We start from the raw sequence: 57671 nt of genomic DNA on the forward strand, positions 1-57671 counted from the left end.
TTCAGAAAGTTTCAGAAAGAAAATTAGAGAAAGTAATACGAAAGCAAACATTCCTCGAAGATCAAATGCCAAATCTAGCAATGATGATATGGACTGGTATATGTATAAAATCAGACATTTAGTTGAAAATGCATTTTGTAGATTAAAACAATTTAGAGGAATTGCCACAAGATACGATAAGCTAAAACGTAACTATCAAAGCACTGTTGCTTTAGCTTGTATATTTATATGGTTGCCTCTTTAGCTCAATTTATCGGCTGTAAATGTCAACACACCCTATATAAGTGATAAAAAAATATTCAAAAAACCACCAAAAAGTGGTTTTTTGAATTTTGTATTAATTGGAAAATTATAAGAAATTAAGAAAAATGATATTGATAAATATAATGAATTTAGAATGAAGACATTAAATTGATCGTTTTCTTAATTTAATAAATTGCTTAATATTTAATTTAGTATCTAAAAATATGATAACATGTGCACATTCTAAACAGTGGCTTAGATTGAGTCAGCCTTTAATTTTCAATTTATGCACATGAATATTTTTAATATTTATCGTATAGAGCGAAATTACAATCGCCAGCACTCATCTTTACAAGCCTGTTTCTTCCGCAGTTAGCGGATATCTCTTTGATCAATTTTGATCTGTCTTACAAATAAAACGGAATAGGGAAGGTATGTCTTCATTGAAACCGTCATGGTATTCCAATGTGAATCCAAATGTGTTTATTAGCACAGTTGTTATTATCGGCATTTTCATTGCCATTGTATTTTTAGCTCCCAATGCTTTTGATCTAATTACTAAACAACTAAATCAATGGGTTACAAACTCATTCAGTTGGTTCTATGTGTTATCTGTAGCCATTTTTCTAATAGTGCTTATTTATATTGCCTGTTCAAATATGGGTAAAATTAAATTAGGTTTAGACCATAGCCAACCAAAATATAGTAATAGCTCCTGGTTTGCTATGTTATTTACTGCTGGTATGGGTATTGGCTTAATGTTTTTCGGTGTCGCGGAGCCAGTGATGCACTATGTATCACCTCCAACTGGTGATCCTGAAACGATCCAATCAGCGCAGCAAGCCATGCGCGTAACCTTCTTCCACTGGGGACTTCATGCATGGGCAATCTACACCATCGTTGGCTTAGCGTTAGCTTACTTTGCTTATAGACACAATCTACCTCTAAAAATTCGCTCTGCGTTATATCCTCTCATAGGAAAAAAAATCTATGGTCCAATCGGTGATGGTGTAGATACCTTTGCGACGATCGGTACTGTATTTGGTGTCGCAACGACATTAGGTTTTGGTGTAACCCAAATTAACTCCGGCCTGAATTATCTATTCAGGATTGAATATTCAACGACGACGCAACTAATTCTAATTGTCATTGTTACGGCTATGGCCTCTTTGTCCGTATTTATGGGCTTAGACAAGGGTATTAAACGATTATCAGAGATCAATTTAGGCTTAGCATTAACCCTCTTATTATTTGTATTTTTTGCTAGTTCAACAATATTTATATTGCAAGCGACTATACAAAATGCTGGTCAGTATTTTTCAAACTTATTTAACATGACCTTTAATTTATATGCCTATCAATCTGATGGTTGGATTGGTGGTTGGACAATTATGTACTGGGCATGGTGGATTTCATGGTCGCCATTTGTAGGTATGTTTATTGCGCGTGTGTCTGAAGGACGTACTATTCGTGAGTTTATTGTAGGTGTTTTACTTATACCAACAGGCTTCACGCTGATCTGGATGGGAGTGATGGGCAACGCTGCACTCTATAGCATCTTAAACGAAGCGAATACCTCACTGATTTCTGCAGTACAACGAGACTCATCCGTTGCGCTATTTGAGTATTTAGGAACTTTGCCATTCTCAGGCATTATGAGTTTTGTTGCGACCATATTGGTTATGCTATTTTTTGTGACTTCAGCGGACTCTGGTGCACTTGTTACAGATTATTTAACAGCTAAATCTGAGAACTCCCCAACATGGCAACGATTGTTTTGGACAACGTTAATGGCTGTTCTTGCGATTGTTTTGTTGTTTGCAGGAGGTTTAGGTGCTTTGCAATCTGCAACAATGTTGAGTGCATTACCATTCACTTTTGTAATGCTTTTAATTTGCTGGGGCTTAGTCAAGGCTCTACATTTAGATGCAACCAAGATGCAAGCATTACAGGATGCGCGTATTACACCTAGAGCAATTCATAATCCAAGAAGTTGGCAGCAACGTTTAGGATTGATTATGCATTATCCGCATACACGTGAAGAAGTTGAACAATATATTGATACAACGGTAAGCCAGGCATTTTCAAATCTACAGAAAGAGTTTAAGCGTCGTCATTTAGATGTGACGGTAAACACGATAGATGATGGCTTGCAGCTTCGTGTAAACCATCAAGATGAGATTAACTTTATCTACCAAGTAGTTGTCCAAGAAAAAAATACACCAAGCTTTATGATTGATTCAGGAGAAATTACGCAAGATTATCAAGCTGAAGTATTTTTGAGGGAAGGTGGTCAAAATTATGACATCATCGAATGGACGCAAGAAGATATCTTGCAAGATGTCATTGATCAATATGAGCGTCATCTGCATTTTTTAAATTTAGTTCGAACTAAGAGCCAATAGATAAAAAACCGCCCAAATGGGCGGTTTTTATTAACATATGAGAGTTTTATAAGTAAAAATAACATATTGTTTAATAAATAGAATAATGAGGAAATTTGATATTTTGATAAAATTGTACAAATTTTGAAATAATTTAATTAAAATAAATTTGTATACTCGTCATATCCTAACCAAGCCTTTTAGATGCAAAAGCATACAACTCTGAAAAGTTTATAACTTACTGTAAATACTAAGGAATACAGTTTGATGCTTAACATTCCAATCCAATCCAAACTCGGTGGATTCTACTTTTTCTATTATTCAATAGTGGGTACATTCATGCCGTATTGGAGTTTGTATTTAGAGGATCAAGGGTTTAATTATCAAGAAATAGGTGTTTTATCTTCGATTGCAATTGTGACACGTTTTTTTGCGCCATTTATTTGGGGGTGGATTGCAGATAAATCCGGAAAGCGCATGCTTTTAGTTCGAATCGCAACATGGATGGAAGCCTGTATTTGGTTTCTGATTTTTATAATTCCAAACAGTTTTCAGTCTGTTGCATTACTCATGTTGGTATTCAGTTTCTTTCAAAATGCCATTTTAGCTCAGTTTGAAGGGGTAACTTTATTTTGGTTGGCTGAGCGTCGTGCAGAACTTTATGGAAAAGTCAGAAAATGGGGATCAGTTGGTTTCATTGTTGGTGTATTTGGAATAGGGGCTTTGCTAGAAATAATACCTGTTTCAATGCTGCCTATCATGTTGTTATGCATTGCATTTCTCGCATTTATTTGGTCATTTACGATTAAAGAGCCCGCTACTGCACCATCTTCACAGAAAAAACTTGAACCACTTTGGCCTATCTTAAAACGACCAGTTGTAGCTAGTTTTTTTATCATTGAATTTTTTCTACTTTTTTCGCATGCGCCGTTTTATAGTTTTTATAGCAATTACCTTAAGCAGGCTGATTTTTCGACGAGCCAAATCGGTTTTTTATGGTCTGTAGGAGTCATTGCAGAAATCATTATGTTTGCCTATGCCAATGTCTTTTTTAATCGATATTCTTGGCGCAATTTAGTGCTCATTTGTCTGGGGCTAACAGGGATGCGATGGTTGATTGTAGGTTTATATCCGAAGGTGTTTATCACTCAATTTGCAGCGCAAACGATTCATGCCTTTAGTTTTGGATTATTCCACTTAATCGCGATGCGGATCATTTTTCAAAATTTTACTGCGAGTCAACAAGGGCGTGGTCAAGCGCTATACAGTACCATGTGGGGCTTAGGTGTTGCGAGTGGCAGTATTTTAGCAGGCCGATATTGGGACATGCTTTCGGGACCCGTTATTTTTATGATCGCAGGACTGGTGGTTATACCTGCCATGTTTTTGGTCGTGGGCTTGCCTAAAACGATCCAAAAGCAAGCTTAAAACAATTCAGTATTTTGATAAATCTCAATGAACTAAAATCACCTGATTACGGCCGAGCTCTTTGGCTTGATATAAGGCCTGATCGGCTTGATTTATCATACTTTGCAAACTTGGAGCATTGGGCAAAGACTGATGAATCAGACCTATACTCACCGTAATATAAATCGTATTTTTTTTATCAATGAAAATAGGCGTAGTTTCAACGACTTTTCGGATACGCTCAGCAATACCTTGAGCTTCAGCTGCTGCAATGTTCGTGAGTAATACACTAAACTCTTCACCACCAATACGTGCAAATAAATCAGTTTCACGTAAATTCTTACGCACAACGCTCGAAAATTCTTGTAAAACTTGGTCACCGACATAATGCCCATATTGATCATTTAATTTTTTAAAATGATCAATATCCATCATGATAATGGAAAAGTTAAGCTGAATTTGGTTTTGTAGGTAAAGCTCACCTTGCTCGAAAAAATATCGACGATTCATTGCATGAGTCAAACTATCATGATTTGCAAGGTATAAAACCTCTTTATATAGTTCGTGTCGATTTCGGCTAATAATACAAAGAATCAACGGTGAGAGGATCAGCATGGCTAGGCCTATACGAACTGAAATTGCTGTCGATAAATAGGCTAATGAAGAATCGTCTAAGTAGAACGCATTTAAATTGTAATAGGTCGCTAAAATTACCACGGCATTAATTAGTGATAAGGTAAATAATCGATAGGTTAATGCTGCCCAAATTAGAGCCGCTAAAGGGTAGAGAATTGCCCCTGGGCCTGTAGAAACGGCTGTTAAAAATACACAGAAGACAACTGCAATTGCCGGAAATATTTTATTGATCTGAAAGCTTTGATGACGTCGATCTTTGAAATAAAGTTTAAGATCGGCCAGTTTAGGAAAAGACAGAATAAGCGGTAATATAATCAGCGCATTCAATATTTCGGTAATCCACCACATACCAAAATCAATCGACAATCGATCGGTCGACATAAACGTATTGGGAATATAAGGCACGGTGAAAATAGCAAAAAGTGCACCCGCAAGGCATCCACCACAGGCGATGATGACAATCATGGTCAGAAAGGTGAAACCTTTATTATAGTTTTGATAGTTCACCTGAAAATATCGCATAAAAAATAGCGATACCATGCTGTTGGTTAAATTTGAAAAAGTAAGAAATAGGGTGAGTTGGAAATAATTGCCTGTCACTAAATCTGGGAGCATATAGCCGGTAAATGCACCTAACCATCCTCCCAGATTACTGAGTTTGGGAAACCTTAAGAATAATGCTAACAATAATGCATTCGCAGGCCAAAAAATCGCTAAATAGCTTAATGGGCGGCTGAAAATACCGACTAAGCAGCAGCAAAAAATAACTGCAGCGACTATGACAAAAGCCATGCTGTGGCGTGTATTAAGCGGAGCAAGACTATTCGAATGCAGTTTCATTAGCTTATGTAAGCCTAGGTTAAATATGGGAGAATTCGTTTTTTTCGTATATTAAACGATAAAAAAGATTTTATATTATTTTATTGTAAATAGTGTGATTTGTTTGGCATTTAGCTGATTTGTAGTTTCGTTAACGAAGATTGATTTTCTGGATAAAGATGAAAAATGATTGTTATGAAAATGTGATAAACCGCGGATTTGTAAAAAAATGTGTTACTTTAAGAGCATGATTTATATGACTGATTAAATGTATGAAAATAGCATATCTTACAGTTTTACTCATGTTGAGTTCATCGTTGGTGATGGCGGCAGATAATAAGAATACAACTCAAAATTCAGAGGCTAAAAATCAAGTTGAAGCGGTGAATAGCTTTAGGGTGACAACACGTTCTGAATTGGTTGGCTTATGGGGCATGGAAATTCCGACCAATAAAAAGTGCGTCGAATATTATAATTTTAAGAGTAATAATGATGTTGTGATCAAAAGCGGTGAAGAGTGGTCATCAGGGGTGTATGACTATCAACCTGCACAAGATCCGAATGTGCAAATTCCAGCACTGATTTTGCAAGTGAAATATGACAATAATCAGATGGATTGTTCGGGCAATATTCAAGATCAAACCGGCGAAATTTCACAGTACTTTGTAAAGTGGAAAAGTCCATCGGTTATTAATTTCTGTGCCAACGATCAGGCTCAGCAGTGTTTTGCGACATTGCGTCGAGTTTTGCCTTAAGCATGATTATAGACCTTTTATTATGAAAATAAAAAACCACTCATTTGAGTGGTTTTTTTGACGCTGAAGATTTATTTATCTTCATGTCCTTCGACTTTCTTTAATAGATGCTTTTCAAGATAGTGAATATCCATTGCTTGTTCGCAGAAATTTTTATCTTGAAGAATCAAATCTTTATGTAGCGGAATATTGGTTTTCACGCCAGTTAAGATAATCTCTTCGAGAGCTTGTTTCATACGCGCAATAGAGGTGTCACGATCTTTACCATGCGCAATGAGTTTTGCAATCATTGAATCATAGTATGGTGGGATGCTATATCCTTGATAGATATGAGAATCTAGTCGGATACCTGCGCCACCCGGTGCATAGAAATGATCGATTTTGCCCGGTGAAGGCATAAATGTAGATGGATCTTCTGCATTAATACGACATTCAATCGCATGACCTTTAAGTTGAATATCTTCTTGTTGAAGATCCAAACCTAAGCCAGCAGCAATGCGTAATTGTTGCTCGATAATATCTACACCAGTTACTTGCTCAGTAACAGGATGTTCTACTTGCACACGAGTATTCATTTCAATAAAGAAGAATTCACCTTCTTCAAATAAGAACTCAAATGTACCCGCACCACGGTATTGCATTAATTTACAAGCATTTACACATGCTTCAAGAATATGCGCACGTGCTTCTTCAGGTAAACCCGGTGCAGGCGCTTCTTCAAGCACTTTTTGATGGCGACGTTGCAATGAACAGTCACGATCATAAAGGTGAATTGCATGGCCATTACCATCTGCAAGAACTTGCACTTCGACATGGCGTGGTTTTTGAAGGAAACGTTCCATATAAACGGTGTCGTCACCAAACCACATTTCCGCATCACGTTGAGCAGCTTGTACAGATTCGAGAAGCGTGTCGACACGTTCAACGATACGCATACCACGACCACCACCACCAGAAGCAGCTTTTACGATCAATGGGAAGCCTATTTCTTTGGCTTCTGCCAATGCATTGTGAATCGTTACAGCATGGTCACAACCCGGAACAGTTGGTACACCAGCTTTTTTCATCGCAATAATGGCAGAAACTTTGTTCCCCATTAAGCGAATGTGTTCAGGACGCGGACCGATAAAGATAAAACCTGAGTTTTCTACAATTTCAGCAAACTCAGCGTTTTCAGATAAGAAACCATAACCTGGATGGATGGCATCTGCACCGGTGATTTCAGCCGCTGTAATAATGGCAGGGATATTGAGATAACTTTCGCTGCTGGCACCTGGTCCAATGCACACAGCTTCGTCACAGAAGCGTAAGTGCATTAGGTCTTTGTCGGCATCGGAATAAATCCCTACGGTTTTAATTCCTAAAGTTTTGCAAGCGCGGGTGATGCGGAGCGCAATCTCACCACGGTTTGCAATTAAAACTTTTTGCAACATTGTGATTCCCCGTGGTCTTAAGCGCGATAGCGGAATAATGGTTGACCGAATTGGATCACTTCGCCATTTTTAACCAAAATTTCTTCAATTACACCGCTTTGAGTTGCTTCAATTGGGTTCATGATTTTCATTGCTTCGATGATACCGAGTGTTTCACCAGCAGATACAGTTTGACCAACTTTCACAAATGGTGCTTCACCTGGATTTGGCGCAGCATAGAACACACCAACCATAGGAGACGGCTCAACAGCACCACGTGGTGAACGAGGTGCAGCAGGCGCAGCGGCAGGAGCAGCCATAGCAGGCGCAGCGGCAGCAACTACTGGATTGCGACGAGTTAGAGCAATCGATTGATCGCCTTCTTTAACTTCAATCGCCTGTAAGTCAGATTCAATCATCAAATCGATGAGTTTCTTGATTTTACGGATATCCATGAACAGTATTCCTAATTAAGATTGAGAAGTTGGTTGAATTTTTTCGATGGCGAAGTCTAGTGCTGCGGCATAGCCTTTTGCACCTAAACCACAAATAACGCCAACGGCTTTATCAGATAGATAGGAGTGATGTCTAAATGCTTCGCGAGCGTGGACATTTGATAGATGTACTTCGATAAACGGAATGGCTACACCAAGAAGGGCATCACGCACAGCAACCGAAGTATGTGTTAGGGCTGCTGGGTTAATAATGATGAATTGAACGCCTTCTTGTTGCGCTTGATGAATTCGGTCGACGACAGCGCCTTCCCAATTACTTTGGAAAGTGTCGAGAGAAATGGAAGCGTTTTGAGCCTGTGAAATCAGTTTTTGGTTGATATCATCGAGTGTTAGATAGCCATAAACTTCGGGTTCACGTTTTCCCAGTAAGTTGAGATTCGGTCCATGAATGACCAAAATGGTCGAGCTCATTTAGCCTGCTCCAATAAAAAGTTGCAAATTTACTTTGCAAGATACCTGCAAAGTTTGCTCATTATGGCATAAAATCCCACATTTTTTTTATAATTTCTTTGAATTGACGTGAAAAGCATGTGCCGAGAATGGGCTATATAATGCGAACTTTGCAGAGAATTGGCAATGTTAAAAGATTACATTTTTATCATTATATTGTAGGACATCATTTTAAACCCAATTGGCTAAAACTGTTGATATCTTTTGTGTAAACTTGCTTTATCGTGGTGCGTACGTTTAGCAATAACCAGTACAAATGATCTGAAAGGTGAGATGGCCTGTACATTTGTCTTATAGATCGTCAGTTGAACTGCCTACGCATGCATAGTCGTAAAGATGGTATTTATACAGCGACTTAAAAAATTCTAAGGTTTAACTTATTTCACGCGTAAAGGAATCTAAATTGTTCTCAGTTTTCAATCGAGTTATTTGAAAGAATAAATCAGGTTTGTGTGCTAAGTATATAAAAATTAAAAGATAGTTACTTTTTCTATGGTTTATAAAGCATATTTCTAGGCCAATAAAAGGTTTTCATAAATGATAGGGCTCACGCTAGATATTTTGTTTGCCTCAGTGAATTGAATATTCTGTGGGAGCATTTCCTTATAAGTAGGCAGCTTTAGATAAGCTGAGCATCTATTGCCTAGCTACGTCATACTTTATAGTCCTATATATAAGCGTATTAACCATCCTGTGTATTTTCTAGTCAGTGTTTTGAATGTATGAAGCGTGCAAGGCATTGACGATTTCTTTCATAAATCATGTAAGTTTGGAAAATCGGGCATTTGTCTAAATTTGTACAGGTATTGGCAAAAGTTAAATCTGTGGTGATAAAGAAGTTTGCTGTTTGCATGCTGATTCTATTTTTTATTCGTCTATTTCTATGTTTTAGCGGTATATGTGTTGAATAAGTTTCCTTTCTTCTTGTTTATACTTTTAGGTGGAATCTACCGCATTGAGTCTTTTTCTATAAATGAATTGATAAAACAAGGCTCGAATGCTTTCGCACGGAAAAAATTTATCTATATAAGTGTAATTCACGGTAGAATGCCCGAAACCTATATGGCCTGAGAACAAACATGGCAAAACATACGCAAAATTCATCACCTTTGGCAGAACTGATTGCAGAACAAAAACTTTTATGTGAAGAAGTGGGTTCTGCATATGTAGAAGTGCAGGGCGATGATGTAATTGCTGTGGCTGTCCATACCTTAAATAAAGATCCAATAGTTGGTATTCGTAAGCCTGCAGAAGGTGATGAAAATGTCAGTTGGTATATTTATGGCGGCGAGCTTGAAGGCGCAGATAACTTTGAAACAATGACTGTGCGTAAACTGCAAGATGTTGTGCCTGAAGTGCTACCGTATTTAGCTTTGGATGTGGGCTATCGTTTTATGATCGATGCTGATGATTATGAAGATGTCTGGAAAGAAGGTGATGAGGCTTAATTTATGCATTCTCCATTGATGTATAAACCTTATGTCTTTATTTTTTCTGTGTTTACTGCTTCTGTAGCATATGCAAATGTGAATGAAGCGGTTACTCCACAACTGACTCAAGCTGAATATAATGCTCAGATACATACATATACTGAGCAAATTAATTCAACCAAAGCCATTTTAGATGACCCTACATCTACTGCAACGGGTCAGCAGCAAACTCAAGCTTTTTGTTTAAGATTGAATGCATATCGACAGATTTTAGAAATTTCTCAGCAAAACTCAGCTCTTGAAATGGCCAATCTAATGCGAGTGGCTTCACAGCACTACTTACAACAACAGCAACAGAGTATGCAGTCATCTGGCTTAAACGAAAGTGCATTTTGTTCGAGTCCTACAAAATAATTTAGGTTTAAATTTCTCTTCTAAAACTTTTGGGCTCTAGTCTAACTTTCTTTCATTTTGTTCTATTTTTCATAATTCGAAATGGTCTAATATTTCAAAATTATTACAGCATTATTCACTATAGGTGCAGTTTCTAATAATCTTAGAAGTTGAAAATGTAGATTGTCAGAAAATGATATAAAATATGCTTAAAATGATAAGTCCATCACATTATTATGATTGGGTTAGAACGATTTATATGCAACAAACATCCCTGGTCCTGTTGCATAGGTCAGTACTAATACATCAACTTGTTGATGTCGTTCTCTTTTGGCCACTGAATAAGTGGCTATTTTTTTGTGAAAAATTAAATGCTTAATTGGGTGATAAATCCAATGTAGGTAACTTTTACTTAATTCCTGATTTACTATCCACACACATTGACTCATATACGACATTCTTTTCGAGTAAGATAATCAAATGATTTAAGCACTTTGAATTTTTATCGATTTCCTTTCAGTATGAGTGATGGATAAATAGACAAATATTGCGAGTATGATAAGATGATTGAACACATTATTTTTGATGTTTGAGGAGTTGTTTCCATGACAGCTTATACTTCAGTAATGAAAGCAAGCCAATATGAGGACGATATGATCCCGAGCCTTGCTATCCATGCATTTCGCCATGCTTTTGAACAAGCAAGTGCTTCATCCACTGTGGTTTATGTAAAAGGTCTACAACTGGTTCAACGTCTGCAAAATGGTCAAGAAGTACAAATAAAAGATGTTTCAGCCGACTTCGTACAAGTGGATGATCTACCTAAAATTTTAAAACGTAAAAAGAAAATAGAGGAAATTGTTTAATACATGCCTCCACAACCTCGCATTAGAATGTTCGCGGGTCCAAATGGTTCAGGTAAAAGCACAGTTAAAGAATATTTATTGCCCCATCATATTGGGGCATATTTAAATGCGGATGAACTCGAAGCTCAACTGAAACATTCACACCGGCTCAATTTGTTGGATTACCATCCCGCTTTAAAATCCGAAGCATTAATTGACTTTCTATATACGAAAAAGCGTCCCGCCGATGGAGAATTTATTCCTCTATTAGCACGTAAACCTCAGATATTAGATCCGTGGAAAATTGAGTTTCATCCAGACCAGATTGACTCATATCTTTGTGCAAGAATTATTGATTATATCCGTTTGCAGTTTTTAGAACTAAAAATTAGTTTTACCTTTGAAACAGTGATGTCCCATATTTCAAAGGTGGAGTTTCTACGCGAAGCAAAAAGAAAAGGCTTTCGAACCTATCTGTATTATGTTTCCACTATTGATCCTGTTATCAATATTTCACGTGTTCAGTACCGAGTGAAAACGGGTGGACATGGTGTTCCAGAACAAAAAATTCGCGAACGTTATTATCGAAGTATGGATTTGTTAATGCAGGCGGTAGAAGCAACGGATCGTAGTTATTTATTTGATAACTCTGCCGATGGACAGCATGCTTCTTTCATTGCGGAAATTGAACAAGCTGAAATTTTAAAGATGAATTCAGGTATTCAGCGTTTACCTTGGTGGTTTGTAGATAAGGTGCTTAAAGAGTTTGAACCAAATTAATATCAACTGAACGTAATAGAAAACAACATAACAGGCTGAACTTATGCAGAATAATGACTATGAATTACAACAACATTCAAACTCATCTCCATTAGATCAAACTCATCTTGATCAAGCCATTGAGCAGCAAGCTGAACAAGAACAGCAAAAAAATAGTACATCATCTGATCCTTTATCTTCTGTAGATTTGACTGACTTAGCTGAAATTGGTTCGAATATTATAGAATTGGGTTCAGATGCTTTAACATGGGTGAGCGATGCACTCAGCGATATCAGTATTGATCTATAAATTATCTATTATTTCAATTAACTTCATAATAAACAGCCTTTATTGAAAAATCTCCGAGGAAATATTCCGTGATTTTTCAAGTTTATAAATTATTTCTAAATAAATTAATCAAACACCTTTGAACCGTTAAATTATTAAATTAGGAAAAGGCAAATTAGAACGAATATTTCGGCGTGAGAGCTTGCATCTTTTTCTAAATAACATATTATAAAAACATATAATGTTTTGTGGCTGATGAATATGCATCCATTTCTAACTGCTTTTCTCGGTGGGACCTTATTGGGCCTGGCCGCAGTTGGCTACCTATACGTACATGGTCGAATCGCAGGTATCAGTGGTTTAATTGCGCAAACGCTGAATCGCCAAACGATTTTAAAAACACCCGCGATCTGGTTTTTAGCAGGACTTTTTATTGTGCCTTTTATCTACGGGCAATTGACCTCTGTGACAATCGAGCTGGATGCAAGTCCATGGATGATGATCATTGCCGGTGTTTTGGTTGGATTCGGAACTCGATTAGGCTCAGGTTGTACTAGCGGTCATGGCATTTGCGGTATTAGTCGTCTTTCTAAGCGTTCATTCGTTGCAACTGCTAGTTTTATGTTGGCAGGGATTATCACAGTTTATGTAATGAGACATGTAATCGGAGCTTAATGATGAAAAATATATTGGCTTTTATTTTTGGTGGAATTTTCTCATTAGGTTTAATGATTTCGGGCATGTCTAATCCAGAAAAGGTCTTAAGTTTCCTTGATATAACAGGGCAGTGGGATGCGAGTTTAGCTTTTGTGATGGTGGGAGCCATTGCAGTTGCATTTATTCCATTTCAAATGGCCGTTCGTCAATCAAAACCGACAACCTTTGATGGGACGGCGATTGAATTACCGAGTAATAATCAAATTGATGCAAAACTCGTCATGGGGAGTGTTATCTTTGGAATAGGTTGGGGCATTGCTGGGATTTGTCCTGCGCCAGCCTTTACTTTGATCGGGCTTGGTTATTATCAAGCGATCTATTTCGTTGTAGCGATGTTTGCGGGCGTCTATATACATCGTAAATTTTCGGGAGCAAATTAATGTCAAATCGTGCACAGGTACAACATTTTTTTGATGAAAATACCAATACATTCAGTTATGTGGTAGCCGATCCGCAAACAAACCGATGTGCGATTATAGACAGTGTATTGGATTATGATGCTGCTTCTGCAACTACTCAAACGAAGCATGCAGATTTGATTATTCATTATATTCAAGAAAATAGCCTAAGCGTAGAATGGATTTTAGAGACGCATGTGCACGCAGATCACTTAACCGCATCTCAATATTTAAAACAGGTTCTTGGTGGTAAAATTGCGATGAGCCATAACATCAAGATTGTGCAGGAAACATTCAGCGCCATTTATAATTTTGATGTGAAATATTTTAATTCACATCAGTCTTTTGATTATTTATTTGCAGATCATGAGGCATTTAAAATCGGTGAGTTAAAGGCCTATAACATTCCAACGCCTGGACATACACCTGCTTGTCTGAGCTATGTGGTTGGTGATGATGCTGTGTTTGTCGGTGATACCTTATTTATGCCTGATTATGGCACAGCACGCTGTGATTTTCCCAAGGGCAGTGCAGCAGTATTATTCGATTCAGTACAAAAGATTTATCAGTTAGCACCTGAAATGCGCTTGTTTTTATGCCATGACTATTTACCAGAAAATCGGTCAGAATACTGCTGTGAAAGCAGTGTACATGCGCAAAAACAGCAGAATATTCATATCCACGTTGGTACGAAAAAAGAAGATTTTGTCACAATGCGAACTCAGCGTGACGCAAAATTGGCTATGCCAAAACTGATTTTACCTGCAATACAAATCAATATGGATGCAGGTAAATTTCCAAAACCAGAAGGGAATGGTATTCGCTATTTAAAAATTCCTTTTAATCACTTTAAATCTGCAAATTAAAGACAAAGATCTTTTAGGTTGATTGCGGTTGGCTATTTTATTTATAAAATAGCCTAAGCAAGTTAAATCATATACCACATACAAATAGCCTAAGTAAGACTAATAATTTTTAACTGTCATTTGATTTCATTCCATCAACTAGGCATCATAATATCAACATAGCAAAGTATTCAAAAATGATCCTAAATTACGAATATCATCAAAAATTAGAGGGCGAAACGCATCCACTAGTCTTTATTCACGGTTTATTTGGCAGCCTCAGTAACTTAGGGATGCTTGCCAGAGCTTTTCAAAATTCACATTCTGTCATTCAGCTTGATTTACGAAACCATGGTAAATCACCTCAAAGTACAGAAATGGATTATCGTGAGATGGCAAACGATGTACTTGAGACATTAGATGCGATTGGCATCGATAAGTTCTCAGTGATTGGCCATTCCATGGGTGGCAAGGTCGCAATGCAATTGGCTTTAATCTCAGAGCGGGTAGTGCAACTTGTTGTACTGGATATCGCGCCCTTTGCATATCAAGAACGTCATCATGATGAAATATTTAAAGCTTTGATCGCTGTACAAAATGCACAAATTCAATCTAGACAACAAGCGGTTGAAATTATGCGTGAGTATATTCATTTCGATATGGTGATACAGTTTCTGCTCAAGTCTTTTAGCAAAGGACAATGGTTGTTTAATGTAGATGCGTTGTATAAACAATATGACCAGATTATTGGTTGGGAAAATATTGAAAATACTTGGCAACAGCCTGTATTGTTCATCAAAGGTGGACAATCACCTTATATTTCAAAAGCGGAACATACCAATACGATAGAACAACAATTTCCAAATGCGAAAATTGTAGAGATAGAAGGCGCAGGCCATTGGTTACATGCAGAAAAAACAACTGAAGTAATAGAGCAAATACAAAATTATCTAGAATAATACAATGTGCCTTCAATTATATTTTGAAGGCACAACATCGAAATATTACTCAATTGAAATATTATTGGCTTGAAGCTGACCTTCAGAGGTGAGTAGTGCCGCCATCTCTGCAGTTTTTTTCAGGCCTGGCATACGATATTCTGTATGGCCATAATCTTGAATGGATTTCCAGCGTCCGCCCCATGTTAAACCGACAGACTCAGCGGCTTGACCGTAAAGTTGATAACCACGCATAGCCCAAGGGTCTCGTTCAGTAATGACCACTTTTCCATTGCGTTTAAAGGCGACATCGGCTGCTAAACCAAACTGATGATAACTTTGGAAGCCACGGGCACGAGTGGTATTTTTATTGGTGGCTAAATTATTTTGACGTTCTGGACTACGATAACCTTCAAGCAAAATCATTTCATAGCCATGTTGTTCACGCATGATTTTGAACACCATCAATAAACGCTGCTTATAACGAGGGTTCATTTTATGCCATTTACGATCTGCTGAAGGCACATCCGTAGAGTATGAATGCGTATGGATATCTTGAACTTCTGGATTAAAGCTTGAGGCCATAACAGATGGCTGCTCAATCATTGCAGCTTCTTCTGCAATTGCTTCTTGAACAAGATATTCTTCGACTTCAGGAGGCGCATCTAAAACCTGTCCATCGAGCATGGCGTAAATTTGTGGATCGACTTTACGTAAATAATCCGCTTCAACTTTGCTTGCAGTAATCGGGCGAGTAAAAGCAAATAATAAAATACTGGCAAACAGTAAGAAGCCTGCAAATAAAATCCACCATTGTTGTAAATGCCAGTGTGATTGAATCTGTTGTGGTGCTGCTGCATAGTTCAGTTCATAAGCAAAATTTTTGGCGTGCTGAATTCTTTTTTTACTTTGTGGAATGATTTGAAAGAAAAAATCCTGAACTTTAATTCTGAGTTCATAAGAAAAACAAAGCACTGTCACCAGTGCTAAGACAAAGAAACAACTAACCAAAAAAATGATCATGGAGAAACTGTAGCGCTCACAGTCGCATTGGCAGTGCTTGTTGCAGCAACCACTTTTGGACGTTTGGTTTCAGAAATTTGCGTTCCGCCCATCGGTTCTTCGAAGTGCTCATCTTCTTTCACTACTTTCGTAGATGGCTCTGTAGGCTTGGTCACCTTGGCCGTTGTTGGCGAAGCTTTAGGTTTTGCTATAGTATTTGGAATATGTGATTTAACGGTTGTTGTAGCAGCTACAACAGGGCGCTGCGGTTGGGTAATTTCAAAAGGTGAACGGTTATTCGCCACAGCTTGAACAGGCTGAGTTGCCTTAGCCGTGTTACCATGATTGAAAGCAGTAGCTAAATCATTCGAATATAAGTCATTATCCGGATCTTTTTCTTCAGTTGCATGAACGGTTTGCTGCGCTTTTTCAGCTGAAGCTTGCTCATTTTCGTTTTGACGAGGTACAGCGGATGCCTCAGTTTCAGCTTTATCTTCAGTTGGGGCAGAAGTAGTCATTTCTGCATTTGTAGGCTGATCGTCAGAATTTAGATAAAAATATCCCAGGCCAACAACAATAATCACCGCTGCACCAACAAGAAAGCCGATAGCAGCATGAGCTAAAGGCGGTAAATTATTTTTTTGAGTCGACTGTAAAATTCTAACGTTATTCGATTTTTCGTTTGCCATGGTGTCTAAGTCTTATGGTAAATGAATGGTGATATAAGCCTGTTCCGATGGGGCAGTTATGACGTTTTGATATTGTGATAACGCCTGATTATTTTGGCTAGATAACATATATCTCAGTCCACCAAATGCTAATACAGCAAACAAAGCCCAAAAGATAATGATCCAAAAAAATGGTAATTCACGGTGAATAATGTTTTTAATTTGATCCGGTAATGCCGCGAAAGGCGAAAACGCCTTTTTACCTTTCATATAATCAATTTCATCGCCGACACGTGCAACGAGTGAATTGAGCATTTCAATCGATTCAAGGCGGTATTTACCATGAAAACCAAGGAGCATGCAGTAATGATAAACTTCAAGTGCAGCTAATCGATCTTTATTTTTAGAACGAATTTGCTCTAAATTTTCAAAAAAACGATAACCAGCTAGCTGAGAACCAAAAAGACTTAATTGCAGTGGATTCATCATCCAATTGTTTTGTAAATCAAAAAAGCGAGCATCTTGTTGGGTGACAATGGTTTCATCCAGTAAAGCGCAATAAGCATATTTTGCGTCCGTGATATCTTCATTGCTGAATTGAAGCTTACGAGCTTGGCTTTCAAATCGGTTTAATAGATCCATAATTTTTGTCCTGAAGCTTTCAGGGCTTGATGGAACATATTGATTTTTGAGTAAGAAAACAATGTAAAAACCATCATGCAGTAGATCAACTAAATTAGTTGAACTGTTGATTTTCGGTTCAGCACTTGGTTTTGAAGAGCCTAATCCAATTTGACCGTCGTCAAAAAGTGAAGGGGCATTATTTGAAATATTCATGATTGCTCCTTAACCATTCATCACAGCAATAAGTTCAATCGAGATATCTTGGAAGCCAGCTGGTATGTAAACGCAGATGGATTCAGAATCAAGCATACGTTGATACAAATCATTATTTGGCTCAACTTCAAAATAACTCACACCTGAACGTACCGGAATTGCTGTTGGCACTTGCATCATATGTTGCAATGGCACAGCCGGTAATGCCGCCATGACACGCTGTTCAACATCAACGGTATTACCGACTTTAAAGCGCAGCGGTACATAAGAAATAATGTCATGTGTAGGCATCACACTACTTGAAACAGCTAAATACAGGCGAGAATCGCGAGTAATTTTGTCACTTTCAAGGCTGCCCACCCAGTAGGATTGACGCATTTCTTTCAAGTTAATACTGATATATCGATTTGAAATAATCGTATCGAGCAACTCACGTAAAATCACATCTAATTGAGCAAAACTTTCTTGCAAATTATGATGTTGATACTGTGGGAGTTGATCTACTTCATAAGCTGTAGAGAAGGTGAGTAAAGAACCTGTCAGACGTAATAATTCAAAATATAAACGTTCAGGATGAATCAGTGGATATTGCAATAAATGGTTCAGGGTTGCATGCGCAGTATTTAGCGCATTAACCAACCAAAATGACACGATATCACCTGAACGGAATTCAATTAACTTTTGTTCGTTTTCACGATTATTCGATTGAATGGTTTTTATTTTAGCTTTAATGATATTTAGCGTTCGTTTAAGCCCCGTAATCAGCGAATCACACGAACTAATATGTAATATTGGTGGGATAAATTGATAATCTAAAACAAAATTACCAGAACTTTGGCGCTTGATTCGGCCAATAGGCATGTAAAGGAAACCATCAAGATTATGCTGTGGTTCTTGACCTAATTCAAAGATTTTAAACTCTGCACGGCGGCGTAATAAAGTGATTTCAGCAGCCGTCGCATCTGTAAACAAATCATAAGTTTCAGTCAAATGTGAATGATAGCGACTCGATTGGGTATTTTCTTCAAAATTGACGTTTCGTTTATTCGGTTGAACGATCGGTAATGCTAAATAAATTTGCATTTCACCACGTAAATTTAATGAATCAAGTAGTACAGGCTCAGGTAATAAATCTTGTGCAGGTGCTTGATAAATCTCGCCATCTTGCCAAATCATTTCGACTTTATTCAAAGCCAAAATATTGGTACTGAGTTGTGATTCATCAAAAATTAAACTTTGAATACCATAAGCGAACGGTATCGTTGCGCGAACCGTATGGTTTAAACGCTGTTCATGATAAGCATCTTGTAATTGAAAGTGTTGTGGGCGTAAAAATAATCCTTCACCCCATAAAATTTTTTCTGCTTTAAACATTGTTTTTACCAGTCGCTATTCGATTCATTGCTTTGTTGCTGAACACCTAACATTTCTTGTACAGCTTCAAGAGGGTTTTCATCCTTAATCACATGAGTTAACCATTCATGCAGTGGCATTTGTGACCATTTAATGGTCTTTTGCAGCATATAACTGACAGGGCTATGCGGCTCATTCACTTGAAAATAGTCAGCAATATCTTGCAAGACTTTCATGGCTTGTTCACGATTTTCAAGATGATTTTGCACTTGAGGTTTAAATTGCTGTGTATGCTGTTGTTGTATTATTTGCATATCATTCTGCACGGAAGTTACAGTGGAAAGTGTCTGGCTTTCAATTGGAGAATTTGATTGAACCTGTTCAGCGCTCGATGAATTGATAAAAGCATCTGCTTTATAGATTTTTTTTAAGCTCAAGTGAATCATTTCGATTTGAGAGTCAATGCCAGCAAAGCTTGGCGCATCTAAACCCATCAAATCATCAAGAGTCGTTTTTAAGTTTTCCCAATGGTTTAAAATATCTAAAAACTGTTGGTAATACTGGTATTGAATTGATTTTGACGTATTGAACAAGGCATGTTCAAACTGTTCCATACCATTAAAAGACTCTTCTTGATCATCATCTTCATGGTTGGATTTACGTCTTTGGTTTTGAACATGAAGTAGTCGATCATAGTCGGATAGGGAATAAGCTGCCGCGCCATGAACGATTGAAACTGATTTAATTAATGTTGGGATTTGATTAATTATCCCTTGTAATAAACCTAGACGTTGATCAAGGTCATCATCTTCAATTTCAGGATGAAGCTGCAGCCAAAAGTCTTGCAAACTTTTTTGTGTAAGTTCAATCCCTTTGGCAATCCCTTCAAAACCATGAATGTGAGTCCACGCTTCAAGCAACCAACCATATAAGCGAATATCTTTAGTTTGTTCGCGAAGTAGATCTGACGATTTTTGGTGCACAAAGCCCCAATCTGCTTGTTTCGGTTCTGCGATCCAGTCGCCTTGATCCAAGAGTGGGTCATCTTGTGTTTTAGCTTTTTTAATTGCATGAAAATCATTGGAAAATGAAAAATCACTACCGCAAGGTAAATCATCCGTAATCGGTTGCAATAAAGCGTCGAGCTCTAAACTCATATTCTACATCGTTCCTAGCTTATGCTTCTAAGGTTTTGGTGTTTTTGCTGCTGCGTTTTTTCGCAGGTTTACTTTTAGGATCTAAAACATAAATAATTTCATCGTCTTTGACATCGATTTCAATGACCGATGGAATCTTTTGCTCACTCATTGCCATGAGTAATTCAGTGGCTAAAGCAGGCAAGACCGTCGCATTTAAAATGTTATCGACATTACGCGCACCACTATCGACCTCAGTACAGCGACTTAATAATAATTCGACTAAATCATCGGTATAACGTGTTTGCGTACCATATTGTTTTTCAATACGCGCGGTGATTTTGCCTAATTTATGCTGAATAATGCGTACAAGCAGATCATCGTGCAATGGGAAATACGGCACGATACGCATACGGCCTAAAAATGCCGGCTTAAATTGTTTATATAAAGCTGATTTTAATACATCTAAAAGTTCTTCTGCTGACGGCCATTCTTCTACTGGCTGATTTAAACAAGCCTGCATAATGGCACTAGAGCCAGCATTTGAAGTCAATAAGATCGTGGTATTTTTAAAATCAATGACACGACCTTCGCCATCTTCCAGAGTCCCTTTATCGAATACTTGGTAGAATAGCTCTTGAACATCGCTGTGTGCTTTTTCAATCTCATCGAGTAAAACCACACTATATGGGTTACGGCGAACTGCTTCGGTTAATACGCCGCCTTGGCCATAACCGACATAGCCCGGAGGAGCGCCTTTTAAAGACGAGACGGTATGTGCTTCTTGATACTCAGACATGTTAATGGTGATTAAATGTGACTCACCACCATATAACTCGTTTGCTAACGCGAGTGCAGTTTCGGTTTTACCCACACCACTTGGGCCAACCAGCATGAAAACGCCTTGAGGTTTATTTGGATCTTCCAATTTTGCCTTAGAGGTTTTAATGCCTTGTACCAGTTGATGCAGTGCATAATCTTGACCCATCACACGTTGTTCTAACTGTGCTTCAAGCTTCAAAATTTGCTGAATTTCATCATTCACCATTTTCCCAACAGGGATACCGGTCCAGTCTGAAATGATTTCATTAATAATTTGAGCATTTACACGTTCAAAAACAAGCGGCGTTTGACCTTGTAAAGTTGCCAATTGGTTACGTATATTGCTTAAAGTTTCAATATTTTCTGGTTTTTGCTCGGACTCTTGTTCAAGCGTTTTAATCTGTTGAACGAATTCGAGTTCTTTTTTCCACTGCGTTTCTGTCGACTGAATCTCTTGTTCAAGCGCGGATATTTGTGTTTTTACACTTTCAATGCGTTCGTGGTGAATAGGAATATTCTTATGTTCATTTTCAAGAATCGCCAATTCAAGCTTCAAATTATGTAATTGAGCATGAAGTTGATCCAATTTTACAGGTTGTGCATTTTGCGTTAATGCAACACGTGCAGAAGCCGTATCTAAGACACTAATCGCTTTATCAGGCAATTGACGGCCAGTGATATAACGGTGTGATGCATGGACTGCTGTAACAATAGCTTCATCGTCAATTTGTAAATTGAAATGTTTTGCCATTACGGGAATCATGGCACGCAACATGTCAATTGCAACTTCCTCAGTCGGTTCATCGACCTGAATTACTTGGAAGCGTCGGCTCAATGCGGCATCTTTTTCAAAATACTGCTTATATTCAGCCCAAGTCGTTGCGGCAATGGTTCTTAACTCACCACGTGCAAGCGCCGGTTTTAATAGGTTTGCTGCATCATTTTGACCTGCTTGACCACCCGCACCAATCAACGTGTGTGCTTCATCAATAAATAAAATGATTGGATGTGCAGAGGCTTGAACTTCATGAATGACTTGTTTTAAGCGATTTTCGAATTCACCTTTAACACTGGCACCCGCTTGTAGTAAGCCCATATCTAAAGTATGAATGCTGACATTTTTTAAAGCATCTGGAACTTGGTTGGTTGCAATTTTTAATGCCAGACCTTCAACAACGGCCGTTTTACCAACACCAGGCTCACCCGTTAAAATCGGATTGTTTTGACGACGACGCATCAAAATATCTAGCATTAAGCGGATTTCAAACTCACGACCAATCACAGGATCAATGCCACCATTTTTAGCTTTTTCAGTAAGATTAATGGTGTATTGGTCTAGAGCTGGTGTTTTAACTGGCGTAGTTGCATTCGTTTGTACTGCTGATTTTTCATCAAGTGATGCTGTTGCTAAATCTTCATTTTCAATGCTTTTTAGGCAAAGATCTAAAAATTTATGTTTAATCGTATCGATAGGTAATAAATCGAATAGAGAAGAAGCTCTTGCTGCGATTTGGTATAAATCTGGCGCGGTAAGCAGTGCAACAAGTAAATGACCACTACGAATTTGTGGATTTTGTTCAGCAGATGCTAATAACCAAGCTTGTTCAAGTAAGCGCACAATGGATTGGGCAAAAATCGGGGTGCGTGTATTTCCTTTTGGAAGTTGAGCGATACTTTCTTTGAGGTCATCTGCCAAACCGTCTGCAGAAACTTTGTATTTTTCTAAGAGTATTTGAAGGTCATTTTTATTGTTATAGGTTAATAATTCGAGTAAAAAATGTTCAATTTCGATTTCATAATTTTGCTGTGAAATACATGTATTGGCTGACTTTTCGAGTGAAATGCGGGCGTGAGGTGAAAGTTTAGTAATTAAAACTTTTAAATTATTCATAAATAACTCATCAAATTTAGAATCCACAGTACGAAATTTTACAAGTTTGACTGTGATCTCTTTTTTCTTGCTATAAAAATAAAAACTTTAAAATCAACACCTTATATATTATTAGTGTCTTGCTTTAGGCGATATAATACAGACTAAATAAAAAAAGGAAAAAGATTTTTTTATAAAATGAAACAAAAAAAAACAAATAGTCGACAAACTTTGGAGCATTTGGCACATTTTTGTATTGACTCTATGTGCTTATTTTTTGTTAAATCTGCAGCATATTTTTAATTTTGATAAATGAAGAGAAAACCCACGGGAAAATAAGTGGTGATTTCTCCACATAAATTAAGTTTTAGCACGTAGAAATACAGAGGAAATTTTGAATAAATTTAGTGTTTTATTACCTATAATTTTAGCAGCCAGTTTAACACAAACCGTTTTTGCAAAAGATAAAGCGGCATCTGTGAAAAAATCCTGTTTAAAGGATTATCCACTGGCAGTAGGTGATACAGATCCAGAGATTATTGGTTTTTATAATCAGTTATGCGACAAAAAAAATAAGAAAAATGAGAACTTAAAAAATGAAATTTTTGTAGATATTGCCAAAAAATATCAAGCTAATGGTTACAATTTAAAAGCATTGCAAGCGGTCAATCTGCTGCGAGAAAAGAACTATCAGTCGCCTGAACTTACTGATGTCACTTTTTTAGCAGGTATCGCTATTTCTTATAATGCGCTGAATCATATGCGGAGTAATGAAAATCGTACTCTAGATGAACAGACCTATTCTCCTGCCAAAGTGTTGTCGGATAATATTCGTTATATTCAGCCGACGATTGATAAATCTACGTCTGCTGCAGCAGATGTTCGTGAGAAAAGTACAGAATCTTCGAGCAATGGGAAATCTAAACAGACAACACCAGCTAAAAAACGAACCAATACAGCGTCTACCAAGTCTAAACAAACGACTACAGCTGCAAGCAAAAAGAAAACCACCACGACAGCAAAACCGCAGACTACAGCGAAAAAACCTGCTACTGGTGGTTCACCTTTCGATACATTGAAGAATAAATAACAAGGAAAAGCACTCATGGCAAAACGTGAAAGTGTACAGAAAAAACTTCAACGAATTCGTCCTCCTCGTGTTCAATTGACTTACGATGTTGAAGTTGGCGACGGTAAAGAAATTAAAGAGTTACCATTCGTTGTTGGGGTGTTAGGTGATTTCTCTGCGGCATCTGAAGTAGAGAAAACTAAATTAAAAGACAAGAAATTCATTAATGTTGATTTAGATAATATTGATGAGGTAATGGAGTCTTTAGCGCCACGTGCTAATTTTCAAGTTGAGAATACCTTGACTGAAGACGGTGGAAAAATGTCGGTAGATCTTACATTTAAGAGCATGGCCGATTTCACTCCAGAGCAAGTTGTACAACAGGTTGATCCATTACAAAAGTTAGTTGCCGCGCGTGAGCGTCTGTCTGACTTGCGTAATAAAATTTCAAATAATGAACGCTTAGAAGATTTACTGGATGAAGTGTTACATAACACTGATCAAATTCGTAAGTTGAGTGTGGAGGCAGAAAATGAGTAATTTTAATACTGCAACTGCTGCAAACCTTGAAGCAACCGAACAATATTCACTTTTAGATTCAATTGTTGAACAAAGTCGTATCGCGCGTACAGATCAAGAACATGATCGTGCAAAAAGTCTGATCGGTGAACTTGCCAAAGAAGTCATGGCAGGTACCATCACCGTTTCGGACAATATGACTTTATCAATTGATAAGCGTATTGCTGAAATTGATGCGTTGATTTCATCTCAGTTAAGTAAAATCATGCACCATGCTGAATTTCAAAAAATTGAATCGACATGGCGTGGTTTGTATTATTTCTGCCAAGAAACACCTTCAAACTCTTTAACAAAAATTCGTATGTTAAATACGACGAAAAAAGAATTGATTAAAGATTTCCAAGGTGCGACCGATTTTGACCAAAGCACATTGTTCAAAAAAATCTATGAAGAAGAATATGGATCATTCGGTGGTGCACCTTATGCAACACTGATTGGTGATTTTGAGTTTGACCGTACACCTTCTGATATGTATTTGCTTGAGCAAATTTCACATGTCGCGGCGGCTGCACACGCACCGTTTATTTCGGCTGCAAGCCCAAATATGTTGGGACTAGAGTCTTTTACTGATATTGATCGTCCGCGTGATGTATCTAAAATCTTTGAAACAGCAGAATATGTACAATGGCGTTCATTCCGTGAAAGTGACGATGCACGTTATGTTGCGTTGACAATGCCACGTGTATTGGGTCGTTTGCCATATGATCCAAAAGAAGGCATTGCCACTGAAGGATTTAACTTCGTTGAAGAAGTTTCAGGTGAAAATCATAATGAATATTTATGGATGAACGCGGCTTATGCCTTTGGTACGCGTTTAACCAATGCTTTTGATATGCATGGTTGGTGTGCTGCGATTCGTGGTGTAGAAGGTGGTGGTTTAGTTGAAGGCTTGCCTGTCCATACGTTCAAAACCAATGATGGCGAAGTGGTCTTTAAATGTCCAACTGAAATTGCCATTACTGACCGTCGTGAAAAAGAACTGAGTGACCTTGGTTTTATTCCGTTGGTACACTGCAAAAATACGGATTATGCAGCATTTTTCGGTGCGCAATCGACGCAAAAACCTAAAAAATATGATAGCGATACAGCAAATGCCAACTCTGCATTGTCTAGCCAGATCCAATACATCATGGCAGTTTCACGTATTGCACATTATTTAAAAGCAATGATGCGTGACAAAGTGGGTAGTTTTGCATCAGCGGGTAATGTTGAGACCTTCTTAAATGAATGGTTATCGCAATATGTATTGCTCGATGATGGTGCATCTCAAGAAGCTAAAGCTCAGTATCCATTGCGTGAAGCTTCTGTAAAAGTTGTAGAAAATCCAGCTTTGCCTGGTCACTACAAATCTGTGGTTTTCTTAAGACCACATTTCCAGTTGGATGAGTTGTCTGTTTCATTACGACTTGTGACCGAGTTACCTCAGTCCTCAAATTAATTTTGGGTCAACACTATAATAACTTTAAATAAATAGGTATTCAGAACAATGAAAGATATATACATTCAATTTCGTGGTAAGTACAAAGTAGACGGCGAATCTCGTGATGCAGAGCACAAGAGTTGGTTAGAAGTAAACTCTTGGACGCATAACATCCGTCAACCTAAATCTGCGACTTCTTCAAGTGTGGGTGGTCACACTGCAGAACGTGTAGAACATTCTGATATGGTTTTTGTTAAAGATTTAGACGCGACAAGCCCTAAACTTTGGGAAGCATGTTCAGCAGGTTATACATTTGATGAAGTTCAAATTGATTTCTACCGTGCGAATGGCGATAAACGTATTAAATATCTTCAAATCAAACTGAAACATGTGTTGGTTTCTAGTGTGACTCCAACTGTAAATGATGAAGGTGTTCCGCACGAATCATTTGGTTTGAAATATGCTGCAGTAGAGTGGACATATAACCAACAAGATATTAACGGTACTGCGAAAGGTGCTGTTACTAAGAAGTGGTCATTATCTAACAACACTGCTTCATACGCAGCGTAATAGATGGATTCAGATAGAGGCTAACTTGGGTAGCCTCTATTTTCATTTTTTTAAATATTTATAAGAAGATATGAATCTCGATCAGCTTTATCCTTACGGTTTTAGAACGACATTATTTGACCGCTTATTACCAGCAGATGCTCAGCAGACTCAAGGTCTGTCTTTGCAAGAACTTCGTGAATCTGTTGCTTCCGATTTAGAGGATCTTCTCAATAGTCGGGTGGCAAAGTTAGATGAACTGATTGATGACTTTCCATTAGCAAAAAAGTCTATTTTGCAATTTGGCATTATCGATTTTGTGGGCTTATCGACAGCAAATCCATCGGATCGCGACAAAATTTGCCAGTCAATTGAGCAATCGATTGCTGCACATGAACCGCGTTTAAAACAGATTCGAGTCGAAATGCTCATGGATGGCCATAATATGGGGGCACTATGTTTAAGTATTCAGGCATATTTAAATATTCATCCTTTATACGAACCAGTTATTTTTGATGCCTTATTAAAACCAACAACACAACAATATGTTATTTCTCCAAGAGCTTAATGAAGTGGGTTATCTGTGATTGAAGAGCTGTTACCGTATTACGAAAAACAACTACAGGAATTTGGACAACAATCCCGTGAGTTTGCCAGTAAATACCCCAAAATCGCCCAGCGTTTGTCTTTAAACCAAGAACAAATAGATGACCCGCATATTGAGCGTTTAATTCAAGCCTTTTCTTTAATTTCTGCACGGATTGATAAAAAACTTGCAGATAGTTATGACGTTTTTACTCGATCAATTTTTGAGGTGATGTTTCCTCAATATTTAAAACCATTTCCTGCATGTTCTGTGGTGAGCTTCGAAGATATAAATAAAATTAAGCAATTAACAGATCGACACGTTATTCCAAAGGCGACCAGTCTAAAAGCCAAAAGTACGCGTGGTGTTCAATGTGAATATCAGACGGTACAAGAAGTCACTTTATTACCGATTCAATTAAAACAGCTCAATTTCAAAACTCATCCATCGGCACATATGCATTTAAATCAAAATGCCACATTGAGCTTAGGATTTGAAATTTTTTCGAATAAGCACGCTTTACTCAAAAATGAAACTTTGCCGATATTTTTAGACGCTATTTCTAATTTTCCTTTACAGGTTTTAGATAGTATTTTTAAATCGACTACGAGTTTTTCGATTCGTGTGGGGCAGCACATTTTTGATATTGCCAATCCATTTGAAATTATGGGCTTTGATGAAATTCAAAGTGTTCTACCTATCGATCAACATACGCATCATGCATATCGTTTATTGATGGAATATTTTTGTGTTCCTGAAAAATTCAATTTTTTAAATCTAAATTTAGATTTCATTAAGTTTTTAAGTTTAGAACATAGTGAATTTGATGTTCAAATGCACTTTAAACTCAATTTAAATGATCAAGCAGCGATTCGAAATTATTCAGAATTAAATGCGGCAAATTTTAAATTGTTTGCTACACCAATTGTTAATCTTTTCAATAAACAAGCAGAGCCGCAAAAGATTAATCATAAGCGAATGGAATATCCATTGGTGACAGACGCACATCATCCTGAATATTTTCAAGCCTATAGCATTTTAAAAATGAACATGGTGCGTGAAAAAAGTAACCAAGATGAAGTGTATTATCCTGTACTGCCTTTTTTTGCAATGAGTCATTATCATCAAGATAAAATTCAGTTTTTTTATAGTTTAAATCCGCAGCAGATGAAGAATAAACATCAGGAATTAAACTATTCAATCATATCTCGTGCTTTAGATCCGCATAGCACTCAGTCTGATTTTATTAGTACGGAACTACTATGTAGTAATCGTGAGTTACCTTACGAAAGTTATAATAAAGATCAGAATGCATTAACACTGAATGATAGTAATTTGGCACGTCGTGCTCTGATGCTCAAACGTCCGTCGATTCCATATTATTTTGAACAAAATAAACAAGAACAGTGGCGAGTGATTTCACATTTATCTTTGAATAATATGTCTTTAATGAAAGGCGATGCGGTCTCTCATATTAAAGAACTTTTGGAATTGTATAATTTACCTAAATCAAAAGAAAACCAAATTATTATCGACTCCATAAAAAATATTCAGTTTTCTACCACGCAGAAACTTGTGGATAGTAAACCATTTCCATTATTTGTCAGAGGCTTAAAAGTACAGCTCGATATCGATGCGGATATATTTAGAGGGCATAGCCTGTATATATTTAGTCAATTGCTAGCCCATATCTTTAATTTAAAAGTCAATATGAACAGCTTTGTCGATGTCTCGGTTTTTGATGCAAATAGTCAACAGGAGTTATACCAATGCGTGCAGAACGTTGGTGGCAAGAAAGCTCTGTAATTGACGGACTTTTCCAAGAACCGAAAGCCTACGAGTTTGTTCAAGCCACTCGTTTGTTAAGACATGCACCTTATGGAGCAGCTCAAGTTCACTGGGCAAATGACTTTGAGTTTAATAGTTCACTTAATCTGAACTTCCCGAACACTGAAATTGAAAGTTTAGAGTTCAACGATGAGAAAGTTGAACTGACAAATTTAATGGTAGGTTTAACGGGTATTCAAGGTGCATTACCTTATAGTTATACCAATAAGATTAAGCTCAGCGGGCGACATCAGCGACACGAAACTCAAAAGTTTTTAGGGCTGTTTAATCATAAATTAACAGCACATTATGTTGATGCCAGTTTAAATTATCATTTACCTATTCGTTATGAAATCGAGCAGGATAATCACTATCTTGATATTTTACATGCATTAAATGGTTATATCCGTAGCCAGCATGATCAGCCAGATTTAGATGATTATTTTGCTGAGTTTTCAGGTTTAATGCAGGGACAAAACAATACAGCGTATGCATTAAAAACCATGCTGAACTGTATCTTTAAGCAGAATTTTGATATTCGAGAATTTATCCCTGAAACTTTTGTATTTGAAGAAGATCAGAGAACATGTTTAGGTGGATCTCAGCCGAGTTTATTGGGACTAAATACATTTTGTGGTGAAAAGATTCAACAGATTGACGAAAAAATTGAGATCGTGATTGGACCTTTAAACCATGAAGATTATTTAACATTTTTACCGAATCAGTCACACAGCCAAAAATTAAAACAAATGATTCAAACTTGGTGCAGTCCAACATTAATGGTGGATGTGCGTTTAATTTTACAAAAAGAAGAAATAAAACCGGTGTGTTTAAATTCTTTGAGCGGAATTGGTTTAGCTCAGGGAGCATTTTTACAGCCGAATAAACAGGTCGATAATACAGAAACCTGTTATGCCTTAATGGGGAATTCATAATAATGCTGAAATTAATAATTGGAACCTTTAGTACGCTTTTTGTTTTGTGTACTGCTTTCGTGATTTTTTACTGGCGAGATACAGGCTATGACCCGACGGCTTTGGATCTAGTCACCTATTTTCTACTTCTTCCTGTCGCATTATGTGCGATTATTTTGTCGCCTTATTTGATTTATAAGGGCATTCAACATCAAAAAGAAAAAAAGCTTGAAGCTGAAAAACGTGCAGAAGAACAAGCTGAGCAACAACAACTTGAGGCCATTGAACAAGCAAAACCGAAGCCTGTCGATGTACAGCAATTTCGTTTAAATGTTTATTCTTCAGCGGCTTGGCATAGTTTTGGTGAAAACGAACAAATTATCCAAGATATTCAACAATTCAAAAGTCCTGAACTCGATGATAAATTATTCAATGCATACGGTTTGCCTGTTCTTTCATTTCGAATTAAAGATTTAGATGAACTTACTAGTGAAGAAGCAGATGATGAATATAGTGCCATCACCATGCGTGAAAAACGAATCCAGTCACTTATTCAGCAACAACTAGAGCAACACGTAGAAAGTCTATTTTTAATCGCTGAGCATCTGAAGCAATCTGCACTCTTTTATGATAGTGAATTGGCATATCAGTACCGTATGCATCCGGGTTGGGTGGACCCAGATTATACGCAAGATGAACATCCAGAACATTTGGCGAACACTGCACAGCAAGTTTCACGTCTAAACCGTTTAAATGTCCATATTTTGCTTGCTGATAATTTGATTCATCAATGGAGTGATGATTATGCTCAGATTATTCAGCAGTATCTTTCCGACGGGTTTTCGATCATTCCTGAACAAATTCATATCGAGCCACATTTTATCGGCACTCAAGTCGCTTATTCAGAATGGTTAAGCATTTTAGAAATGATTTCAAAACAAAAGTCTGAAGTCAGTTTGATTCTCAATGCTGACTCTGAAATCGATCAAGAATGGATTGATGAAAAGATGTGGCTACAAGAAAAATACATTGCTGCAGAGTTTACATCGAGTTGGTGTTTGGCTGCTTCAGACGTTCAAGTTCGAGGCTTAATTCCAAATAAAGTGCTACAAGTGGTGGCACATGAGCCTGAGTTGAAACGTCATTTAGAGCTTCAAGCACTGAATAATTTAGATCAGTATGATCAAGAACAACCCTTTTTATTGATGTTAGATGATGCAACAGATATAAAAGTGGTGAAAAAATTACAGCATAAATTTAATGAAACCGCGATTGAAACCTATCATTTTTTATATACAAAACAGAATCTTGGAAATACCCAGCAATTGGCAAAAATTTTTGGATTCATGTTGGGTATGCACTTGCCAGAAGAGTTAACTGCCATGATTTATAGCACAGACCAAGAATCGACATTTGCTTTTATTCAAGCATTTTCAGTAGAAGATGAACTTGAACAAGAAACTGTTTAATTAGAATTAAGACGAAATTGAGAACATTGTGAACACACTATTTTATACGATCCTCGGTTATGTTTGGCAGTACGTCACCAATCCTAAAGCGATGGTGGCTTTGTCATTTTTTGTGGCTATTGTTGCCATGCATAATTCGATTCCGCAAAAGACTTTTTACATTGTGGTTGCTGTTTATATTCTCGGATTAATTCTGTGGGGTATTTATGAATTAGTGCAGCATTATCGTCATAAACAGCAAGGCGAAGAGCTTGCTGAGGCGATTGCCAAAGATAATGAAGCTGAATACGGTAAACAAAAGAATAAAGAAGAACTTGCGCTGATCAATCAGCAAATGAAAGACTCGATTCAACTTATCCGTAAATCAAAACTTGGCGATAAAAAGGGTAATGCAGCGCTATATGAATTACCTTGGTACATGGTGATTGGTAACCCAGCAGCGGGTAAAAGTTCGGCGATTTATAATTCTGGCCTTAGATTTCCATTTGAAGAAACCCATCAGAAAATGGTGTCAGCAGGTTTAAGTGGTACTCGTAACTGTGATTGGTTTTTCTCTACAGATGGTGTGTTACTCGATACCGCAGGTCGATATTCAGTTTATGCCGAAGACCATTCTGAATGGTTAGGCTTTTTAAATATTCTAAAGAAAAACCGTTCTAAAGCACCAATTAACGGTTTAATCGTGATTGTTTCTGTGGCGGAGCTTGTTAGTCAAAGTCCTGAAAAATCAATCAAATTAGCCAAAAACTTACGCGCACGTATACAGGATTTGACGGAACGTTTAGAAATTTTTGCGCCAGTGTATATCGTTTTTTCAAAAATGGATTTGATTGCTGGCTTTACAGAATTTTTTGATTGTTATGATAAGGATGAATTTGATCAAGTTTGGGGTGCAACGCTACCTTATGATCCAGACTCATCTGAGCATGCCGTTGAGATGTTCGAAAAGCATTATTCAATTTTATACGATGGTTTGAAGAGCGTCAGTACTACGCACTTAAGTCGTCGTCATTCGCAAAATATTTCTCCAAGTGTAATGACATTTCCACTTGAGTTTAAAAGTTTAAAGCCAGTGTTAAAAACTTTTATTGGTACGTTGTTTCAAGACAACCCTTATCAGTTTAAACCGGTATTCCGTGGGTTCTATTTCACCAGTGCGTTGCAAGAAGGTGTGATTGAAAGTCCAATGACGGAGCAAATCGCTGAAGATTTTCATTTGGTGAAAAGTACGGATAGTGAGTTTGGCATTCCTACGAATTCTGTTTCGCAAGACCATGGTTATTTCTTAAAAGGACTCTTTTCAACCGTCATTTTAAAAGATAAAAATCTAGTTAAACAACATATCAATCCTGCACGTAAACGTCAGCGCTTTATGGCATTTATTGTTGCATTGTTATTGGTTGCTGTGGTGCTTGGGTTGTGGGTTTGGTCGTATCGTAATAACCAACAACTCGTGGCGGAAGTTCAGGCAGACCTTGACAAAGTTGTGCAAATGGAAAGCCGTAGCGGAAGTGAGCTTTCGACTCAATTGGATGCTTTGCTGATATTACAAGGGCATTTACAGCAGCTCGATCATTTTGATGAAGATCGTCCATTGAAATACAGCTTTGGTTTATACCAAGGGAATAAAATCCGTGAAAAACTTAAAGTTGAGTATTTACGTGGTATTCAACAAATTGTATTGGCACCATCTCAGCAAAATATGGCGCAGTACTTACAACGCGTTAAAGCCAATGAAGCGACGTTGAAAGAAAATCACGTCAATGTGCAAATCACTCAAGCTGTGAAATCAAATCAGCCCTATTTAGAACCATCGGATACTAATCCTCAGGATGCATATAATGCACTGAAGGCGTATTTGATGATGAGCAATCATAAATATATGGAATCGAGCCATTTGAGTGACCAAGTTACTCGTTTCTGGCGTTCATGGTTAGATTCAAATCGTGGTCAAATGCCACGTGGGGAAATGATTCAAAAAGCCGAACAAGTTTTATCTTATGCGATGACTTTAGCTGCTGATCCTGCGTTCCCGCAAATGGAATCTGATCCTTTATTGGTTGATCAAACACGTCAATTATTAACAGCTGTTACTATGGGTATTCCCGCACGTGACCGCGTTTATAATGAAATTAAAATGCGTGGTTCGGTACGTTTCCCTGCAGTAACTGTGAAGCAAATTTTAGGTGAAACAGGCCAAAACAGCATGTTAGGTAGTTATGCCTTGCCGGGTATTTTTACTTACCAAGCATGGAATGATTATGTAAAAGATGCGATTAACCAAGCAGCGAATAATCCGACGGATACTCAAGATTGGGTACTCAATACCAATCGTTCTGATGACCTGACATTTAGTGGCAGTCCAGATCAGATCAGTAAACAGTTAACCGAACTTTATAAGCAGGAATATATCGCTGAATGGCGTAAATTCTTAAATGCTGTGCATTATGGCAAAGGCGCAGATGTCGCTCAGCAGTCACGTTTTATCGATATTTTAGGTGAACCTGAAAATTCGCCAATTCGTAAAGTGGTTGACCGTATTGCGAAAGAAACCAGTTGGGATAATCCAATTGTTCAAGCAGAACTGGCTGCACCTCAGAAAGGCTTTATTGCGTGGTTTAAACGTAAAGTCCTTAGCCGTGATGATGCGCAGCAGGCACAGCAAGTGGCTTCTAAAGCCGGTCAAGGTGTTATTGCAAAAGAATTTGATGTGTTCTATCAATTGGTTCGTAAGCGTGATGATCAGCAAAACAAATCTATTTTAGATGAATACATGCTGTCTTTGAGTCAAGTACGTAGTAAGTTCAATGACTTAAAGAGTGGTGGTGATATGGGCCCTGCAAGCATGACATTGGTGAAACAAACCATCAATGATCAAAGCTCTGTCTTTAATAGCACGCAAAAATTTGTGGATGAAAAAATGTCTGTGGGTCTAAATGAATTAGATCAACAGTTGATTCAAAAACTCTTTATGCAGCCGGTGACTCAGTCATTTGAAGTTCTTTTGATCCCAGCTCAAAACGAAATTAATAAGTTGTGGGCAATGCAGGCGTATCAACCATTTACAACTAATCTTGCGCCTAAATATCCATTTAATAGCAATGCTACTTTACAAGCGACCAGTAATGAAATTAGCCAAATTTTTGGTGAAAACGGAAGTATCGCTCGCTTTGTAAAAGAATATTTAGATCCATTGGTGATTCGTCGTGGCTATACCTTAACCACGAAAACATGGAAAGATTTGGGCATTGGTTTAAATCCACAATTTGTAGCGAACTTCCAACGCTATGTTGCGCCAAGTAATGGCGTTGCTACAGGGGAATTGAGTCAAGCAGCACCTGCGGCAACCAATCAATCGAACTTCCAGTTCTTCCCATTAGAAAATACACAGTTGCTTTCATATACCATTGATATTGATGGTCAGCGTATGGTGTATGAAAACGGTGTTCAGCAATGGGTGAACTTCGTATGGCCAAATAAAGGGGCAATTCCGGGCGCACGTATTACCGCGATTGACTTAGATGGTCAAACGCATACCATTTTTGATGAGCCGGGTGAATATGGTATTAACCGATTGGTTGAAGGCGCTCAGCGTACACAAAATGGTAATTCATTTGAAATGGTGTGGCGTAGCAAACAAAATCCAAAAGTGTTTGTAAAAGTGAACTTCCGTTTAATCAGTGGTAACGCATCTGGCCCAACTACAGGTTCAGGCTATTCAGGTATGACTCTTGTTGATCAAGTGGTAACGAATAAAGGTGTTCGTGTCGTCGCAGCGCAAACGATGCCAGCAGGACAAGCGCCTGTAGCGCCAGCGACTTCACCGATGAGTGTTGTACAAGGAACAGCAACACCATGATGATGAATTTAAAAAACGAGAGCGGTGGCATTCGTGCAAAAGAACAAGGAGTGTGACGATGTATGAAGTGAGAACGACACCGCTGTATTATGGAAAATGTCCAGCTCGTGGTGACTTCTTAAAGAGCCGTGAACAATATTCACTGATTCAGTTAATTGATCAGTGGATCACGGAGGCGCTTGAGTTCGCTATGCGTTCAGACAATTTTAATGCAGCGTATAACTCACTGCCTTCATTAGATTTCTTTATTGCCAGTCCAAAAGATAAGCGTTTTTTGGTTGCCAATTTGATAAGCAGTGAAGACAGTTCAAAGCGTCAATTTCCAATGGTGCTGGCTCATTTGCTAGAAATTGATGATCCTTTCGATAATATTTTGTATGCACCATATCGTTATAAACAGACCTTAATTGACTTATATCAGCGTAACCGAGTGATGCGTTCTATTCGCGATCCCGATATTTTGCTCGATAAATTAGGCAAACTGAATAACGAAATCCAAGTGTTCGGAACAGAGGAAACCTCTTCTTTTTATGAGCACCATACGTTGCATTCATTTGCACGTTTATTGAATTTTACGCCTTATCAGTTGGCGCAAAGCATGATTGGTCTCGGTTTGCTGCTACAACCGATTATTCATCAGGGTACGTCTCGGTTGAATAAAGTGTTGATCTTACCGATCAATAATATTAGTTACTGTTATGAAATTGCGGCTTTTTGGGTCAATTTAATTAGTCGCTTTGTCGAAAACCAAGATGCTGAGTTACTCATTGGCATCCTACACAGTGATTCGCCAGTTTTACTGTTTGGTTTTCAAGGCGCTGATATTACAGCGCTGAGTGATGTATTTACCCAAAACATGCAAAGTGATCATTGGGTTTCCCTGATCGATGCCAGTTGGATTGATCCTTATCTTGAACAAAATGCAGGCTTAGCCGTTTTGGAACAGTCTTTGAGTGAGCGTCAGATCAGCCTTATTCATGGCATTAAACTTTTTAGACAGACTTTTATAGAAGAATAATGATGCAAAGAATCTTACCAATGTTGCCCAAATTTCTTGCGAGTGTGTGCATTTTAGGCTGTTCGGCTTTGCTCTGGGCAGAGCCTATTGTGATTGAAGGCGCTGTACCGAATGAAGCAACCAAGCAAGAAATATTAAATAAAGCCTATTTGACTTATGGTCAGGCAAATGTGGTTGATAAAATTCAGGTTCGAGCGGTTACTGCACCCAATGGTTGGGGCAATAGCGTAAGCCAAATGATTAATGATGACTTAAAAAAAGTAAAACAGGGGAAACTCTCTGTACGCGGAACGCAAGTCGATTTAAGTGGCAAGATGTCAAATCAAAATGATATCCAACCAACGACCACCAAGTTTCAGTCTTTGGTCACAGCACCTTTTCGTTTCAATGCACAGCTTTCTGTCAATCAGGCTGAACAGACTATTATTGATGCGGCTTTACGTAATCGTATTATCGAATTTGAATCTGGAAGCGCGATTTTAGCGCCATCTGGGGTACAAATCTTAGATGAAATGGTTGTCGCACTGAATCGCGTCGGTGGGAAAAAAGTACGAATTATTGGTCACACAGACAGCTCGGGGAATCCTGAGAAAAACTTAAGTTTAAGCCAAGATCGTGCTAATGCAGTTAAAAACTACCTGATTTCAAAAAATATTGCAGCGGCGAACTTAAGTACTGAAGGGATGGGCTCAAATAAGCCTGTAGCAGACAATGCTACGCCTGAAGGTCGTAAGAAAAACCGTCGTATTGAGTTTGAAGTACTGTAACTATTGTAACTGCAACGGCTAATGCAATGAATGAACCCAGTGTATCTAGACTGGGTTTTTTTATGCCAATTGACTCAGTCGATTATTTGATAACTGAAAACGACATTTTTAAAGCAGCAATGTTATAACTAAATAAGACTATATTTTGAATAGGTCTAAAGCTTTAATTTTTGCATTTTATACCACTAAAGCATTCATATTTTGAGCAATAAAACAGTGGATTCTAAAATCAATTAAGGTTAAAACATAAGAATCAGTTTTGGATATGCGTTTCATATCTACTGCTTTAACCTTGTCGATGAAGAATAATCACTTTTGACATGGTGCAAAGTTTTAAAAAATCTGCAGGACAGTGCGGAAAAACAACAACTCAATATGGATGAATGTGGGAGCAAAGAATGCTTGGTAATATGATGTTTAAACCGCTTTTGATTAGTAGCATGATTGAACATGCGGGTCGCTATCATGCGGATAGTTTAGTCATTTCAAAAAATACAGACTCGACGATTACGAAAACCACTTGGGGTGAAGTCCATAAAAATTCAAAACGATTTGCCAATGTTCTTGCATCACTCGGTTTAAATTTAGGGGATCGTGTTGCGACCATCGCTTGGAATAACCACCGTCACCTAGAGTCTTGGTACGCTATTTCAGGTAGCGGCTATGTTTGTCACACCATCAATCCTCGACTATTTCCTGAACAATTAGTTTTTATCATCAATGATGCATCTGATCGTGTCATGTTATTTGATAAAACTTTTTTGCCTTTAATCAAAGCAGTAAAACCTTTATTAAAATCTGTTGAGCACTTTATTTGCTTAGATGCACCAGATGCAGCGATTGTCGAAGCTGTGCCAGATGTTAAATTTTATGACGAACTTATCGCGGGGCAATCTGCAGACTATACATGGCCAGAATTAGATGAATTATCGGCTAGTTCTTTATGTTATACCTCGGGTACCACAGGCAATCCTAAAGGTGTGTTGTATAGTCATCGTTCAACAGTCTTACACAGTTATGCGATTTGTATGCCAGATTCATTAAATATCTCAGCGCGAGATATTATGATGCCTGTTGTGCCGATGTTCCATGTCAATGCATGGGGTACGCCATATGCTGCGGCTATGGTGGGTTGCACCTTAGTGCTGCCAGGCCCAGGTTTAGATGGAGCAAGCCTGACGCAAATGATTGATGACTATAAAGTATCCGTTGCATTGGGTGTTCCAACGATTTGGCAGGGTTTAATCAATGCTGCGCAACAAGCAGGTAGTCAGCTCGAAAGTTTAGTGCGTAATGTGGTTGGTGGATCTGCTTGCCCACCTGCGATGTTGAAAGTGTTTAAAGAGCAATTTAACTGTGAAACGATTCATGCTTGGGGCATGACCGAAACCAGTCCATTAGGTTCTTCAAACCAGTTTAAAGCCAAACATTTGTTATTATCTGAAGAAGAACAATTACAAGTGCGTTTGTCACAAGGTCGTCCACCATTTGGGGTCGATTTACGTATTACCGATGAAGAAAGCGGTACATATGAAGTTGCACGTGATGGTGAAACGACAGGTAATTTACAAATCCAAGGGCATTGGATTATTGGCAATTACTTTGGCAAAACAGAGTCCGCATTAACCTCAGATGGTTGGTTTGATACCGGGGATATTGCTACGCTGAATGAAGATGGTTTCTTAAAAATTAGTGACCGTTCAAAAGATTTGATCAAATCGGGCGGCGAATGGATTTCTTCTGTTGAGTTAGAAAATTTAGCTATGGGACATCCTAAAATTGCAATGGCGGCAGTGATTGCAGCGACCCATCCGAAATGGGATGAGCGTCCTGTATTGATTGCGATTAAAAAGCCAGATGTCGATTTATCTGATACAGAAATTTTGGATTACTATGCAGATAAAGTCGCTAAATGGCAGGTGCCAGATAAAGTGATTTTCGTGGATGCTATTCCTTTGAGTGGAACAGGTAAAATGCTGAAAAAAGATCTACGTGAGCAATTTGGTGCTGTACTACTTGAAAGCTAACTTAACGTAAGTCGCTAACTAAATGTTGGTAAAGTGCAAAATGCAAAGGTGATATGCCTTTGCATTTTTTTATAAAAACTTACCTTTCGATACATACCAAGTTCTTAATATCAGGTTTTTAAATAAATTTTTTTCAACGAATCTATAACCAAGTTCAATGAATAATCTAGCCGTGTTGGGTCGCATTCAATTCAATAAAAGCGTAAATTGATGAGGCATCCACCGTTAAACCACCTTTCTTATGTTTCCAGTTTGGATCTTATTCACTTTAATGGCTGCTTTTATGCAGTCATGGCGCAATGCATTTCAAAAGCAACTCAGTACCACTGTTGATGTGTATGGTGTCACCCTTGCACGGTTTATTTTTGGGCTCCCATTTGCCTGTATTTATTTGTTCGTGTTGTACCAGCAACAGCCTGTGACTCAGGTGACCACATTTACACCTATGTTTTGGGTTTATGTGGTGATTGCAGGGCTAAGTCAAATTTTAGCGACGATTTTAATGGTGTTGCTTTTTAAACAAAAGAATTATGCCATCGGCGTCGGTTTAGCGAAAAGTGAAGCGATCTTTGCGGCCATTGTTGGAGTGATTTTCTTAAGTGAACATTTAAGTTTATTTGGTTGGATTGGTGTTTTGGTTGGTAGTGTTGCCGTTTTTCTTTTAAGCAAAGGTTCTCAACGACAAAAATTATCTCTGCCAACTTTATGCATCGGTGTAGGAAGTGGATTAAGTTTTGCAATTACCTCTTTATTGGTTCGTGAAGCCAGTTTAGAGCTAAGTGATTTACCGACTTTGCATCGTGCGGCGTGGGTGTTGTTGAGTGTAATTGGCTTTCAATGTGTGATTATGCTGTTGTACCTCAGTCTATTTAGCCGTAAAACGCTCATTGCCATGTGGGAGAGAGTAGGTCTGACCTTTCGCGTTAGTGTCTGTAGCTTTCTAGCATCCTTGGGCTGGTTTACTGCTATGAGTATGCAAACGGTTGCGATTGTCAAAACCCTAGGTCAAATCGAAATATTATTTAGCCTCTTAATCTCTGCCTATTTCTTTAAGGAAAAACTCGCAAGAACTGATCATTGGGGTTTAGCCCTAGTGGTGATTGCGGCGATTATGGTGATTTGGGCTTAATGTGTGCTTTAAACAGACATGAAGGTAAAAAAGTCCGAATTTAAGTCAGATTTTCGAATATTTTTTTTAATTAAAAGATGAGAAATATTTGATGTCCACTAGGATATTTATCATGGAATTGTTTATGATTTAAAGTATGACTAAACTTTGAACATGATTGAAAATTCTCAAGTTGTTCAATTTATATGTTTTTTTCAAATTTTAGCGTTAAATTTTTATATTATTTTTTATTTATATTGCCAAAATAAACAATGTATTGATGGGAGGGCTTAAATTTGGAAATACTCATACAAACATTATCCTTCCCAGCGTTGTTAACTATTTTAGCTTCGGCTTTAGGCTGTGGATTGCTCATCGGTTTGGAGCGTCAACGTAACAACAATTTGGACAGTGAACAGAGCTTTGCCGGTTTACGCTCATTTACCATTTGTGCGCTGTTTGGAGCATTGTGTTTTTTAATCCATTTAGCTGTTGGTGTAATCGGTGCAATTGTCGTCAGTGTGTTTAGCTATTATGGATTAAGCCAGCAAAAACAAGATATTGGCACAACCACAGAACTAGCTTTTGTTATGACCTATTTAATCGGCGCTGCTTGTGTATTTAATATTCCATTGGCTGCGTGTTTGGCTGTGGTGTTGACCCTCATATTAGTTGGAAAAAAAGGCTTACATCATTTTGCAGCACATTGGATCAAAGACTATGAGTTAAGAGATGGTGTATTTTTACTGGCATTGATCCTAATTGCCTTACCTTTAACGCCGAATCAGGCCTATTGGGGTTCTGTATTAAATCCCTATGTGATTTTAAAATTACTGATATTGATCTTGGTGGTGCAGTCATTAGCGCACATCGCCAAGCGGCTTCTATCTTCTGATAAAGCGATTATCTTATCGGCCTTGGCATCAGGTTTTGTGTCGAGCACAGCAACAATCGCAAGCTTAGGCATGGAAGTGCGAGCAGGAAAAGCCAGTGCCAAAAGTAATGCAGGGGCAGGACTTTTTTCATGTGTTGCGACATTGGTTCAACTTTTGATCATTGTCCTTGGGGTGAGTTTTGCTTGGTTTAAAATATTAGTTATACCAAGTATCGTCGGCATCTTGATATTGGTCCTTACTGCGTTATATCTGATTTATGGCTCATCTCAAGTTCAGCATAATAAAGAGTCAGAACCTGAAATGCTTCGTGTAGAGGCGAATGAAACAGTGCCGTTAGAAAATACTGATAGTCGAATGTTTAGCTTAAAACAGGCGGCAATCATTGCCATCACGCTTACTTTGATCCAAGCACTTGTTTATGGATTAAATCTCGCTTTAGGTGATAAAGGCTTAATTTTAGGGACATTATTAGCATCACTCTTTGAAGTCCATGCAGCTATGGCAACCGTGGTGATGCAAGGTAATATCGACAATTTAACATTGGTTTATGCTGTGGTGATTGGATTATCAGCCCATGCGATTTCAAAATGTGTGAATGCATTTCTCACAGGTGGCTGGAAATATTTTCTATATTTTGCACCAACACAGTTACTTCATATGCTGTGCCTAATCGCGGTTTTGCTATTCAGTTTAAGATAAATGAGCCAAGTGACTGCTTCTTATTATTCATGGCGCAATTGCATTAATCTGGCTTTAATTTGTGGCCAACTGGTTGAAATCCAACATACCAGCGAACCTAATGTCACCAAAATGGCACCATGCCAAAAACTTAAACTCAGTGGTGTCTGTAATATAAACATTGAAATAACCGAAGAAAAAATCGGACTAAAATACGATAAAGTTACCAATATCGTAATATTGCCTTTTATAATACCTACATTCCACGCTGCATAACCCAATGCGGTCACGATGGACACGATTAACATATACTTACCGGTATGTAAGTCTACGGCAGGCATTCGCGGGATACCGTGAAATATCAACATTTTTAGCCATAGCACAATGGTGATCACGACGAAAAAGAATGAAATAGGGTTATGCCCATGACTGTATTTACGTGTAATCACACAATAGAGTGACCATAAACTCGCGCCCATAAAAGCAAGAAAATAGCTAAAGGGATTGGACTGAATGTTGGTAAAGACTGTAGACCAGTTAAAACTTCCGTTACCAGTTTGGATTAAAATAATGCCGCCCAAACTAATGGCTAAACCAATGATTACGAAAAAGTTAAATTTTAATTCTTTAAATAATATTAACGCGGCAATTGTCAGACTCGGCCATAAATAATTGACCAAACTGATTTCAATCGCTTGTTGAGCTGTTTGAGCCAAAGCAATGGCATACGAAAAACACAACTCATAAATCACAAATAAAAGGGTGGCGTATATCAAAAATTGGCGCGGAACCAGTTTAAGGTTTGGAATTTTAAATAAGAGCAATAGAATAATTGCGCTCAAGGTATACATAAAGAGCACAGCAAGATCAGGGCCAATACTGAAACTAATTTTCTTAAGTAAACCAACAATAGAAGACCATTGTAAGATTGCACTGAATCCAATCAGCGTTGCAAGATTTTTGGACATGATTGCTCGAAGATTTCGCAAATGGCGAATGAATTTTTAATTTTTATTATAGTCTTTATTCAGTCGTTTAGTATAAGCGTGAAATTATCAAACTCTATTTAATTAAAAAGATTTAGAGCTCGTCGTACGTCAAGAGCAGCATGGCGATGAACTAGGTTTAGATTCTGGCTTATTAACGCACGATTTAAAACTTGGACAATGTATTCATGCCTATATTCGTGCGAATCCAAATTTTCACTTAGCAGAGGGCGTTAAGTCGGCAATTATGATTGGCAATGGCTCAGGAATGGCGGGTTTGCTTTCACATCTTAAGCAACGTGTCGCAAAAGAGCACTGTCAAAACTGGTTAATTTATGGTGAGCGTCAACAAGCTTTCGATGCAATTTTTGCTGATGAACTGCATGAATTACAAAACCAAGGTAAAATTGCAGAAATCGATCGGGTATTTTCTCGTGATGGATTTGCTGAAAAGTATGTGCAAGATGTCCTAGTTGTAAAAAAAGCTGAATTGATTGATTGGCTAGAGCAAGGGGCTTGTCTCTATATCTGCGGCAGTTTGAATATGGCCAAAGCGGTAGATGCCACTTTGCAAGAGATACTGGGCATTGAACAACTGCATACACTGCGTAAAGCAGGTCATTACCGCCGCAATGTGTATTAAATAATTGATGTCTACTGAAGAAGTAAATAATGATGCAGTTCGTAATGAGATGGATCGATAGTTTAAAAAGGAACAATAATGGATAAATTTGTAATTAGAGTTTATCACGATTGTAAAAGGCTAATTATAGCTATTTTTTTTATTATTGAATTTTTGATTTTTTTAATAAAGTATTACTTTTTTGGGATAGGTTTCTGGAGTTTTATTGGTGCAGTAGTTTTTTTTATTATCTTTGTTGATCTAATTTATAATGGGAGTTATTTGTTGATCGGAAAGATAAAAAAAGAAACTGAAGTTTATGAATATTATATTAGGTTTATCTATATTTTTGTAATTTATTTATTTTCAATATATTGCATTGTTGAGTGAAGAGTAAAATTTAAAAATTATAAGTAAATATTTTTTTTAATATTTTGTAGAGTTTTGCTCGTTTATGGCTCTATTGCATAAAGATTCTTAAGGCAGACCACCATAAGTCACTAAAAATTAAGTAACTTACTTGGATATGAGGTGGGCCTAATCAAAATCTTTTGTTTTCTCCAAAGCATGGATTAATCAATTGCTAGCCAATCTTATTGTTTGAATCTTTTATTTGGAACTGAGTAAAAGTGACTTATGAATATAAATTAATTTTCAGAGTTAGGTGTGTTGATTTTACAAAGAATATTTGATCATGACGCTTTAAATTTATCAATAATTAAGTATAGTTATACCATTAAAAAATTACTAGATTAAACAAACAATGAGAATGCATATTTTTTTAAATTCCTTACTTACGATGTATTGTTCAATTTCAATATTTATGGTCATTTTTATATATTTTTTATCTAATTGGCAAATATGGGAAAAACATTTTACATTCATTAGTTTAATGTCATTCTTAATACTGGCAATTTGTTTTTACTTTAAATATAACGAAAAATTGAATGATGGTAATATTTTATTCAAGCAGTTGCCAATGAAAGTACAACTACCAATAAGAACTTCAACTATATTATTTTTAAACCTAAATTTGGGTTTTATCTTATTTATATTGGCAGTGCTTACGATAGTAATTACAGCTAATATATGGTTTTTTACACTTTGTATTTTTATTATTTGGAATGCAATAATTTGTCATCCTCATATTTGGTTTGTAGATTCAATTGATTTAAAACAAGATATAAAAAATAAAACAAACGAATTTGAAATTCTAAGACAGGATAAAGGTGATTTTGAATATTTTAATGATGGTTTCACATACACTATAACTGGGCCTGAAATAAGCACTAAAACTATATTATGGAAAGATATTCAAAGTATAGATGTCGTACGCCAAGATCTTGGAACCATTGATGAGATTCAGCTCTATATATTGTGTTCAAATACAATCATTTATATTGCCGAAAATACACCGGGTTATTACTATTTCATTGATCAACTGCATCAGAATTTTCCAGAAATAGATGAAATTTGGCAAATTTCAATCATTGCAGATGATTCAGGGCAACCATTCAATATTTTAAAAAAAGGTAATGGTCTCTGATATGAAAAGCTATTTAGCCATCTATGACATTGGCGCATAATTTGCTTGCTTCTACCTAATTTTTTTACTGTTTGATATAACAAATTAGGAAGTTGAAGTGACTACAGGCTACTTACGTGGACAAGACTTAATTGACCAGATCCAACAACAGGATTATTCCAGAGACCTAATTGGATATCATGGCGATGTACCTCAAGTCGTATGGCCTAATCAGGCACGTATCGCAGTGCAGTTCGTGTTGAACTATGAAGAAGGTGGAGAAAACCACATCGAACATGGGGATGCAGGATCAGAACAATTCTTATCCGATATTATTGGAGCGGCCAGTTTTCCTGCCAAACATATGTCGATGGACTCGATGTATGAATATGGCTCCAGAGCCGGTTTTTGGCGGATTCATGAAGAATTTAAAAAACGTGATTTACCCATGACGGTCTTTGGCGTTGGTATGGCTTTAGCACGCAATCCTTATATTGTCGATGCGATCAAACAAACCAATTATGATGTCGTTTCACATGGTCAACGCTGGTTACATTATCAGGATATGCCGATAGAGTTGGAACGTCAGCACATGGATCAGGCAATTAGTGTGCTTGAAGCATTATTTGGAAAGACGCCTATTGGTTGGTACACAGGGCGTGACAGTCCCAACACACGTCAGCTATTGGCTGAATTTCCGCAAATTAAATATGACTGTGATCACTATGGTGATGATTTACCTTTTTGGAGTCGTTTGACAAATGAAAATGGTCAAACCCGTCCACATTTAATTATTCCTTATACACTCGAAAGCAATGATATGAAGTTTTGTTCGCCTGGTGGTTTCAACAGTGGTGAACAATTTTATCAATATCTTAAAGATGCTTTTGATGTGCTATATGCAGAAGGTGAAAGCGCGCCAAAAATGTTATCGATTGGGATGCATTGTCGTATTTTAGGGCGACCAGGCCGTTTTAAAGCACTACAACGATTCTTAGATTATGTGCAATCACATGAAAAAGTCTGGATCTGTCGTCGTGGTGATATCGCGGAACATTGGTATACACATCATGCAGTCTAATAAAAAAATATTCGGATAAAGAGGAGCTTAGCTCCTCTTTTTTTAGGCCTGTACTTAGGTAACTGACATCATAGACCTAGGTTGGCACTGATATTGCAAAACTAAATTTGAACAATCATTCAATAATTTTAGGCGATTTTATAGTGCAACTTGTTGAATTTAATAAAGCATCCGAAGCAGATGTAAAAACTTTTTTAAAGCACTGTGTGCAAATTGAAGGCTGGGCGGAACACATTGTGGCGCAGCGCCCTTATACCTCTGTCACGCAAATCACAGAGCAAGCAGTAAAAGCTGCAAAAGCTTGGACTTGGGATGAAATCAAAAATGCTCTAGATAACCATCCACGAATTGGTGAAAAAAAGGCGCAGGCTGAATTAAGTAGTTTGGAACAACAATTTTCAAATCAAGAACAGTCTGAAATTTCAGCAGATGAAGAAACTCAATTTGCATTGCTGAAAGGCAATATCGCGTATGAGAAAAAGTACGGTTATCTCTTTTTAATCAAAGCTTCAGGCCTCAGTAGTGAAGATGTACTACAGGCGCTGAAATATCGATTATTGAATGATCCTGAAACAGAAAAAAGAATTGTCCATCATCAACTGGCTGAAATTGCCTTATTAAGATTAAAACAGGAGCTTAGCGCATGATTAGCTCACATATTTTAGACACCAATCTAGGCAAACCTGCAGCGAACGTCAGCATTCAATTATTTAATGCTGAAGGTAAGTTGTTGGGTTCAGCCCAAACCAATGCTGATGGCCGCGTTAATGATTTTGCACTCAAGGAATTTACAGCAGGTGCGTATAGCCTTGAATTTGCGACTGCTGAATATTTTCAGACGTTAAATACCGAAACCTTTTTTCCAAAAGCTGTGATTCATTTTTATGTAAAAGATGCCTCGCAGCATTTTCATATTCCTTTACTCATTAGCCCATTTGCATATTCTACGTATCGCGGAAGCTAAGAGCAAAGTTAAAAAATAGGGGATATAAAAATGACAGAACAAGATAAAACAGTTTCACCAGAACATGAATATTTAGGCGCAGGGAAAAGCCTTGCCTATGGACTACAGCATGTATTAACCATGTATGGCGGTATTATCGCTCCGCCATTGATTATTGGTACAGCCGCGGGACTTGAACCTGCGCAAATCGGTTTATTGATTGCCGCGGCGCTTTTTGTCGGTGGCTTGGCGACCATCCTACAAACCGTAGGTGTGAAATATATCGGTGCAAAATTACCCTTAGTTCAAGGGGTTTCATTTGCAGGTGTGGCGACGATGATTGCCATAGTAACCGCAGGCGGTGGGCTTTCTGCTGTTTATGGTGCGGTGATTGTTGCATCTCTAATTGGCTTTTTTCTAGCACCTTATTTTTCAAAAATTATTCGTTTTTTCCCACCGATTGTGACTGGCTGTGTGATCACCGTGATTGGTCTTTCATTGCTGCCTGTCGCGGTACGCTGGATGATGGGTGGGAACAATAAAGCACCAGACTGGGGAAGTGCTGAGAACATCAGTTTGGCATTTTTAACTTTGGGTATCGTGATTGCGCTGAATTTAACACGTAATGCAACCATTCGACGTCTATCTATTTTGTTAGCCATCGTCTTCGGTACGGTGCTGGCTTATGCCTTTGGCTTTTGCGATTTTTCTAAAGTTGCACATGGTAACTGGATTCAATTTCCAAGCTTCTTTGCTTTCGGTATGCCAACTTTTGAGTTAAGTGCCATTATTGCCATGCTGATCGTAACTTTAGTGATTATGACTGAAACGACGGCAGACATTATTGCTGTCGGGGAAATTGTAGGTACCAAAGTGGATGCTGAGCGTATTACCAATGGCTTACGTGCAGATATGTTATCTAGTGCAGCAGCGCCAATCTTCGGCTCATTCATGCAAAGTGCTTTTGCACAAAATGTTGGTTTAGTAGCGATTACTGGCGTGAAAAGTCGCTTTGTTGTCGCAGCGGGTGGAATGATTTTAGTCGTATTAGGCGTTCTGCCAATTATGGGGCGACTGATTGCAGCGATTCCTGTCCCTGTATTAGGTGGTGCTGGTTTAGTTTTGTTTGGAACGGTTGCGGCAAGTGGTATTCGTACCTTGGCGAAAATTGACTATAACGAGCAAAAGAACCTCATCATTGTTGCGACTGCGATTGCAGCAGGGATGATTCCAATTATCGATTATTCTTTCTATGCAAACTTCCCAAAATGGGTGCAAACACTCTTTCATTCAGGCATTAGTTCAACTTGTTTGATGGCGATTATTTTAAATATTGTATTCAATCATCTAAATTTATTTAAAAATAAAGAAGTGACTATGAGCAAAGATCAGGTGAAAAAACCAAGCATGGCAATAGATGTGCAACATTAATCATTGCCAATCTTGAGTCTTGAACCATACGATGATTCATAGAATATAGTTTGTATAGAATAAATAAAGCCCTCTAAATTGAGGGCTTTTTTAATGCGTTATGTTTAAATTAAATAATATCAAGAGATGAAATAAATTATGTATTAACAGATGGTTAGATGGTTTTTAGTCTATTTAACTCTAAGTATTTAAGCTAAAAAAATTAATTTGAAATGTGAATAGGCGTAGGGAACTGGAACACATCACAATTATGTCCAGTGCCAATCCGATCGATGACGGCAAAGCTACTTGGTGCTTCGAGTGTCAGGAGAGGATGATGCCATGTTCCTGCACGATAGTTGACTCCTTGGCTACCATCAGTGATGAAAGCACATAGCTGTGTAAGATCAGGGCTGTGATCATCCAACGCAGGTGCAACTACCACTAAAAAAGCCTGCGCTTGCATTGGAATAAACGCTTGTGAGCCGTTGGGATGACGCTCCAACATCGAAATCGTAAAAGGCAATTCAGTGGTTTTGATATTTCTAAAGATGCTAATTCCAGCAACCGCATCACCTGAAATTTCTGTTTCCACGAGGGCATGATATCGCTCTGTATGTGTGTCATTGATGTGGAAAAAATCATGTCCAGTTGTGCAAATGACCTCTCCAAAAGGCGCAAAGCCTTCAATACTGAGAGCTTGTATTTTTATGCTGTGTGTCATGTTTAGATATCTTATAGGGCATTTAATTAAAAAAATTGAAACCATACAAATAGGAAGCACGAAGGCTTCCTATGTAATTAACACTGTAATTAAGGATGTATTTTTCCCCATAACCGTATGCGGCTAATCCCCCCGTCAGGAATCATATTGATGCGGATATGCGATATTTTTTCATGCTTTAAAATCTCACTGACAAAGCAATGAATATGATCCATCTGCATGTCTTGTGCATCGAGTAAAAACGGCCAGAACATACTTTGCGGAATCAGTTGAGGGTCAGTGGCATCTTCTACATAGATCGCTTGTATGGAAACCTGCGCAGGGAAGTTGCCTTTAAAATGGGCAGTATCAATATCAATTTTCTCTATTGCACCAGATTGACCCAAAGCCAAAATACACCAGTCAAAACCTGGTGCACGGCGACGTTTAGTTTCCCAACCATCTCCCATATTGATGCCGCGGCCAGGGTTAATTAAGTTTCGTGGATGCCCAAAATGAGCATCACTATAAGCAATAACACGTCCACCATTTTCTAGCGCAACGAGGTCTAATGTGCTCGTACTGTCTTGAATTTGAACCTGAACTTCACCATAGACTTTAAATCGCGCAATACCGCCGTCTGGGTATATATTTAAACGCACATGGGTAAACACCTGATCATTTGAGACCTTCAATATATGGTGCTGGCTCGGGCCCAATACGGTATTGTCTAAGATATTGACCCATACTGCCTGTGCTAGCTCGCCATTCGGAGCAAAGCAGGCTTCAACTGATGCGGAAGCTGGATAATTCCCTGTAAAGAATGTTGTATCTATATCTAAGGCTTGAATTCGACCAGCAACACCGAGTTGCATAATTGCCCAATCATAACCAGCATGGCGTTTACGCCGTGTTTCCCAACCATCCATCCATTTGCCATGATCATCAAATTTATCTTCGACAAAGATAGGTGCATTAAATTGAAGCATACGTTTTGCTTCTGCAAAAAAATCATCTGAACATTCAAGTATTTTTGCACCAATACGGTCATCTGCTAAATTTGTAAGTGTCTGTAATTGTGCAGGAATATCAAAACTTGGTGCGAGTAAAGTCGCCATATATAAAATCCATTCACTATTTTCATTTAAAACATATGCATTTAGTTTTCAGTGTTAAAAATTTAACAATTGATAAAAACAAGCATTTACACGTGTTTAGAAGCACAGCGTGTGCCAACTTTAGAATTTTTTATTGCTTGTTTGAAAAAATGGCATGCTTTTCGCTTTTTAGGAGGAAGATATTTAAAAAAACACAGGGGAGTTATAGATGGACATTACAATTATTGGTGCAGGTATGGCGGGCCTAACGACTGGGATCGCTTTGAAAAAATTCGGACACCAAGTAACCATCTATGAACAGGCAGAACAAATTTTACCTGTTGGAGCCGCTATTTCTTTATGGTCTAACGGTGTCAAATGTTTGAACTATTTGGGGCTAACCGAACAAGTCGAAAAGCTCGGTGGCAAGATGGATCATTTAGCCTATATCGATGGTTTAACGGGCGATGTTATGACGCAGTTTAGTCTGTTTCCTTTAATCGAAGAAGTTGGTCAGCGACCTTATCCAGTTTCACGTGCAGATTTACAAAATATGCTTATGGATGAATTTGGTCGTGAGAATATTCATCTAGGCAAAAAAATGGTGAGCTTCTCAGAACAAGATGATCAAGTGATCACACATTTTGCCGACGGAAGTGAGGTTCAGGCTGATTTATTGGTTGGAGCCGATGGTACACATTCACTGACACGGGCATATGTATTGGGTGAACAAGTTGACCGCCGCTATGCAGGTTATGTCAATTGGAACGGTTTAGTCAACATTTCAGAAGAATTTGCTGCGGCAGATCAATGGACGACATTTGTAGGAGAAGGTAAACGTGTTTCGCTGATGCCCGTTGCCGACAACCGATTCTATTTCTTCTTTGATGTCCCTTTAGCAGCAGGCTTAGAAAATGACCGCACACAATATAAGGCCTTATTTAAAGAATACTTTAAAGGTTGGTGTGAACCGGTGCAAAAGCTGATTGATGCTGTAGATGCCCAAAAAACCAATCGGGTAGAAATTCATGATATTGAACCTTTTGCAGATTTCTACAAAGGTTGTGTGGTGATTGTGGGTGATGCAGCACACAGTACAACGCCGGATATTGGACAAGGCGGCTGCCAAGCAATGGAAGACGCAATTTATTTAGCCCGTTCTTTGCAAATCAATACTTTAGGGTTGCAAGATTCATTGCGTCGTTATCAAAATAAACGTAATGAACGTGCCAATGAATTGGTTCTGCGAGCGCGTAAGCGTTGTGATGTGACCCATATGAAAGATGAAAGTGTGACGCGTGAATGGTATGCAGAACTGCGTAAGGAACAAGGCAATCATATTATGAAAGGCATTATCAGTAATATTGTAGGTAATCCATTGGATTAAAAAAATAAACTAATAAAACTTTAGCTTTCAGCAGCCAGTACGGGTTATTCGCACTGGCTTTTTTTTACAAAAAAATATGTGACAAAAAAAGCTTAAATAATGGTTTTAGGGGTTCAAAGATTTTAAATTGATCTTAATTTCTTCCATTTTTTCCACCAAAAGATTAATCATGATCTGAGAAATTCGAGAGGTTTGGCGTTTCGATGCGACACATAAAGCAATGGTCAAACTGTGTAAGCCTTTTTCACGGATCGGTTTAAAAATAATCTTATTATTCTCAAGCAGTGGCAAAGCATCCATGTATGACATCAAACTGATGCCTAATTGTTGCTGAACCAATGACAATATCATTCTAATGTCATTACATTCGATCTTTTGAATCGGACTAAACTTATGATGTTTATATAAAGTCTGTACATATTCACTAATAATGAGTGGATCACTCGGTAAAATATGCCGTTCATTTAACGTATCTGAAAGATAGATTTTATCCATCCCACCCAAGGTATGATGCGGCGACATTACAAAGCCCAACGGAATTTCTATAAAGGATAAAATCTCTAATTGGCTATGGCTTTTGGGATTTAAAATAATGCCAAAATCTAATTCTGCATCGACTATTTTTCTAGAAATGTCTTCACTGCTATTCATGCTGATGTTGAGGTTGATCCACGGATAGGTTTCAGCCATCTTTTGAATGCAGTCGACGACAAAACTGTCATTCAAAGCCGCAATAAAGCCCATTTCAATGTTTCCACGGTTCAAACCTTGGATTTCATCAAATCGAGTACGCGTCAGCTGATACTCTTTTTGCCATTTTAATAAATCGGCATACAGTAATTCACCTGCAAGCGTCAGTTTTAAGCCCTGAGGTAGTCGTTCAAATAGGGCAACCCCGAGTTCTTCCTCTGCCAAAACGATTTGTCGATGTACTGCCGAGACTGAAATAAAGAGTTGTTCAGCAGCTTTGCGCAGACTTCCAGTCCGTGCAACCGCCATAAAATATTCAGAAAATCTAGAAAAAGTAATCGACATACAGGCTTCAATCTCTATCGCGTCATCAGCGAATCATAATGTTATGCATTTTAAGCGATATTCATGCCAGCTTTATCAAATCGTGCAGAGATCAATGCTTAATGTTCTAAAAAACAGAACAATCTATGCAAATCATTCTAATAGACAGAAATGTGTTTAGAATTTAATTTCGACTTAGAAAATAAGGATTTAGCAAAATTTAAATAGCGCTAAATGCTAAAGAAATATTGCAATTGTCGAGATGAACTATGAATGCCATTCCAGTACTCAATTTATTTACCCAACCTCAGTGCAGTACATTTGATGCCAACGACTGGAATATTTTGGCGCAGCATTGGTATCCCGTTGCACGTGTAGAAGATGTTTCGACTGAACCGCAACAAGTGCAATTACTCGATGTAAAAATGGCGTTATATCAAACTGAAAGTGAAAAAATTCATTTAGTTCGTGATATCTGTCCACATCGAGGGGTGCCATTAACCAAAGGCTGGGTCAAGGGTGAAGACATCATTTGTCCATACCATGGTTTACATTATAACGGCGCAGGAAAGTGTGTAAAAATTCCTGCACAGCCTGAGTTGACACAAATTTCAGAGCGTTTTTCATTAACTAAATTTCCAGTCGTATTGAAATATGGATTGGTGTGGACCAGTTTATTTAACCGAGATGAATCTACGGCCAATTTTCCAGATTTAGACACGTGGGATACAGAGCCGCACCAATCTATATTGCCACCTTATGTAGATATTGGTGGTTCAAGTGGGCGTCAGCTCGAAGGCTTTATTGATGTTGCACATTTCGCATGGGTGCATCATGAGAGCTTTGCAGACCGTGAAAATCCTAAAGTACAAAAATATTCGACAGTACGTACGGACTATGGACTACATACAGAATATCTTAGTGATGTGAGTAATTATCCGCATGGCTTACAACATTTAGCGCCAGAAGATTTTTTATGGAAAAGAACGTTTGATGTCTATCCGCCATTTTCTGCAATTTTAACCATCGATTTTCCTGAAAATGGAGTGTTAAAAATATTAAATGCCTGTTGTCCTGTATCGCATAATAAAACCCGTTTATTTGTGCCTTTAACTCGTAATTTTGATACCACAGGCGATTTACAAGCGGTCTATGATTTTAATGCACAAATTTTTGCTGAAGATCAGGACATGGTGGAAAGTCAAAAACCTGAGGAATTGCCACTGGATATCAGTATGGAGGCGCATTTCGAAGCAGATCGCTCATCGACAACCTATCGTCGAATATTAGCCGAATGGGGGCTAAGCAAACGTTATACCGTTTAATTTTTATTTTCGAATAATTTCATTCTTGGTTTTCATACAAAAAAAGCGACTCAATCGAGCCGCTTTTGACTTTGTACATAAAGGATTAGTTTACACGTATCCATGTTTGGCTGCGTCCAAGCGCAGATACACCAATATAGCCACGACCATTCAAGGTCTTGCCGTCATTCGACATTTTGGCATTGAAACTATAGGTTTTACCATTTTTCGGGTCAGTAATTTTACCGCCGTCATAGGTATTTTTACCGGTATTTTTCAAACCATTCACGATTTGCACACCGAGTAGTGGTTTATTGTGGAATTTACCTACACATTTTTGGCAGTTTTCTGCTTCACCCGGGGTGAGTACATCAACGATTTTTGCAGATAAAACGCCCTTTGATGTTTCATTAAATTGAACTACAGATAAAGGTTTTTTGGTTTGGTCATCGATGGTTTTCCATTTAGTACCATGCAATGGATCAGCAGCCAAAGCTAAGCTAGACACCAGTGACAAACCGATTAGGCTAAGAGTTGTTTTTATCATTTTAGAACCTCTATTGAACATAGTAAGAGATGTGCATCCCTGATCTTCCAAAGGGTGGATACACAAGACTTGGAAAATTACAAAGCATCAGCCTTGTTGTCTTCAAGGGCTATATTCACAAAAAAATAAGTATATATTGTGGATTTTATATACTGATTTTGAATATGTAGAATCTGGATCGTGTAGAAAAATAGAATAAATGTTGAGCTTTGTTTATAACATTTGGGATTTGTATCACTTTTATAAATATCAAACGCTGTTTGAGCTGAAAAATTTAGAGCTACAATCCCAAAAAAAGCCGGAGCTAAAAGGCTCATTTAAGTTTTCAATTTTTGCTCTAATCATGTTGAATTACATTAATTTGATTTGAAGCAATAACGCTAAAGAGCTATGTATAGCATTCATATTTTACAATTAAATAAAATCATTTCATTCATAGATCAGTTCTCGTTAAGCTTGTGTTATGAATAATATGAAAATGCAGCTTGTTCACTGAACGAGATTAAGTGTGTATAGGAATAACGATGAAAAATTTTAACAACAAAGTCGCAGCCATTACTGGAGCAGGTTCAGGTATTGGGCAGCAGTTAGCCATTCAACTGGCTCAATCAGGTGCGCATCTAGCATTAAGTGATCGCAACCTTGACGGTCTTGCACAAACGGCTGAAATGATTAAGTACACCGGTGTGAAAATAATTCAGACCCAATTAGATGTGTCTGATCGTGCCGCTGTAGAGCAATGGGCGGCTGCAACCCAAGCTGAATTTGGCCAGGTCAATTTGATCTTTAATAATGCAGGTGTCGCGTTAGCCAGTACTGTAGAAGGTATGCATTATGATGAAATTGAGTGGATTATGAATATTAATTTCTGGGGCGTGGTATATGGGACAAAAGCATTTTTACCGTATTTAAAACAAAGTGGCGATGGACATATAGTTAATATTTCCAGCTTATTTGGTTTGACGGCTCAACCGACTCAAAGTGCCTATAATGCAACGAAGTTTGCGGTACGAGGTTTTACTGAATCTTTACGCCAAGAATTAGACTTGGAAAATGCTGGAGTCAGCGCAACTTGCGTGCATCCGGGTGGGATTCGAACCAATATTGCAAATAGCGCGCGTATGAGTGACAGTATTCGTGCGTTAGGGATGAACCCAGATAGGGCAACCAAAGCATTTAATAAAGTGCTAAAAACACCGCCTGAAGTCGCAGCAAAAGTCATTTTAGATGCGGTAAAGCAGAATAAACGTCGAGTTTTAATTGGTAATGATGCCAAAATTATTGATTTAATTCAGCGAATTGCACCTACATGTTATGCCCAAGCCATAGATCTACTTAGTGGTAAGAAAAAACGTAAATAATTCAAAGATAAGTAAAAAAGGGATGATGCAACATGATCCCTTTTTTATCCTATAGAGCTCTTAATTTCGAATATTGAATTTTTAAGTTTATAAATGACAAGAAAATCAAAAAATTGAGTTTTCGATTAAACAAAGAAGATGTAGTGTTCCATCTTCTTTGTATTGGCAATGCGTTTGGACATTATGAACTTTTAGAATCTTGAGTCGTTGTCATCGGTGCTTGTGTGGCTACTCGTTTGGTCAAAATGACATGTGCAGCGACACCGATACAAATCCCCCAAAATACTGAGCTTAGCCCTAAAAAATGCATACCTGAGGCTGTCGCTAAAAAAGTGATTAGCGCCGCATCACGGTTGGCCTCATTTTTCATCGCAACGGACATGTTTGTTCCAATCGCACCTAATAACGCTAAACCTGCAAGTGCAGCGACCAACTCTTTAGGTAATAGGCTAAATAACATGACAATACTGCCTGCAAATAAGCCGCCTAAAATATAAAAAATACCATTGGCAATACCGGCTATATAACGTTTTTCTTTTAGTTCATGTGCATCTTTGCCCATACACATGGCTGCGGTAATAGACGCCAAAACAATGGTAATACCTCCGACACATGCGACAGCGAGCGAGGCAATACTGGTCGCAGTGATAATGGGCTTAGCTGGCGTGTCATATCCACTTAGTTTCATGATCGCCATCCCCGGAAGGAACTGACCACTCAGACTGACTAAAATTAAGGGAATCGCCAAATTTAAAGTCGAGTTCCAAGTCCAAACTGGAGCAATAAACTGCGGTATAGCGAGTTGAAAATTCACATCAACAGGATTAATTTTTCCTAATGTAAAACTCAGGATGACACCAGTCAGTAAGACCCAAATCATCGCGTAGCGTGGCGAAAGTCTTTTCGATATGAGAAAGACCAATAACATGCCAAAGACAATGATCGGCATACTATCTGTCGCAGTGAACAGTCCAAGTCCAAACTGAAATAAAATACCTGCCATCATTCCCGCAGCGACATCTTGAGGAATCCATTTTAAGAGTTTGTCAAAATAGCCAGTGATGCCAATCAAGAAAATAACAATAGCGGACGTGATATAAGCTGCTATGGCTTCATTCAGTGAAATATTCGGAAATAGGGTGACTAAAAGGGCTGTACCGGGCGCTGACCACGCGGTAATCACCGGGGTTTTATATTTAATAGAGAGATAAATACCCGCCAGCGCAGCACCAATAGAAATCCCCCAAATCCATGAAATCATCATGGCTGGGGAAACTTGAGCTTTTTGTGCGGCTTGGAAAAAAATAATCAGTGGGCCTGAATATGAAATCAGCACGGCTAAAAATCCTGCAACCGTCGCTGAGATCGACCAATCTTCTTTTAATGTTTTTAACAGGGGTGCCATCGCTTTTGCCTCCATGCGACTATGTCAATGAGCCTGTTGAATTAAACCAATGACGGTATAGCGTTTAACCTTGATCTCCACCACCAACAGGGACGACTGTTCCTGTCATATAAGATGAATCATCGGATGCCAAAAATAAGATGGCATTCACTTGTTCCTGAATTGTGCCATAGCGTCCCAAGAATGTACGGTCAATGGTTTGATCGACCACGTCTTGCATCCATTGTTTTTCATGATCTGACAATGGATTGGTATTTCTTGGTACTTTTCGTGGTGGGGCTTCTGTGCCACCTGTGGCTACGGCATTGACTCGAATACCATCTTTGGCATGTTCAAAAGCGAGAGCAGCGGTTAAGCCATTAACCCCACCTTTTGACGCTGAATATGGCACACGGTTAATACCACGGGTTGCAATAGAAGATACATTTACAATTGTCCCTTGCTGATTTTGAATCATTTCAGGTAACACGGCTCGGCAGCACCAGAGGGTTGGAAATAATGAACGATTAACTTCCTTAATGATTTCTTCTTCTGAAAATTCTTGGAAGGGCTTCATCCAAATCGCACCGCCAACGTTATTGATTAAAATATCAATTC

General features: G+C 38.0%; 52 protein-coding genes and 1 pseudogene (1 of these 53 running past the window's edge). 36 read left to right on the top strand and 17 right to left on the bottom strand.

The window, feature by feature from the left end:
- From FTT77_RS11415 to FTT77_RS11425, 3 genes and pseudogenes are all read left to right on the top strand, one after another.
- Positions 1–244 (top strand): annotated as a pseudogene (locus tag FTT77_RS11415) (IS5/IS1182 family transposase); the annotation flags it as partial.
- A gap of 433 nt (positions 245–677) precedes the next feature.
- Positions 678–2648, top strand: a complete 1971-nt coding sequence (locus FTT77_RS11420) for a choline BCCT transporter BetT (RefSeq protein ID WP_180008104.1) — start codon at positions 678–680, stop codon at positions 2646–2648.
- A 246-nt stretch (positions 2649–2894) separates the two neighbouring features.
- On the top strand, positions 2895–4055 hold the full coding sequence (locus FTT77_RS11425; protein ID WP_180109318.1) for an MFS transporter: 1161 nt from the start codon (positions 2895–2897) through the stop codon (positions 4053–4055).
- 24 nt (positions 4056–4079) lie between these two features.
- Here FTT77_RS11425 and FTT77_RS11430 read toward each other — a convergent pair whose 3' ends face one another.
- The gene (locus tag FTT77_RS11430; RefSeq protein ID WP_180109319.1) at positions 4080–5510 is read right to left on the bottom strand and encodes a GGDEF domain-containing protein; all 1431 of its coding nucleotides are present in this window, start codon (positions 5508–5510) and stop codon (positions 4080–4082) included.
- A gap of 251 nt (positions 5511–5761) precedes the next feature.
- Here FTT77_RS11430 and FTT77_RS11435 point away from each other — a divergent pair, with 251 nt between their 5' ends.
- Positions 5762–6244: a hypothetical protein gene (locus FTT77_RS11435; protein ID WP_078190792.1), complete on the top strand. Its 483-nt coding sequence runs from the start codon at positions 5762–5764 to the stop codon at positions 6242–6244.
- 71 nt (positions 6245–6315) lie between these two features.
- On the opposite strand, the gene accC is transcribed toward FTT77_RS11435, so the two are convergent.
- From accC to aroQ, 3 genes are read right to left on the bottom strand one after another with little or no spacing between them, the layout of a single operon-like run.
- A complete protein-coding gene (gene accC / locus FTT77_RS11440; RefSeq protein WP_078190791.1) occupies positions 6316–7677 on the bottom strand; it encodes an acetyl-CoA carboxylase biotin carboxylase subunit in 1362 nt (453 codons plus the stop codon).
- A 17-nt stretch (positions 7678–7694) separates the two neighbouring features.
- Positions 7695–8111 (bottom strand): acetyl-CoA carboxylase biotin carboxyl carrier protein, encoded by a 417-nt coding sequence (gene accB, locus FTT77_RS11445; RefSeq protein ID WP_078190790.1) that lies wholly within the window; start codon positions 8109–8111, stop codon positions 7695–7697.
- A gap of 15 nt (positions 8112–8126) precedes the next feature.
- Positions 8127–8582 (bottom strand): type II 3-dehydroquinate dehydratase, encoded by a 456-nt coding sequence (gene aroQ / locus FTT77_RS11450; protein WP_180022653.1) that lies wholly within the window; start codon positions 8580–8582, stop codon positions 8127–8129.
- Between the two features lie 1118 nt (positions 8583–9700).
- Between aroQ and FTT77_RS11455 the strand changes: the two genes are divergently transcribed.
- The 9 genes from FTT77_RS11455 to FTT77_RS11495 all read left to right on the top strand — a co-directional run bounded on the left by FTT77_RS11455 (position 9701) and on the right by FTT77_RS11495 (position 15256).
- Entirely contained in the window at positions 9701–10069 is a 369-nt protein-coding gene (locus tag FTT77_RS11455; RefSeq protein ID WP_078190788.1) for a hypothetical protein, read from the top strand.
- Positions 10070–10072: 3 nt separating this feature from the next.
- Positions 10073–10465 (top strand): hypothetical protein, encoded by a 393-nt coding sequence (locus FTT77_RS11460; RefSeq protein WP_180109320.1) that lies wholly within the window; start codon positions 10073–10075, stop codon positions 10463–10465.
- A gap of 584 nt (positions 10466–11049) precedes the next feature.
- Positions 11050–11310, top strand: a complete 261-nt coding sequence (locus FTT77_RS11465; protein ID WP_168379492.1) for a hypothetical protein — start codon at positions 11050–11052, stop codon at positions 11308–11310.
- A 3-nt stretch (positions 11311–11313) separates the two neighbouring features.
- The gene (locus FTT77_RS11470) at positions 11314–12069 is read left to right on the top strand and encodes a zeta toxin (protein WP_252725865.1); all 756 of its coding nucleotides are present in this window, start codon (positions 11314–11316) and stop codon (positions 12067–12069) included.
- 43 nt (positions 12070–12112) lie between these two features.
- The gene (locus tag FTT77_RS11475; RefSeq protein WP_180041448.1) at positions 12113–12358 is read left to right on the top strand and encodes a hypothetical protein; all 246 of its coding nucleotides are present in this window, start codon (positions 12113–12115) and stop codon (positions 12356–12358) included.
- 240 nt (positions 12359–12598) lie between these two features.
- Positions 12599–13012: a YeeE/YedE family protein gene (locus FTT77_RS11480; RefSeq protein WP_180041447.1), complete on the top strand. Its 414-nt coding sequence runs from the start codon at positions 12599–12601 to the stop codon at positions 13010–13012.
- Between the two features lie 2 nt (positions 13013–13014).
- Positions 13015–13434: a DUF6691 family protein gene (locus FTT77_RS11485; protein WP_180041451.1), complete on the top strand. Its 420-nt coding sequence runs from the start codon at positions 13015–13017 to the stop codon at positions 13432–13434.
- Complete coding sequence (locus FTT77_RS11490) at positions 13434–14318, top strand: MBL fold metallo-hydrolase (protein WP_180041446.1); 885 nt, start codon at positions 13434–13436, stop codon at positions 14316–14318. Before FTT77_RS11485 ends, FTT77_RS11490 begins: the two co-directional genes overlap by 1 nt.
- 176 nt (positions 14319–14494) lie before the next feature.
- Complete coding sequence (locus FTT77_RS11495; protein WP_180109321.1) at positions 14495–15256, top strand: alpha/beta fold hydrolase; 762 nt, start codon at positions 14495–14497, stop codon at positions 15254–15256.
- 45 nt (positions 15257–15301) lie between these two features.
- On the opposite strand, the gene FTT77_RS11500 is transcribed toward FTT77_RS11495, so the two are convergent.
- The 6 genes from FTT77_RS11500 to tssH are packed head-to-tail and all read right to left on the bottom strand — an operon-like array spanning position 15302 to position 22944.
- The gene (locus FTT77_RS11500; protein ID WP_180109322.1) at positions 15302–16258 is read right to left on the bottom strand and encodes a M15 family metallopeptidase; all 957 of its coding nucleotides are present in this window, start codon (positions 16256–16258) and stop codon (positions 15302–15304) included.
- Positions 16255–16926 carry a hypothetical protein gene (locus tag FTT77_RS11505; RefSeq protein WP_168379486.1) on the bottom strand — a complete coding sequence of 224 codons (672 nt, stop codon included), beginning with the start codon at positions 16924–16926 and terminating at the stop codon, positions 16255–16257. Before FTT77_RS11505 ends, FTT77_RS11500 begins: the two co-directional genes overlap by 4 nt.
- A gap of 12 nt (positions 16927–16938) precedes the next feature.
- Positions 16939–17742: a type IVB secretion system protein IcmH/DotU gene (icmH, locus tag FTT77_RS11510; protein ID WP_111885479.1), complete on the bottom strand. Its 804-nt coding sequence runs from the start codon at positions 17740–17742 to the stop codon at positions 16939–16941.
- A 9-nt stretch (positions 17743–17751) separates the two neighbouring features.
- Positions 17752–19116 (bottom strand): type VI secretion system baseplate subunit TssK, encoded by a 1365-nt coding sequence (gene tssK, locus FTT77_RS11515; RefSeq protein WP_180109323.1) that lies wholly within the window; start codon positions 19114–19116, stop codon positions 17752–17754.
- 5 nt (positions 19117–19121) lie between these two features.
- Complete coding sequence (gene tssA / locus FTT77_RS11520) at positions 19122–20252, bottom strand: type VI secretion system protein TssA (RefSeq protein WP_180027198.1); 1131 nt, start codon at positions 20250–20252, stop codon at positions 19122–19124.
- Between the two features lie 19 nt (positions 20253–20271).
- Positions 20272–22944 (bottom strand): type VI secretion system ATPase TssH, encoded by a 2673-nt coding sequence (tssH, locus tag FTT77_RS11525; protein ID WP_180109324.1) that lies wholly within the window; start codon positions 22942–22944, stop codon positions 20272–20274.
- Between the two features lie 373 nt (positions 22945–23317).
- Here tssH and FTT77_RS11530 point away from each other — a divergent pair, with 373 nt between their 5' ends.
- The 14 genes from FTT77_RS11530 to FTT77_RS11595 all read left to right on the top strand — a co-directional run bounded on the left by FTT77_RS11530 (position 23318) and on the right by FTT77_RS11595 (position 41710).
- Positions 23318–24013 carry a hypothetical protein gene (locus FTT77_RS11530; RefSeq protein ID WP_180109325.1) on the top strand — a complete coding sequence of 232 codons (696 nt, stop codon included), beginning with the start codon at positions 23318–23320 and terminating at the stop codon, positions 24011–24013.
- A 15-nt stretch (positions 24014–24028) separates the two neighbouring features.
- The gene (tssB, locus tag FTT77_RS11535) at positions 24029–24532 is read left to right on the top strand and encodes a type VI secretion system contractile sheath small subunit (RefSeq protein ID WP_078193364.1); all 504 of its coding nucleotides are present in this window, start codon (positions 24029–24031) and stop codon (positions 24530–24532) included.
- Positions 24525–26009, top strand: coding sequence for a type VI secretion system contractile sheath large subunit (gene tssC / locus FTT77_RS11540; RefSeq protein WP_078193363.1), 1485 nt, complete (start codon positions 24525–24527; stop codon positions 26007–26009). Before tssB ends, tssC begins: the two co-directional genes overlap by 8 nt.
- A gap of 48 nt (positions 26010–26057) precedes the next feature.
- On the top strand, positions 26058–26561 hold the full coding sequence (locus tag FTT77_RS11545; RefSeq protein WP_078190771.1) for a type VI secretion system tube protein Hcp: 504 nt from the start codon (positions 26058–26060) through the stop codon (positions 26559–26561).
- 70 nt (positions 26562–26631) lie between these two features.
- Positions 26632–27108 (top strand): type VI secretion system baseplate subunit TssE, encoded by a 477-nt coding sequence (gene tssE / locus FTT77_RS11550; RefSeq protein WP_078190770.1) that lies wholly within the window; start codon positions 26632–26634, stop codon positions 27106–27108.
- A 15-nt stretch (positions 27109–27123) separates the two neighbouring features.
- Positions 27124–28932, top strand: coding sequence for a type VI secretion system baseplate subunit TssF (tssF, locus tag FTT77_RS11555; protein WP_180027196.1), 1809 nt, complete (start codon positions 27124–27126; stop codon positions 28930–28932).
- Positions 28896–29888: a type VI secretion system baseplate subunit TssG gene (tssG, locus tag FTT77_RS11560; RefSeq protein ID WP_180012030.1), complete on the top strand. Its 993-nt coding sequence runs from the start codon at positions 28896–28898 to the stop codon at positions 29886–29888. The genes tssF and tssG overlap by 37 nt, the downstream gene beginning before the upstream one ends.
- A 2-nt stretch (positions 29889–29890) precedes the next feature.
- Positions 29891–31336 (top strand): hypothetical protein, encoded by a 1446-nt coding sequence (locus FTT77_RS11565; protein WP_180109326.1) that lies wholly within the window; start codon positions 29891–29893, stop codon positions 31334–31336.
- A gap of 28 nt (positions 31337–31364) precedes the next feature.
- A complete protein-coding gene (gene tssM, locus FTT77_RS11570; protein ID WP_180109327.1) occupies positions 31365–35195 on the top strand; it encodes a type VI secretion system membrane subunit TssM in 3831 nt (1276 codons plus the stop codon).
- A 58-nt stretch (positions 35196–35253) separates the two neighbouring features.
- Positions 35254–36213, top strand: coding sequence for a type VI secretion system-associated protein TagF (gene tagF / locus FTT77_RS11575; RefSeq protein ID WP_078190765.1), 960 nt, complete (start codon positions 35254–35256; stop codon positions 36211–36213).
- A 20-nt stretch (positions 36214–36233) separates the two neighbouring features.
- Positions 36234–36980 carry an OmpA family protein gene (locus FTT77_RS11580; protein ID WP_257224716.1) on the top strand — a complete coding sequence of 249 codons (747 nt, stop codon included), beginning with the start codon at positions 36234–36236 and terminating at the stop codon, positions 36978–36980.
- 398 nt (positions 36981–37378) lie between these two features.
- Complete coding sequence (locus FTT77_RS11585) at positions 37379–39007, top strand: long-chain-fatty-acid--CoA ligase (RefSeq protein WP_180109329.1); 1629 nt, start codon at positions 37379–37381, stop codon at positions 39005–39007.
- A 241-nt stretch (positions 39008–39248) separates the two neighbouring features.
- A complete protein-coding gene (locus FTT77_RS11590; protein ID WP_180008123.1) occupies positions 39249–40136 on the top strand; it encodes a DMT family transporter in 888 nt (295 codons plus the stop codon).
- A gap of 275 nt (positions 40137–40411) precedes the next feature.
- Positions 40412–41710: an MgtC/SapB family protein gene (locus FTT77_RS11595; protein ID WP_180008124.1), complete on the top strand. Its 1299-nt coding sequence runs from the start codon at positions 40412–40414 to the stop codon at positions 41708–41710.
- A gap of 23 nt (positions 41711–41733) precedes the next feature.
- Here the strand turns inward: FTT77_RS11595 and yddG are convergent, their stop codons facing one another.
- The gene (yddG, locus tag FTT77_RS11600) at positions 41734–42657 is read right to left on the bottom strand and encodes an aromatic amino acid DMT transporter YddG (RefSeq protein WP_180008125.1); all 924 of its coding nucleotides are present in this window, start codon (positions 42655–42657) and stop codon (positions 41734–41736) included.
- A gap of 265 nt (positions 42658–42922) precedes the next feature.
- Here yddG and FTT77_RS11605 point away from each other — a divergent pair, with 265 nt between their 5' ends.
- The 6 genes from FTT77_RS11605 (at position 42923) to FTT77_RS11630 (ending at position 48277) form a co-directional block, all read left to right on the top strand.
- Positions 42923–43318, top strand: coding sequence for a hypothetical protein (locus FTT77_RS11605; RefSeq protein WP_180008126.1), 396 nt, complete (start codon positions 42923–42925; stop codon positions 43316–43318).
- Positions 43319–44276: 958 nt separating this feature from the next.
- Positions 44277–44843, top strand: a complete 567-nt coding sequence (locus tag FTT77_RS11610; protein WP_180022852.1) for a hypothetical protein — start codon at positions 44277–44279, stop codon at positions 44841–44843.
- Positions 44844–44940: 97 nt separating this feature from the next.
- Positions 44941–45903, top strand: a complete 963-nt coding sequence (puuE, locus tag FTT77_RS11615; protein ID WP_180050816.1) for an allantoinase PuuE — start codon at positions 44941–44943, stop codon at positions 45901–45903.
- Between the two features lie 143 nt (positions 45904–46046).
- Positions 46047–46550, top strand: a complete 504-nt coding sequence (uraD, locus tag FTT77_RS11620; protein ID WP_180109330.1) for a 2-oxo-4-hydroxy-4-carboxy-5-ureidoimidazoline decarboxylase — start codon at positions 46047–46049, stop codon at positions 46548–46550.
- Positions 46547–46867 carry a hydroxyisourate hydrolase gene (uraH, locus tag FTT77_RS11625; RefSeq protein ID WP_180008130.1) on the top strand — a complete coding sequence of 107 codons (321 nt, stop codon included), beginning with the start codon at positions 46547–46549 and terminating at the stop codon, positions 46865–46867. Before uraD ends, uraH begins: the two co-directional genes overlap by 4 nt.
- A gap of 30 nt (positions 46868–46897) precedes the next feature.
- Entirely contained in the window at positions 46898–48277 is a 1380-nt protein-coding gene (locus FTT77_RS11630) for a nucleobase:cation symporter-2 family protein (RefSeq protein ID WP_180109331.1), read from the top strand.
- A gap of 202 nt (positions 48278–48479) precedes the next feature.
- Here FTT77_RS11630 and FTT77_RS11635 read toward each other — a convergent pair whose 3' ends face one another.
- Positions 48480–48980 (bottom strand): ureidoglycolate lyase, encoded by a 501-nt coding sequence (locus tag FTT77_RS11635; RefSeq protein WP_180109332.1) that lies wholly within the window; start codon positions 48978–48980, stop codon positions 48480–48482.
- A gap of 89 nt (positions 48981–49069) precedes the next feature.
- Positions 49070–50077, bottom strand: coding sequence for an allantoicase (gene alc, locus FTT77_RS11640; protein ID WP_180109333.1), 1008 nt, complete (start codon positions 50075–50077; stop codon positions 49070–49072).
- A 208-nt stretch (positions 50078–50285) separates the two neighbouring features.
- Here alc and hpxO point away from each other — a divergent pair, with 208 nt between their 5' ends.
- On the top strand, positions 50286–51443 hold the full coding sequence (gene hpxO, locus FTT77_RS11645; protein ID WP_180109334.1) for an FAD-dependent urate hydroxylase HpxO: 1158 nt from the start codon (positions 50286–50288) through the stop codon (positions 51441–51443).
- 105 nt (positions 51444–51548) lie between these two features.
- On the opposite strand, the gene FTT77_RS11650 is transcribed toward hpxO, so the two are convergent.
- Positions 51549–52478 (bottom strand): LysR family transcriptional regulator, encoded by a 930-nt coding sequence (locus FTT77_RS11650; RefSeq protein ID WP_078190745.1) that lies wholly within the window; start codon positions 52476–52478, stop codon positions 51549–51551.
- 248 nt (positions 52479–52726) lie between these two features.
- Between FTT77_RS11650 and FTT77_RS11655 the strand changes: the two genes are divergently transcribed.
- Positions 52727–53782, top strand: coding sequence for an aromatic ring-hydroxylating dioxygenase subunit alpha (locus FTT77_RS11655; protein ID WP_180109335.1), 1056 nt, complete (start codon positions 52727–52729; stop codon positions 53780–53782).
- A gap of 85 nt (positions 53783–53867) precedes the next feature.
- Here the strand turns inward: FTT77_RS11655 and FTT77_RS11660 are convergent, their stop codons facing one another.
- Positions 53868–54308 (bottom strand): DUF2147 domain-containing protein, encoded by a 441-nt coding sequence (locus FTT77_RS11660; RefSeq protein ID WP_168379617.1) that lies wholly within the window; start codon positions 54306–54308, stop codon positions 53868–53870.
- A 524-nt stretch (positions 54309–54832) separates the two neighbouring features.
- On the opposite strand from FTT77_RS11660, the gene FTT77_RS11665 reads away from it, so the two are divergent.
- A complete protein-coding gene (locus FTT77_RS11665) occupies positions 54833–55669 on the top strand; it encodes an SDR family oxidoreductase (RefSeq protein WP_180109336.1) in 837 nt (278 codons plus the stop codon).
- A 181-nt stretch (positions 55670–55850) separates the two neighbouring features.
- On the opposite strand, the gene benE is transcribed toward FTT77_RS11665, so the two are convergent.
- Positions 55851–57074 carry a benzoate/H(+) symporter BenE gene (gene benE, locus FTT77_RS11670; protein ID WP_180027183.1) on the bottom strand — a complete coding sequence of 408 codons (1224 nt, stop codon included), beginning with the start codon at positions 57072–57074 and terminating at the stop codon, positions 55851–55853.
- 64 nt (positions 57075–57138) lie between these two features.
- On the bottom strand, positions 57139–57671 hold the 3' portion of the coding sequence (gene benD, locus FTT77_RS11675) for a benzoate diol dehydrogenase BenD (RefSeq protein ID WP_180027182.1). The gene runs 253 nt beyond the window's last position; the window shows 533 of its 786 coding nt (coding positions 254–786); its start codon lies off the right edge, out of view — the gene reads right to left on this strand; the stop codon is at positions 57139–57141.

Origin of the sequence: Acinetobacter sp. YH01010, from assembly GCF_013420775.1 — a bacterium.
Classification (GTDB): Bacteria; Pseudomonadota; Gammaproteobacteria; order Pseudomonadales; family Moraxellaceae; genus Acinetobacter; species Acinetobacter amyesii.

Coding starts and splice junctions, on each gene's coding strand:
- FTT77_RS11420 (WP_180008104.1), top strand. CDS start 678: ATGTCTTCATTGAAACCGTCATGGTATTCCAATGTGAATCCAAATGTG.
- FTT77_RS11425 (WP_180109318.1), top strand. CDS start 2,895: ATGCTTAACATTCCAATCCAATCCAAACTCGGTGGATTCTACTTTTTC.
- FTT77_RS11430 (WP_180109319.1), bottom strand. CDS start 5,510: ATGAAACTGCATTCGAATAGTCTTGCTCCGCTTAATACACGCCACAGC.
- FTT77_RS11435 (WP_078190792.1), top strand. CDS start 5,762: ATGAAAATAGCATATCTTACAGTTTTACTCATGTTGAGTTCATCGTTG.
- accC (WP_078190791.1), bottom strand. CDS start 7,677: ATGTTGCAAAAAGTTTTAATTGCAAACCGTGGTGAGATTGCGCTCCGC.
- accB (WP_078190790.1), bottom strand. CDS start 8,111: ATGGATATCCGTAAAATCAAGAAACTCATCGATTTGATGATTGAATCT.
- aroQ (WP_180022653.1), bottom strand. CDS start 8,582: ATGAGCTCGACCATTTTGGTCATTCATGGACCGAATCTCAACTTACTG.
- FTT77_RS11455 (WP_078190788.1), top strand. CDS start 9,701: ATGGCAAAACATACGCAAAATTCATCACCTTTGGCAGAACTGATTGCA.
- FTT77_RS11460 (WP_180109320.1), top strand. CDS start 10,073: ATGCATTCTCCATTGATGTATAAACCTTATGTCTTTATTTTTTCTGTG.
- FTT77_RS11465 (WP_168379492.1), top strand. CDS start 11,050: ATGACAGCTTATACTTCAGTAATGAAAGCAAGCCAATATGAGGACGAT.
- FTT77_RS11470 (WP_252725865.1), top strand. CDS start 11,314: ATGCCTCCACAACCTCGCATTAGAATGTTCGCGGGTCCAAATGGTTCA.
- FTT77_RS11475 (WP_180041448.1), top strand. CDS start 12,113: ATGCAGAATAATGACTATGAATTACAACAACATTCAAACTCATCTCCA.
- FTT77_RS11480 (WP_180041447.1), top strand. CDS start 12,599: ATGCATCCATTTCTAACTGCTTTTCTCGGTGGGACCTTATTGGGCCTG.
- FTT77_RS11485 (WP_180041451.1), top strand. CDS start 13,015: ATGAAAAATATATTGGCTTTTATTTTTGGTGGAATTTTCTCATTAGGT.
- FTT77_RS11490 (WP_180041446.1), top strand. CDS start 13,434: ATGTCAAATCGTGCACAGGTACAACATTTTTTTGATGAAAATACCAAT.
- FTT77_RS11495 (WP_180109321.1), top strand. CDS start 14,495: ATGATCCTAAATTACGAATATCATCAAAAATTAGAGGGCGAAACGCAT.
- FTT77_RS11500 (WP_180109322.1), bottom strand. CDS start 16,258: ATGATCATTTTTTTGGTTAGTTGTTTCTTTGTCTTAGCACTGGTGACA.
- FTT77_RS11505 (WP_168379486.1), bottom strand. CDS start 16,926: ATGGCAAACGAAAAATCGAATAACGTTAGAATTTTACAGTCGACTCAA.
- icmH (WP_111885479.1), bottom strand. CDS start 17,742: ATGAATATTTCAAATAATGCCCCTTCACTTTTTGACGACGGTCAAATT.
- tssK (WP_180109323.1), bottom strand. CDS start 19,116: ATGTTTAAAGCAGAAAAAATTTTATGGGGTGAAGGATTATTTTTACGC.
- tssA (WP_180027198.1), bottom strand. CDS start 20,252: ATGAGTTTAGAGCTCGACGCTTTATTGCAACCGATTACGGATGATTTA.
- tssH (WP_180109324.1), bottom strand. CDS start 22,944: ATGAATAATTTAAAAGTTTTAATTACTAAACTTTCACCTCACGCCCGC.
- tssB (WP_078193364.1), top strand. CDS start 24,029: ATGGCAAAACGTGAAAGTGTACAGAAAAAACTTCAACGAATTCGTCCT.
- tssC (WP_078193363.1), top strand. CDS start 24,525: ATGAGTAATTTTAATACTGCAACTGCTGCAAACCTTGAAGCAACCGAA.
- FTT77_RS11545 (WP_078190771.1), top strand. CDS start 26,058: ATGAAAGATATATACATTCAATTTCGTGGTAAGTACAAAGTAGACGGC.
- tssE (WP_078190770.1), top strand. CDS start 26,632: ATGAATCTCGATCAGCTTTATCCTTACGGTTTTAGAACGACATTATTT.
- tssG (WP_180012030.1), top strand. CDS start 28,896: ATGCGTGCAGAACGTTGGTGGCAAGAAAGCTCTGTAATTGACGGACTT.
- FTT77_RS11565 (WP_180109326.1), top strand. CDS start 29,891: ATGCTGAAATTAATAATTGGAACCTTTAGTACGCTTTTTGTTTTGTGT.
- tagF (WP_078190765.1), top strand. CDS start 35,254: ATGTATGAAGTGAGAACGACACCGCTGTATTATGGAAAATGTCCAGCT.
- FTT77_RS11580 (WP_257224716.1), top strand. CDS start 36,234: ATGTTGCCCAAATTTCTTGCGAGTGTGTGCATTTTAGGCTGTTCGGCT.
- FTT77_RS11585 (WP_180109329.1), top strand. CDS start 37,379: ATGCTTGGTAATATGATGTTTAAACCGCTTTTGATTAGTAGCATGATT.
- FTT77_RS11590 (WP_180008123.1), top strand. CDS start 39,249: ATGTTTCCAGTTTGGATCTTATTCACTTTAATGGCTGCTTTTATGCAG.
- yddG (WP_180008125.1), bottom strand. CDS start 42,657: ATGTCCAAAAATCTTGCAACGCTGATTGGATTCAGTGCAATCTTACAA.
- FTT77_RS11605 (WP_180008126.1), top strand. CDS start 42,923: ATGATTGGCAATGGCTCAGGAATGGCGGGTTTGCTTTCACATCTTAAG.
- FTT77_RS11610 (WP_180022852.1), top strand. CDS start 44,277: ATGAAAGTACAACTACCAATAAGAACTTCAACTATATTATTTTTAAAC.
- uraH (WP_180008130.1), top strand. CDS start 46,547: ATGATTAGCTCACATATTTTAGACACCAATCTAGGCAAACCTGCAGCG.
- FTT77_RS11630 (WP_180109331.1), top strand. CDS start 46,898: ATGACAGAACAAGATAAAACAGTTTCACCAGAACATGAATATTTAGGC.
- FTT77_RS11635 (WP_180109332.1), bottom strand. CDS start 48,980: ATGACACACAGCATAAAAATACAAGCTCTCAGTATTGAAGGCTTTGCG.
- alc (WP_180109333.1), bottom strand. CDS start 50,077: ATGGCGACTTTACTCGCACCAAGTTTTGATATTCCTGCACAATTACAG.
- hpxO (WP_180109334.1), top strand. CDS start 50,286: ATGGACATTACAATTATTGGTGCAGGTATGGCGGGCCTAACGACTGGG.
- FTT77_RS11650 (WP_078190745.1), bottom strand. CDS start 52,478: ATGTCGATTACTTTTTCTAGATTTTCTGAATATTTTATGGCGGTTGCA.
- FTT77_RS11655 (WP_180109335.1), top strand. CDS start 52,727: ATGAATGCCATTCCAGTACTCAATTTATTTACCCAACCTCAGTGCAGT.
- FTT77_RS11660 (WP_168379617.1), bottom strand. CDS start 54,308: ATGATAAAAACAACTCTTAGCCTAATCGGTTTGTCACTGGTGTCTAGC.
- FTT77_RS11665 (WP_180109336.1), top strand. CDS start 54,833: ATGAAAAATTTTAACAACAAAGTCGCAGCCATTACTGGAGCAGGTTCA.
- benE (WP_180027183.1), bottom strand. CDS start 57,074: ATGGCACCCCTGTTAAAAACATTAAAAGAAGATTGGTCGATCTCAGCG.